49 protein-coding genes, 1 rRNA gene and 1 pseudogene (1 of these 51 only partly in view) are annotated in these 55,956 nt (G+C 69.5%); 21 read left to right on the plus strand and 30 right to left on the minus strand.

The window, feature by feature from the left end:
- Positions 1-83: ribosomal RNA gene (locus tag GA0116996_RS11920) — 16S ribosomal RNA — on the minus strand; the annotation flags it as partial.
- Positions 84-569: 486 nt separating this feature from the next.
- Here GA0116996_RS11920 and GA0116996_RS11925 point away from each other — a divergent pair.
- Both GA0116996_RS11925 and GA0116996_RS11930 read left to right on the plus strand, forming a co-directional pair.
- On the plus strand, positions 570-2,165 hold the full coding sequence (locus GA0116996_RS11925; RefSeq protein WP_092311266.1) for an exonuclease domain-containing protein: 1,596 nt from the start codon (positions 570-572) through the stop codon (positions 2,163-2,165).
- Between the two features lie 127 nt (positions 2,166-2,292).
- Positions 2,293-2,745, plus strand: a complete 453-nt coding sequence (locus GA0116996_RS11930; protein ID WP_092311269.1) for a hypothetical protein — start codon at positions 2,293-2,295, stop codon at positions 2,743-2,745.
- Between the two features lie 34 nt (positions 2,746-2,779).
- Here the strand turns inward: GA0116996_RS11930 and GA0116996_RS11935 are convergent, their stop codons facing one another.
- Positions 2,780-3,754 (minus strand): pyridoxamine 5'-phosphate oxidase family protein, encoded by a 975-nt coding sequence (locus GA0116996_RS11935; RefSeq protein ID WP_092311272.1) that lies wholly within the window; start codon positions 3,752-3,754, stop codon positions 2,780-2,782.
- 50 nt (positions 3,755-3,804) lie between these two features.
- Positions 3,805-4,455, minus strand: a complete 651-nt coding sequence (locus GA0116996_RS11940; RefSeq protein WP_092311275.1) for a glutathione S-transferase family protein — start codon at positions 4,453-4,455, stop codon at positions 3,805-3,807.
- A 98-nt stretch (positions 4,456-4,553) separates the two neighbouring features.
- On the opposite strand from GA0116996_RS11940, the gene GA0116996_RS11945 reads away from it, so the two are divergent.
- From GA0116996_RS11945 to GA0116996_RS11955, 3 genes are all read left to right on the plus strand, one after another.
- Positions 4,554-5,456: a LysR family transcriptional regulator gene (locus GA0116996_RS11945; protein ID WP_092311278.1), complete on the plus strand. Its 903-nt coding sequence runs from the start codon at positions 4,554-4,556 to the stop codon at positions 5,454-5,456.
- Positions 5,457-5,657: 201 nt separating this feature from the next.
- The gene (locus GA0116996_RS11950; RefSeq protein ID WP_092312252.1) at positions 5,658-6,344 is read left to right on the plus strand and encodes a TetR/AcrR family transcriptional regulator; all 687 of its coding nucleotides are present in this window, start codon (positions 5,658-5,660) and stop codon (positions 6,342-6,344) included.
- 146 nt (positions 6,345-6,490) lie between these two features.
- The gene (locus GA0116996_RS11955; RefSeq protein WP_092311280.1) at positions 6,491-7,165 is read left to right on the plus strand and encodes a histidine phosphatase family protein; all 675 of its coding nucleotides are present in this window, start codon (positions 6,491-6,493) and stop codon (positions 7,163-7,165) included.
- A 158-nt stretch (positions 7,166-7,323) separates the two neighbouring features.
- Here GA0116996_RS11955 and GA0116996_RS11960 read toward each other — a convergent pair whose 3' ends face one another.
- From GA0116996_RS11960 to GA0116996_RS11970, 3 genes and pseudogenes are all read right to left on the minus strand, one after another.
- Positions 7,324-8,499, minus strand: coding sequence for an acetyl-CoA C-acetyltransferase (locus tag GA0116996_RS11960; protein WP_092311283.1), 1,176 nt, complete (start codon positions 8,497-8,499; stop codon positions 7,324-7,326).
- A gap of 144 nt (positions 8,500-8,643) precedes the next feature.
- A complete protein-coding gene (locus tag GA0116996_RS11965; RefSeq protein ID WP_092311286.1) occupies positions 8,644-9,111 on the minus strand; it encodes a PaaI family thioesterase in 468 nt (155 codons plus the stop codon).
- 4 nt (positions 9,112-9,115) lie between these two features.
- Positions 9,116-10,090: pseudogene (locus GA0116996_RS11970) on the minus strand (NAD(P)H-dependent flavin oxidoreductase); the annotation flags it as partial.
- A 228-nt stretch (positions 10,091-10,318) separates the two neighbouring features.
- On the opposite strand from GA0116996_RS11970, the gene GA0116996_RS11975 reads away from it, so the two are divergent.
- The gene (locus GA0116996_RS11975; RefSeq protein ID WP_092311292.1) at positions 10,319-11,194 is read left to right on the plus strand and encodes a crotonase/enoyl-CoA hydratase family protein; all 876 of its coding nucleotides are present in this window, start codon (positions 10,319-10,321) and stop codon (positions 11,192-11,194) included.
- A gap of 31 nt (positions 11,195-11,225) precedes the next feature.
- Positions 11,226-11,897 carry a nitroreductase gene (locus GA0116996_RS11980; protein ID WP_092311295.1) on the plus strand — a complete coding sequence of 224 codons (672 nt, stop codon included), beginning with the start codon at positions 11,226-11,228 and terminating at the stop codon, positions 11,895-11,897.
- Between the two features lie 9 nt (positions 11,898-11,906).
- Here the strand turns inward: GA0116996_RS11980 and GA0116996_RS11985 are convergent, their stop codons facing one another.
- The gene (locus GA0116996_RS11985; RefSeq protein ID WP_092311298.1) at positions 11,907-14,663 is read right to left on the minus strand and encodes a winged helix-turn-helix domain-containing protein; all 2,757 of its coding nucleotides are present in this window, start codon (positions 14,661-14,663) and stop codon (positions 11,907-11,909) included.
- A 170-nt stretch (positions 14,664-14,833) separates the two neighbouring features.
- Positions 14,834-16,381, minus strand: a complete 1,548-nt coding sequence (locus GA0116996_RS11990) for an AMP-binding protein (RefSeq protein WP_092311301.1) — start codon at positions 16,379-16,381, stop codon at positions 14,834-14,836.
- Between the two features lie 254 nt (positions 16,382-16,635).
- Here GA0116996_RS11990 and GA0116996_RS11995 point away from each other — a divergent pair, with 254 nt between their 5' ends.
- The 4 genes from GA0116996_RS11995 to GA0116996_RS12015 all read left to right on the plus strand — a co-directional run bounded on the left by GA0116996_RS11995 (position 16,636) and on the right by GA0116996_RS12015 (position 22,062).
- Positions 16,636-17,796: an acyl-CoA dehydrogenase family protein gene (locus GA0116996_RS11995; RefSeq protein ID WP_092311304.1), complete on the plus strand. Its 1,161-nt coding sequence runs from the start codon at positions 16,636-16,638 to the stop codon at positions 17,794-17,796.
- 41 nt (positions 17,797-17,837) lie between these two features.
- Positions 17,838-19,073, plus strand: a complete 1,236-nt coding sequence (locus GA0116996_RS12000; RefSeq protein WP_092311307.1) for an acyl-CoA dehydrogenase family protein — start codon at positions 17,838-17,840, stop codon at positions 19,071-19,073.
- A gap of 935 nt (positions 19,074-20,008) precedes the next feature.
- Entirely contained in the window at positions 20,009-21,145 is a 1,137-nt protein-coding gene (locus tag GA0116996_RS12010) for an FAD-dependent monooxygenase (RefSeq protein WP_092311310.1), read from the plus strand.
- A gap of 71 nt (positions 21,146-21,216) precedes the next feature.
- Positions 21,217-22,062 (plus strand): IclR family transcriptional regulator, encoded by an 846-nt coding sequence (locus tag GA0116996_RS12015; protein WP_092311313.1) that lies wholly within the window; start codon positions 21,217-21,219, stop codon positions 22,060-22,062.
- Here the strand turns inward: GA0116996_RS12015 and GA0116996_RS12020 are convergent.
- The 7 genes from GA0116996_RS12020 to GA0116996_RS12050 form a co-directional block, all read right to left on the minus strand.
- Positions 22,049-23,065 (minus strand): tripartite tricarboxylate transporter substrate binding protein, encoded by a 1,017-nt coding sequence (locus GA0116996_RS12020; protein ID WP_092311316.1) that lies wholly within the window; start codon positions 23,063-23,065, stop codon positions 22,049-22,051. The two genes, GA0116996_RS12015 and GA0116996_RS12020, sit on opposite strands and share 14 nt — an antisense overlap.
- Positions 23,066-23,100: 35 nt before the next feature.
- Positions 23,101-23,952: an IclR family transcriptional regulator gene (locus GA0116996_RS12025; protein WP_092311319.1), complete on the minus strand. Its 852-nt coding sequence runs from the start codon at positions 23,950-23,952 to the stop codon at positions 23,101-23,103.
- A 101-nt stretch (positions 23,953-24,053) separates the two neighbouring features.
- Positions 24,054-24,803, minus strand: a complete 750-nt coding sequence (locus GA0116996_RS12030; RefSeq protein WP_092311322.1) for an SRPBCC family protein — start codon at positions 24,801-24,803, stop codon at positions 24,054-24,056.
- Positions 24,793-25,269 (minus strand): (2Fe-2S)-binding protein, encoded by a 477-nt coding sequence (locus GA0116996_RS12035; protein WP_092311325.1) that lies wholly within the window; start codon positions 25,267-25,269, stop codon positions 24,793-24,795. Before GA0116996_RS12035 ends, GA0116996_RS12030 begins: the two co-directional genes overlap by 11 nt.
- A gap of 11 nt (positions 25,270-25,280) precedes the next feature.
- Positions 25,281-26,147, minus strand: coding sequence for an FAD binding domain-containing protein (locus GA0116996_RS12040; protein WP_092311328.1), 867 nt, complete (start codon positions 26,145-26,147; stop codon positions 25,281-25,283).
- A complete protein-coding gene (locus GA0116996_RS12045) occupies positions 26,140-28,431 on the minus strand; it encodes a xanthine dehydrogenase family protein molybdopterin-binding subunit (protein WP_092311331.1) in 2,292 nt (763 codons plus the stop codon). The genes GA0116996_RS12040 and GA0116996_RS12045 overlap by 8 nt, the downstream gene beginning before the upstream one ends.
- 61 nt (positions 28,432-28,492) lie before the next feature.
- Positions 28,493-29,491: a Bug family tripartite tricarboxylate transporter substrate binding protein gene (locus tag GA0116996_RS12050; protein ID WP_244159838.1), complete on the minus strand. Its 999-nt coding sequence runs from the start codon at positions 29,489-29,491 to the stop codon at positions 28,493-28,495.
- Between the two features lie 323 nt (positions 29,492-29,814).
- Between GA0116996_RS12050 and GA0116996_RS12055 the strand changes: the two genes are divergently transcribed.
- The 7 genes from GA0116996_RS12055 (at position 29,815) to GA0116996_RS12085 (ending at position 37,279) form a co-directional block, all read left to right on the plus strand.
- Positions 29,815-30,336, plus strand: coding sequence for a MarR family winged helix-turn-helix transcriptional regulator (locus tag GA0116996_RS12055; RefSeq protein WP_092311337.1), 522 nt, complete (start codon positions 29,815-29,817; stop codon positions 30,334-30,336).
- 162 nt (positions 30,337-30,498) lie between these two features.
- Positions 30,499-31,317 carry an IclR family transcriptional regulator gene (locus GA0116996_RS12060; protein WP_092311340.1) on the plus strand — a complete coding sequence of 273 codons (819 nt, stop codon included), beginning with the start codon at positions 30,499-30,501 and terminating at the stop codon, positions 31,315-31,317.
- The gene (locus GA0116996_RS12065) at positions 31,314-32,555 is read left to right on the plus strand and encodes an ABC transporter substrate-binding protein (RefSeq protein ID WP_092311343.1); all 1,242 of its coding nucleotides are present in this window, start codon (positions 31,314-31,316) and stop codon (positions 32,553-32,555) included. Before GA0116996_RS12060 ends, GA0116996_RS12065 begins: the two co-directional genes overlap by 4 nt.
- Position 32,556: 1 nt before the next feature.
- A complete protein-coding gene (locus GA0116996_RS12070) occupies positions 32,557-33,699 on the plus strand; it encodes a thiolase family protein (protein ID WP_092311347.1) in 1,143 nt (380 codons plus the stop codon).
- Complete coding sequence (locus GA0116996_RS12075; RefSeq protein WP_092311350.1) at positions 33,696-34,061, plus strand: Zn-ribbon domain-containing OB-fold protein; 366 nt, start codon at positions 33,696-33,698, stop codon at positions 34,059-34,061. The genes GA0116996_RS12070 and GA0116996_RS12075 overlap by 4 nt, the downstream gene beginning before the upstream one ends.
- Before the next feature lie 70 nt (positions 34,062-34,131).
- Positions 34,132-35,118: a tripartite tricarboxylate transporter substrate binding protein gene (locus tag GA0116996_RS12080; RefSeq protein WP_092311353.1), complete on the plus strand. Its 987-nt coding sequence runs from the start codon at positions 34,132-34,134 to the stop codon at positions 35,116-35,118.
- 49 nt (positions 35,119-35,167) lie between these two features.
- Positions 35,168-37,279: an acetate--CoA ligase family protein gene (locus GA0116996_RS12085; RefSeq protein ID WP_092311356.1), complete on the plus strand. Its 2,112-nt coding sequence runs from the start codon at positions 35,168-35,170 to the stop codon at positions 37,277-37,279.
- A gap of 26 nt (positions 37,280-37,305) precedes the next feature.
- On the opposite strand, the gene GA0116996_RS12090 is transcribed toward GA0116996_RS12085, so the two are convergent.
- From GA0116996_RS12090 to GA0116996_RS12150, 13 genes are all read right to left on the minus strand, one after another.
- Positions 37,306-38,724: an MFS transporter gene (locus tag GA0116996_RS12090; RefSeq protein WP_375790516.1), complete on the minus strand. Its 1,419-nt coding sequence runs from the start codon at positions 38,722-38,724 to the stop codon at positions 37,306-37,308.
- 238 nt (positions 38,725-38,962) lie between these two features.
- Complete coding sequence (locus GA0116996_RS12095; RefSeq protein WP_092311359.1) at positions 38,963-39,919, minus strand: PDR/VanB family oxidoreductase; 957 nt, start codon at positions 39,917-39,919, stop codon at positions 38,963-38,965.
- A gap of 27 nt (positions 39,920-39,946) precedes the next feature.
- Positions 39,947-40,933: a VOC family protein gene (locus tag GA0116996_RS12100; protein ID WP_092311361.1), complete on the minus strand. Its 987-nt coding sequence runs from the start codon at positions 40,931-40,933 to the stop codon at positions 39,947-39,949.
- Positions 40,934-40,956: 23 nt separating this feature from the next.
- Positions 40,957-42,435 carry an aldehyde dehydrogenase gene (locus tag GA0116996_RS12105; RefSeq protein ID WP_092311364.1) on the minus strand — a complete coding sequence of 493 codons (1,479 nt, stop codon included), beginning with the start codon at positions 42,433-42,435 and terminating at the stop codon, positions 40,957-40,959.
- Positions 42,436-42,580: 145 nt separating this feature from the next.
- The gene (locus GA0116996_RS12110; RefSeq protein ID WP_092311367.1) at positions 42,581-43,381 is read right to left on the minus strand and encodes an aspartate dehydrogenase; all 801 of its coding nucleotides are present in this window, start codon (positions 43,379-43,381) and stop codon (positions 42,581-42,583) included.
- Positions 43,382-43,393: 12 nt separating this feature from the next.
- Positions 43,394-45,109 carry a thiamine pyrophosphate-binding protein gene (locus GA0116996_RS12115; protein WP_092311370.1) on the minus strand — a complete coding sequence of 572 codons (1,716 nt, stop codon included), beginning with the start codon at positions 45,107-45,109 and terminating at the stop codon, positions 43,394-43,396.
- A complete protein-coding gene (locus tag GA0116996_RS12120) occupies positions 45,102-45,905 on the minus strand; it encodes an SDR family oxidoreductase (protein ID WP_092311373.1) in 804 nt (267 codons plus the stop codon). The genes GA0116996_RS12115 and GA0116996_RS12120 overlap by 8 nt, the downstream gene beginning before the upstream one ends.
- 5 nt (positions 45,906-45,910) lie before the next feature.
- On the minus strand, positions 45,911-46,762 hold the full coding sequence (locus GA0116996_RS12125) for an IclR family transcriptional regulator (RefSeq protein WP_092311376.1): 852 nt from the start codon (positions 46,760-46,762) through the stop codon (positions 45,911-45,913).
- A gap of 31 nt (positions 46,763-46,793) precedes the next feature.
- Positions 46,794-47,330, minus strand: coding sequence for a cupin domain-containing protein (locus GA0116996_RS12130; RefSeq protein WP_092311378.1), 537 nt, complete (start codon positions 47,328-47,330; stop codon positions 46,794-46,796).
- A 44-nt stretch (positions 47,331-47,374) separates the two neighbouring features.
- A complete protein-coding gene (locus tag GA0116996_RS12135) occupies positions 47,375-48,148 on the minus strand; it encodes an SDR family oxidoreductase (protein WP_092311381.1) in 774 nt (257 codons plus the stop codon).
- A complete protein-coding gene (locus GA0116996_RS12140; RefSeq protein ID WP_092311384.1) occupies positions 48,141-49,202 on the minus strand; it encodes an aromatic ring-hydroxylating dioxygenase subunit alpha in 1,062 nt (353 codons plus the stop codon). Before GA0116996_RS12140 ends, GA0116996_RS12135 begins: the two co-directional genes overlap by 8 nt.
- A gap of 38 nt (positions 49,203-49,240) precedes the next feature.
- Positions 49,241-49,546: a recombinase-like helix-turn-helix domain-containing protein gene (locus GA0116996_RS12145; protein WP_232344589.1), complete on the minus strand. Its 306-nt coding sequence runs from the start codon at positions 49,544-49,546 to the stop codon at positions 49,241-49,243.
- Positions 49,547-49,795: 249 nt separating this feature from the next.
- A complete protein-coding gene (locus tag GA0116996_RS12150) occupies positions 49,796-50,674 on the minus strand; it encodes an alpha/beta fold hydrolase (protein WP_092311386.1) in 879 nt (292 codons plus the stop codon).
- Between the two features lie 323 nt (positions 50,675-50,997).
- Here GA0116996_RS12150 and GA0116996_RS12155 point away from each other — a divergent pair, with 323 nt between their 5' ends.
- The 3 genes from GA0116996_RS12155 (at position 50,998) to GA0116996_RS12165 (ending at position 53,834) form a co-directional block, all read left to right on the plus strand.
- Complete coding sequence (locus GA0116996_RS12155; protein ID WP_092311389.1) at positions 50,998-52,101, plus strand: porin; 1,104 nt, start codon at positions 50,998-51,000, stop codon at positions 52,099-52,101.
- Between the two features lie 98 nt (positions 52,102-52,199).
- Positions 52,200-53,198: a Bug family tripartite tricarboxylate transporter substrate binding protein gene (locus GA0116996_RS12160; protein WP_092311392.1), complete on the plus strand. Its 999-nt coding sequence runs from the start codon at positions 52,200-52,202 to the stop codon at positions 53,196-53,198.
- A 144-nt stretch (positions 53,199-53,342) separates the two neighbouring features.
- A complete protein-coding gene (locus GA0116996_RS12165) occupies positions 53,343-53,834 on the plus strand; it encodes a DUF421 domain-containing protein (protein ID WP_092311395.1) in 492 nt (163 codons plus the stop codon).
- A gap of 71 nt (positions 53,835-53,905) precedes the next feature.
- Here the strand turns inward: GA0116996_RS12165 and GA0116996_RS12170 are convergent, their stop codons facing one another.
- Positions 53,906-55,489, minus strand: a complete 1,584-nt coding sequence (locus GA0116996_RS12170; RefSeq protein WP_092311398.1) for a fatty acid--CoA ligase — start codon at positions 55,487-55,489, stop codon at positions 53,906-53,908.
- Positions 55,490-55,567: 78 nt separating this feature from the next.
- Positions 55,568-55,956 carry the 3' end of an SDR family NAD(P)-dependent oxidoreductase gene (locus GA0116996_RS12175; RefSeq protein ID WP_092311401.1) on the minus strand. 394 nt of this gene lie beyond the right edge of the window, so only the last 389 of its 783 coding nucleotides appear in the window; the start codon falls outside the window, past its right edge; its stop codon occupies positions 55,568-55,570.

Genomic DNA, 55,956 nt, shown 5'->3' on the forward strand with positions numbered 1-55,956 from the left:
CGAAGCCCGCGCTGCCGTTCGACTTGCATGTGTAAGGCATGCCGCCAGCGTTCAATCTGAGCCAGGATCAAACTCTTCAGTTCAATCTCTGTGTGACCCTCGCGGGTCTCGCTCTTTCGAGCGGTCGCTCACTCTCAGAAAACTGACTGACCAGATCCGAAGACCCAGTCACGTTTTGCTGTGCGAGCACTGTATAACTTGAAGCATCACTGTCCGTAGACAGCGGCGTCCGCTACCCAGCGCCCACACTTATCGGTTGTTTGTTTGTTAAAGAACTTCGCCGCCCGGCTTTGCCGTTCAGCGCGCTGCGTTGTCTGCAGCAGAGAAACGAGATTATGCAGAGCTTTCTTCGTTTCGTCAACCGTTCGCAGCAATCTTTTTTGCTGCCGTCGGCGCTGCAAACCTCGCTGCGCCAACCTCCCGGCCGACCCCGCAACCCTTGCTGCGCCTGCCTTGCAGGGGCCGCGTTGTGTTGCGAGGGGGCGAATAATAAGCGAGCGCGGCGGGGTTGGCAAGGGGTATTTGAAAACTTCTTCGTGCCGCCATCGGCGGCCCCTTAAAATCGGCAAATGCCTGACCTGACTACCTATCAACCGTCGCGCCTGCCGGCGGACGGTACCCGCCTGCTCGATGCCCAGTCGCTGGCCGCCGCACTGTCGCGTCCTATCGTATTTGTCGACCTGGAAACCACCGGCGCGGACGCCCAGCGCGACCGCATCACCGAGATCGGCGTGGTGGAGGTGGGCCCGGACGGTATTGTCGAATGGGAGACCCTGCTCGACCCCGGCATGTCGATACCGCCGTTTATCCAGCGCATGACCGGCATCAGCGACGACATGGTGCGGGGTCAGCCCACCTTCGAATCCCTGGCCGAGTCGCTCGCGGAGCGACTGCAGGGGCGCCTCTTCGTGGCCCATAACGCACGCTTCGACTACGGTTTCCTGAAGAACGCGTTCCGGCGCGCCGGTGTGACGTTCCGGGCCGACGTGCTGTGCACTGTCAGGCTCTCACGCTCGCTGTACCCGTCGGTCGAGCGCCATGGCCTGGATGCGCTGATCGCCCGCTTCGGCCTGATGCCCAAGGGCCGGCACCGTGCGCTGGCCGACGCCGAGCTGCTGTGGCAGTTCTGGCAGAAGATCCATGCCACCTATTCGGTCGACCTGGTGGAAGCGGCGGTGCGCACACTGGTGCGGCGCGCCAGCCTGCCGGCCGGCCTGGAAGAGACCGCGCTCGAAGACGTGCCCGCGGCGCCTGGCATCTATATCTTCTATGGCGACCAGGACGTGCCGCTCTATGTCGGCAAGAGCGTGCACCTGCGCCAGCGGATCGGCGCGCATTTTTCGGGCGACTACCGCTACGGCAAGGACATGCGGCTGGCGCGGCTGGTGCGCCGGGTTGAATGGCGGGAAACCGGCGGCGAAACCGGCGCGCTGTTGCTGGAAGCCCGGCTCGTCAAGGCCATGCAGCCGGTGCACAACCAGCTGCTGCGCCGGAATACGCGCCTGTACGCATGGGAGTTGCCGCAGCAGTTGCCGGTGCCGCGCCTGCGCTCGGATCGCGACACGGACTTCTGCCGGCATCGCGACCTGTTCGGCGTCTTCGGCAGCCGTGGCGCGGCCGAGGCACGGTTGCGCGCGCTGGCCGAGGAGCACGGCCTGTGCCTGGCCACGCTGTCGCTGGAAAAGACCACGCGCCGTGGCAGCCCCTGCTTTGCGCGCCAGGTCCACCGCTGCGCCGGCGCCTGCGTCGGCGTGGAATCGTCGCGCGAACATCGTGCCCGTCTGGCCGCCGCGCTGGGGCCGATCGCGCTGGTGCCATGGCCGTTCGACGGCCCGGTGGCCTGGCGCGAGCAACACGGCGCGCGCGCATGGTGGCATGTGGTTGACGAGTGGTGCTACCTGGGCTGCGCGGACACGCTGGAGGAAGCCGGCGCGCTGGCCGCCGCGCCCGCGCATTTCGACCTGGACACCTACCAGATCCTGGCGCCGCGCCGGGAGCAATGGATGCCGGACGCGGTGCCGCTGTCGGTGCGCCGGAATTTCACGCTGACCGCGCCAGAGACGCACGCTGAAGCCGCGCGTCCCGCACGCGCGGTGGCGACGCATGCTGCGCGCAAGTCCCCTGCCGCCCCCGGGCAGCAAACCCTCGGCTTGTTTGCCGAGTAAGCCTGCCGGGCCGCCGGCCGCGGCAGTCTGTACGCCAGGCCCCAAACGCCCCTTGCAAACGATGTGACGGCTCCGCTAGTCTCCACAGACCGGCCCTTGCCGCCGGCTGCGCCGTTGTGGAGCCGCCATGTCCGCCAATCCAGCCCGATTTGCGTATGCCGCCCGAACCGGGGCGCGCAGGCTAACGCGCGCCGCTGTCCTGTGCGCGGCGACGTTGGGGGCCACTTTGGCGGCAGCCTGCGCGGGAATCGGGACGGGCGCGATGCAAGACGTCATCGATTCCTGGAAGAACATTTCCGTCGAGGAGGCGAAGCGCCAGTGGGGCCCGCCGCAGGCCGTGCAGGCCCTTCCCGCCGGCACCGCCTACGTCTGGACTGATTCCGTGCCGGCCGCGCGGCCGCCGGGCAGCGGCCCGCGCGATGCCGGCATGGAGCGCACGCCTGTGCCGGGGCAATGCCAGCGCAAGCTGGTGGCGGATCCCAATGGCATCGTGACCGGCGGTGAGTGGCGCGGCGACGCCTGCTGCATCACCGCGCTGGCCGGGCGCTGTGCCGCGCTCAAATACCGGGCGCGCCGCTGAACCCGACCATGGTCCGGCGCTCAGCCCACCGCGCTCAGAGTTCCGGCCACGCGCCGGTATCGTCCAGCACCGGCGAGAATTCGCGGAACGCGAAGCGCAGCGGCAACACGCGTTCGCGCCGCACCACGCGTTGGACACGCAGCCGCACCAGCCGCTCGGCGCCAGCGTAAGAGGCCAGTTCCTGGCCCTCCCAGATCACTTCGGCACGCCCATTCACATGCAGCAGCGAACCGTCGGCAAAATCCGGCACGACGATACCCGCACGTGGGTCGGCCAGCAGATTGCCGATCGTGTTGAAGAAGTTATTGCCATTGAAATCCGGAAACGTCAGGGTATGGGCATCGTCCACGCGGATAAAGCCAGGCTTGCCGCCGCGATGCGAGACGTCGACACCGCCGGTGTGCTCGCCCTCGTCTTGCGGCGACGCGATATGGCTGGACGCGATGAACAGCGTATCGGCGCCGCGCAGCCAGGCGCTGGCCTGCGCGTCGAGCGCGTCGCCGTGCCATGTTGCAGGGGCGGCGGCAAGCTCGGCAGCGGCTACGTCGCGCAGCTGGATGTAGCGCGGGCAGTTGCCGAAGCTCTGCTCGACCTCGACCGTCAGCCCCGCCTGATCGCGCGCCACGATGATGCCGTTCATGCGGTTGCGCCGGCGCGTGGGCAGCTCGATGCCAAGCAGCCCGATGCGTGCGCCCTGCTCCAGCGCCGCGGCCAGCGGATCGCCGGGCAACGGCACGGCGTCGATGCGCAGGTGCGTGGCGTCCGGCGTCTGCGCAAACCCGGGGGGGCCGACCAGCAGCGTGGCCCACGGCATGCCGTCGGCATCGACCGCGCCGGCCAGCAGGAACGGTAGTTGCGCGAAGAACGTGCGGTGCTGTTCCGGCATCTCGCCGCGGATCACGCGCGGACCCGCCGCGGCCATGCGCTCGCGCTTGCCGGCGCGCTGCTGTGCCGCGAGTTCGCCGGCGTGGAATGGCAGGCCGGCATGCGGCCAGGTGGGCAGATCCATGATTGGCTCCTTCGCAACGGAAATGGCTTGACGCTCGCCGGACGCAATGGCTAGGCCGCCACGCTGGGCTTCGATACCAGCATCGGCACGAAGCCAGGCAATGCCTCCATGCGGCGCAGCCAGGCATTGAGCGCCGGGTACGGCGCCAGCGGCACGTTGCCTTCCTCGGCGCGGGCGATATAGCTGTAGGCGGCCACGTCGGCAATGGTGGCGTGATCGGCGGCCAGGAACGAGCCAGCGGCGAGCACCGATTCCATCAGCGTGAACAGCCGCTGCGCGCGGGCGACGGCATCTTCCATCGGCACCGGCCGGCCGAACAGCACGCCCAGGCGCGCGGCGGCCGGGCCGAACGCAATCTCGCCGGCGGCCACCGACAGCCAGCGCTGCACGCGGGCGGCGCCGACCGGATCGCGCGGCAGCCAGCGGCCGTCGTCGTAGCGCGTGGCCAGATAGACCAGGATCGCGTTGGAATCGCCCAGCACCACGCCGTCGTCGTCCAGCACCGGCACCTGGCCGAACGGGTTCAGGCGCAGGAAGGCCTCGCTGCGTTGCTCGCCGCCGCGCAGGTCGACGTCCACCAGCCGGCAGGGCAAGCCCAGCAGCCCCAGCATCAGTTCGGCGCGATGCGCGTGGCCGGACAACGGCGAACGATACAACACCAGCGGCCTGGCGGGCACTGCGGGGGAATTGGTCTGTTGCATGGCACTCTCCTGAGCGGTTGGTATGGACGGATTCTCGGCGCCCGCGACAGTGGAATAAATGGCGCCATTGATATTTGACTACTCCGAAAAATGGAGTAATGTTTGGCGCCATGGACAAGCTACGTGCAATGCAGACCTTTGTGCGGATCGTCGACGAAGGCAGCCTGACGGCCGCCGCGGCGTCGCTGCATACCTCGTTGCCGGCGGTGGTGCGCACGCTGGCGGCGCTCGAATCCGAACTGCAGGTGCGGCTGCTCAATCGCACCACGCGGCGGCTGTCGCTCACCGCCGAGGGGCGCAGCTACCTGGACGGCTGCCGGCGCATCCTGGCCAATATCGACGAAGTCGAAGCGGGCCTGACGGAGAGCCATGTCGAGCCCAGCGGCCAGCTCACCCTGACCGCCTCGGTGCTGTTCGGCCAGATGTACGTGGCGCCGGCGGTGACGCGCTTCGTGCAGCGCTATCCGCGCGTGCGCTGCCGCATGGAATTCACCGATCGCGTGGTGAACCTGCTCGAGGAAGACCTCGACGTGGGCGTGCGCATCGGCCCGCTGGCCGACTCTACGCTGGTGGCGCAATCCGTCGGCCGCATCCGCCGCGTGGTGGTCGCCACGCCCGCCTATCTGCGCAAGCACGGCGTGCCGCGCCACCCGGACCAGCTGGCCAGCGCCAACTGTTTGCGCTTCACCGGCAACCATGCGCACTGGTGGTCGTTCCGCGATGGCGAACGCGAGTTTCATGTGCCGGTGTCGGGCAACCTGGAATTCAACCAGACCGCGCCCGCCGTGGCCGCCTGTGCCGCCGGTGCAGGCTTCGGCCATTTCCTGTCGTACCAGGTCGCGCAGCTAGTCGAGGAGCGCAAGCTGCGCATCGTGCTGGAGGACTTCGAGCTGCCGGCGTGGCCGCTGTCGCTGATCTATCCCCACGCGCGGCTGCTGCCGGCGCGTACGCGCGCCTTTATCGACTGGATGCGCGACGAGCTGAGCCCGCGCTTCAGCTGAGCCCTGATCTCACGCGCTCGCATTCAGAATGTTCTGATTGATCGCTCCGGCAAAGCGCACGGCACGCGGCCCGCACCATCGGGCAGCGCATGGCATCCGTGCGGCATATTTGCAGGGCCAGCCGACAAAACCTCTTGACGCGTTGCGGTGCGCACCGGTATTTTCAAATTCGAATCCGAATTCGAATACGGAAATATGACCATGTCAGCGACGCCTTCCAGCTTCCCCGCCAACGCTTCCTTCCCCCGTATCGACACCCCCTCGATCCTGCAACCGCCCCGCCAGCGCCGTGCGCGCGAGACCGAGCAGGCCTTGCTGGGCGCGGGCCGCGAATTGCTTGCGACGCGCGACTTCGCCGCGGTCTCGGTAGCGCAGATCGCAGCGGCGTGCCAGGTCTCGGTGGGCGCCTTCTACGGGCGTTTCCGCGACAAGATGGCCTATTTCGAGGCGCTGCGCGCGCTGGTGATGGAAGAGACTTCCGCCTCGATCGACCGCTACCTGGCGCAGGAACGCTGGGACGATGTCGCCACGCCGGTGCTGCTGGAAAAGACCGCCAGGTTCATGGTGCTTGGCACGCTCGCCAACCGTGGCGTGATGCGCGCGTCGCTGCGGCATGCCTCCGCGCGCCCCGAGGAATGGCTGCCCCACCGCCAGAACGGTGAAGCCATTGTCGAGCGCATGGTGCAACTGCTGGTGCCGCGCCTGCCACTGCCCGCCGACACCGCCGAACTGCGTGTGCGCTTTGCCATGCAGGCCGTCTTCAGCGTGCTGGTCAATGCCGTGCTCAACGATTCCGGCCCGCTGCACCTTGACGACGAACGGCTGATCACCGAGCTGAGCCGTCTGATGGCTGGCTATCTCGACGTCAGGCCGACCGCGACGGCCTGAGCCTGCTGGGTAATGCAGCCGGGCCATGGCTGCTATGAATTGCGCGGCGCTTGCTTGGCGGTGGCGCCGGCGCTCCCTACAATCTGCCCACGCCCGGCCCCGCGCCGAGGCAGCCTTATCCGCCTCACTGCTCATCGGGACCACTCATGGCCACGCTTTTCCTCGTCCGCCACGGACAAGCCTCGTTTGGCGCCGCCAACTACGACTGCCTGTCGCCCACAGGGCGCCAGCAGGCGCGCTGGCTTGGCGAATATTTCGCTGAGCGCGGCGTCAGCTTCAGCCGGGTAGTGTCGGGCACGCTGGTGCGCCAGCAGGACACCGCCGCGGAAATCCTGGCCGGCATGGGGCAGCCGCAGGCCGCGGTGATCTCGCACCCCGGCCTGAACGAATACGACGGCGAGGCGCTGTACCGCTGCCACACCGGCGGCGCCGACCACCGCGCCCACCAGAACGCCGACTACAACGACTACTGGCGCACCTTCCGCGCGGCCTACGCGGCCTGGACGCAGGACGGGCTGGCCGACATGCCCGAGAGCTGGGTGGACTTCGGCGCGCGCATTGCCGGCGCGCTGGCGCAGGCCAGCGAGGGCACCACGCGCGAGGACGCCATCCTGGTGGTCAGCTCGGGCGGCGCCATCGGCCGCGCCACCGCAGACCTGCTCGGCGCGCCGGCGCAGGCTGCGATCGAGATGAACCTGCAGTTCCGCAATACCGCGTTCTGCGAGATCATCGTCGGCCGCGGCGTGCAGCGTCTGCTGAGCTTCAACAACGTGCCCCACCTCGAGCGTGCCGACCGGCGCAGCGCCGTGACCTTCGCCTGACCTACCTTGCGGGTTCGGCGCCAGCCGCCCACCAAATGACAATGGCCGCGATTTCGCGGCCATTCTTTATCTTTCTCCGGCTGCTGGCGCGGGCACTTTGACATGCCCGCGCCGCCGGTCCTTCTCCCTTTACTGCTCTGTGCCGCTGCGCCTCTGTCTTACAGGCGCTCGACGATGGTCACGTTGGCCAGCCCGCCGCCTTCGCACATGGTTTGCAAGCCGTAGCGCTTGCCATGCGTATGCAGCGCATGCACCAGCGTGGTCATCAGCTTGGCGCCGGAGCCGCCAAGCGGGTGGCCAAGCGCGATCGCGCCGCCATGCACGTTCAGCCGCTCGGGATCGGCGCCGGTGGCCTTGAGCCAGGCCAGCGGCACCGGCGCGAAAGCTTCGTTGACTTCGAACAGGTCGATATCGCCGATACGCAGGCCGGCGCGCTTGAGCGCCACCTCGGTGGCCGGCAGCGGCGCTTCCAGCATCACCACCGGGTCATGGCCGATCACGGTCATGCTGTGCAGGCGCGCCAGCGGCTTGACGCCCAGCTTCTTCAGGCCGGCTTCGTTGACCACCATCAGGCCCGCGGCGCCGTCGCAGATCTGGCTGGCGGTGGCAGCGGTGACGCGGCCGCCTTCGGCGATCAGCTTGACGCTGCCGATGCTGTCCAGCGTGGCGTCGTAGCGAATGCCTTCGTCGGTGGTATGCATCTCGCCGTTGGCGCCATCGGCGGTGCGCACTTCCACCGGCAGGATCTCGGCGCTGAAGCGGCCGGCCTTGGTGGCGGCGATGGCGCGCTGGTGGCTTTGCAGCGCGTAGGCGTCGAGCTGTTCGCGCGACAGCTCGTACTTGCGCGCGATCATCTCGGCGCCGGTGAACTGGCTGAATTGCACGCCGGGATAACGCGCCTCGACGCCCGGGCTCTTGGGCACGCCGAAGCCGTTCTTCGCCGGCAGCTGCGAGGACAGGCCCATCGGCACGCGCGTCATGCTTTCGACACCGGCGGCGATGACGACGTCCATCGCGCCCGACATCACCGCCTGCGCGGCAAAGTGCAGGGCCTGCTGCGACGAACCGCACTGGCGGTCGACCGAGGTGCCCGGCACGCTCTCCGGCAGGCGCGAGGCCAGGATGGCATTGCGCGCCACGTTGCCGGCCTGCTCGCCCACCTGGCTCACGCAGCCCATGATGACGTCTTCGACCAGCGCAGGGTCAGCGCCGGTGCGTTCCACCAGTGCGTCGAGCACCTGCGCGGCCAGGTCGGCCGGATGCCAGCCCGACAGCTTGCCGCCCTTGCGGCCGCCGGCGGTACGGACCGCCGCGACGATATATGCCTCTGCCATGTGATCTCCTTGGTTCGGTGCGGGCCGCCGGGGCAGCCATGTTGTGGTGCGGCATGCCGGCATGAGAGCCGGCAGCATCGATGGCTATTGTTGCGCCGCGGGAGGCGGCGAGCGTCGTCGGAAGCGACGAAGTTGCCGCAGCACTCAGGCGCGCGGCGCCAGCACCGCGAAGATCGCCGTGGCGCGCAGCAGGCAGCGCTCGCCGCTGAACAGCCGGCAGGTGCCGTAGCGCAGCCGCGAGCCGAGCTTGTCGAATTCCACGCGGGCCTCGACCCAGTCGCCCGGCCGCGCCGAATCGAGATAGTCGAGACTCAGGTTGACCGTGACCGCGCTTTTGGCGCGGCCGGTTTCCAGCGACATCATCATGCCGATGGCGGTATCGGCCAGCGTCGCCAGCATGCCGCCGTGCGGGATACCCAGGTTGTTCAGGTGGCTCTCGTCGATGCGCACCGCCAGCGTGCGGCGGGCCGCGTGCAGATAGAGCTGGCCGAAGCCGGCCATGTAGCCGCTCATCCGCCGCAGCGGGACAAAGCCTTCGGGCACGTCGGCGCCGGCTTCGGCCGGCGCGGCGCTGGCGCGGGCCAGCGCCGCCTCGATTTCCGCCTCGGCCATGGCGTCAGGCGAAGTAGCGCGAGGCCACGCTGAGGTGCTCGCGGCAGTCGGCCACCATGCGCGCGATCAGTTCTTCGCAACTGGGCACGTCATCGATCAGGCCCACGCACTGGCCGGCGCTGATGATGCCGCCGTCGGTTTCGCCCGCCTTGAGCGCCGCCTTGCCGCGCACGCCGGCGACCAGGTGCTTGACGTCCTCGAACTGTGCGCCGCCGGGACGGCGTTCGATGCTTACCACTTCGTCCGACACGGCGTTCTTGAGCACGCGCGCGGTGTTGTGCAGCGTGCGGAAGATCAGGTTGGTGTCGCGCTCGCTGGCCTGCACCAGCGCCTGCTTGACGTTGTCGTGGATCGGCGCCTCGCGCGTGGCGCAAAAGCGCGTGCCCATGTTGACGCCCTCGGCACCCAGCACCAGCGCCGCCGCCATGCCGCGCCCGTCGGCGATGCCGCCCGAGGCGATCACCGGGATCGACAGCTTGCGCACCGCCTGCGGGATCAGCACCATGCCGGGCACATCGTCCTCGCCCGGATGGCCGGCGCACTCGAAGCCGTCGATCGAGACCGCGTCCACGCCCAGCCGCTCGGCCGACAGCGCATGGCGCACCGCCACGCACTTGTGGATCACCTTGATGCCCGCGGCCTTGGCCCGCGCGATATGTTCCTTGGGGTTGTTGCCGGCGGTCTCCAGCACCTTGACGCCGCTCTCGATAATGACGTCGAGGTAGCGCGCGTACGGCGGCGGGTTGATCGACGGCAGCAGGGTCAGGTTCACGCCGAACGGCTTGTCGGTCATCTCGCGGCAACGGCGGATCTCTTCGGCCAGGTCCTCGGGCGTGGGCTGCGTCAGCGCCGTCAGGATGCCCAGGCCGCCGGCGTTGGAAACGGCGGAGGCCATTTCGGCGTAGCCAACCCATTGCATGCCGCCCTGGATGATCGGGTAGCGGATGCCAAGCAGTTCGGTGATGCGTGTCTTCATGGTGGTCCTTTTGCTGTCTGTGCCGGCAGAGGCAACGGCGCAATGTCGTGATGTGCCGGCCCTGCCGCCTGCCCGGCATCAGTCTACGGTGCCGCGCGCCGTCACAGCCTCGTCGGAAGCGACGATTGCGGGCGGCGCAATCTGCACTAGTGTTGGGCGAGCCCCCGCCCCCCTGCCGGCGCTTGTCCCGGCACTTCCGGCATCCCTTCCTACCTCCCAGCAGGAGCCCGCATGACGCCAGCCACGCCTTCGTTCGAAACCCTGCGCTATGCCGTTGCAGACGGCGTTGCCACCATCACCCTGCACCGCCCGGACCAGCTCAATGCCTTCACCGCGCAAATGATGCATGAGCTGATCGCCGCGTTCGACGCCACCGATGCCGACGACAACGTGCGCGCGGTGATCGTCACCGGCTCGGGCCGCGCGTTCTGCGCCGGCGCCGACCTGTCCGGCGGCAGCTCCACCTTCGATTTCGAGAAGCGCTATGGCGCCAGCCCGGACACCGCGCATCGCGACGGCGGCGGGCGCGTGTCGCTGCGCATCTTCCGCAGCCTCAAGCCAGTGATTGCCGCGGTCAACGGCGCCGCGGTCGGCGTGGGCGTGACCATGCAGCTGCCGATGGATATCCGGCTGGCCTCGACCGATGCCAAGTTTGGCTTTGTCTTTGCACGCCGCGGCATCACGCCGGAAGCGGCCTCGTCGTGGTTCCTGTCGCGCGTGGTCGGGATCTCGACCGCGCTGGAGTGGTGCTATACCGGCCGCGTGTTCTCGGCGCAGGAAGCGCACGAGCGCGGCCTGGTGCGCTCGCTGCACGCCCCCGAAGACCTGTTGCCGGCGGCGCAGGCGATTGCCCGCGAGATCGCCGCCAATGCCGCGCCGGTGTCGGTGGCGATCTCGCGCCAGCTGATCTGGCGCATGGCCGGCGCCAGCCACCCGATGGAAGCGCACAAGCTCGACAGCCGCGCGATCCAGTCGCGCGGACGCTCCGCCGACGTGAAGGAAGGCGTCAGCGCATTCCTGGAAAAGCGCCCCGCCGCGTTCCCGGAGACCGTGTCGCACGACATGCCGGACTTCTTCGACTGGACCAGCGAGCCGCCCTTCGCCTGACGCGCACGCGTCGATGTTTTCCGGAGTCCCGATGAAAGTCAGCCAAGCCGTCGCCAGCCGCAAGTCCGTCCGCGGCTTCCTGCCCCGGGCCGTTGCGCCTGAAACCATCCGCCGCGTGCTCGACGCCGCGGCGCGCGCGCCGTCCGGTGGCAACCTGCAGCCATGGCACATCCATGTGGTCGGCGGCGAGGCGCTGGAGCGGCTGCGCGGCATCATGCGCGAACGCATCGCCGCGGCCCCTGCCGGCGAAGCGCGCGAATACGACATCTATCCGCGCGAGCTGGTCTCGCCCTACCGCGAGCGCCGCTTCGAGGTGGGCGAGGCGCTCTACCAACACCTCGGCATCCCGCGCGAGGACAAGGCCCGGCGGCTGGCGCAGTTCGCCAGCAACTTCACCTTCTTCGGCGCGCCGCTGGCGCTGTTCTGCACCGTGGACCGGCGCATGGGCCCGCCGCAATGGTCGGACCTGGGCATGTACCTGCAGACGGTGATGCTGCTGCTGCGCGAAGAAGGCCTGGACAGCTGCGCGCAGGAGTGCTGGGCCATGTATCCGCAGGCCATCGCCGAATTTTTGTCGCTGCCGGCCGAACGGATGCTGTTCAGCGGCATGGCGATCGGCTACGAGGATCCCGAGGCGCCCGCCAACCGGCTGCGCGCCGGGCGCGCGCCGCTGGCGGAATTCACCGAATTCATCGGTATCTGAGTCGGAAGTTCAGAGCAGGCCGAGCTGGCGCGCGATCGCCACCGCCTGGGTGCGGTTGCTGGCGTGCAGCTTGGCGCTGATATTGCGCAGGTGGGTGCGCACCGTGGTCTCGGACACGAACAGGCGCTCGGCCATGGCGACGTTGGAATAGCCCTCGGCGAGCAGGTGCAGCACCTTCTGCTCCTTGGGCGTCAGCGGCTCGACCAGCGCCGGCGGTGCGGGCCGGCCGGCGCCGGGCGGCTCCGCGGCGGCCTGGCCGCAAGCCTGCAGCAGCTTGTCGACGTAAGGCGCCGGCAGGCTGGCCGCCTGGCGCGCGCAGGCGTCGGCCACCAGCCGGCGCACATCGTCGCCCTCGTCGGCAAAGATGCGCACGAAGCCTTCGGCAGCGCCGAAGCGCAACGCCTCGCCCATCACTACCAGCGCATGCGCGCCGTCGCCGGTGCGCTGCCATGCCTGCGCCAGCAGGATGCGCAGCTTGAGCGCGCGGCGCATCAGCTGGTTGCCCGCGGCGGCCGCGAGCTCGCGTTCGATGGCCTCGCGCACCGGCGTGCCCGGGCGCGCGTACAGGTCCAGCCGCAGGCGGCCCAGCGTGATGTCCTCGACATCGCTGGCAAACGAGCTGACGCCGGGCCGCGTGCGCCACAGCGCCGGATCGGCGGCGCGCTCGATCGCCTCCTGCGCGGCGTGCACATTGCCCTGGCGCAGCGCCAGGCGGGCGCGCTCCAGCATCGCCGCCATCACCAGCCGCGTCAGGCCGCGATGGTGGCCCAGCGCTTCGAGCTGCGCCAGCCATTCGTGGGCCTGGTCGGTCTCGCGGCGCTCGAAGGCGATGCGGGCCAGCACCGCGTGGCCGGTGATGATCTGGTCGGGCAGGCCGAGGTCGCGCGACAGCGGCAGGTAGACGTTGAGCAGGCGGCTGGCGCGCTCGGAATCGCCGCTCTCGTACAGACCCTCGGCCAGCAGGATGCCGGCCATGGCATTGCCGTTGGTAGGTCCGAAGCGGTTCGGCAGCATCGTGCTGGCGGCGATGCGGAAGCGCGCCAGCGCCTGCTGCAGCCGCCCCTGGCGCAGGTCGATCAGCCCCTCGACCGATTCCGAGAAGATCTTGTTGAAGTTGCTGTCGGACCCGCGCACCGCGTGGCGCGCCACCTGCAGCAGTCGGCGCGCCTCGGGGTAGTCACCCACCACCGCGGCCAGCCGCGCCATCGAGGTGGCCAGGATCGCGTCGGGGAAGGCATAGCCCATCGGCAACGGCGGCAGCTCGTTGCGGGCGAAGGCGCGCGCGTCGTCGAAGCGGTCCATCATGTTCAGCAGCATGTGGCGCAGCGCGCGGATATGCGCCAGCAGGTCGCCGGCCGCGCCCTCGGTGGGGATCTGCTGCAGCAGCGCGATGGCTTCGGCCGGCCCGCGCGTGAACGACACCGCCCACACGCGCGCGATCTGCAGCTTGGGCAGCCGGGCCAGCTCGTCGGCGGGCACCGACTCCAGCCAGCGCGTCAGCAGCCGCATGCGGCCCTGCGCCAGCAGGTCGTCGGCGGCGCTGTCGAGCAACTGCAGCGCATGCGCCAGCGCACCGGCGGCGAAGGCATGTTCGATGGCGGGCACCAGCCGCCCCTGCGACTCATACCAGCGCGACGCGGACAGGTGCAGCCGCGGCACGGACCCGGGCATCGCCTGCGCCAGCTGCGCGCGCAGGAAACCGGAGAACAGGCTGTGATAGCGATACCACTGCTCGGGCGCGGCGCCGGAGCCGCGCTCGCCATAGCGCTCGCTCTCCAGCGGCAGCAGGAACAGGTTGGCGCGCTCCAGCCAGGCGAGGATCTCCTCGCTGCTGCCGTCTGCCGGCTGGCACACCGCATCGCACAGCGGCCCGCACAGCTGGTCGAGGATCGAGGTGCGCAGCAGGAAGTCGCGCACCGCTTCGGGCAGGTGCAGGAAGACGTCTTCGACCAGGTAATCGGCAATGGCCGCGTTCGAGCCCGAGAACCCGGCAATGAAGCCCTCCGGCTGGGTGCGCCGCTCCAGCGCCACCGACGCCAGCCACAGCGCCGTGGCCCAGCCCTCGGTGCGCCGGTGCAGCACGCTGATAGCGGACTGTTCCAGCTTCAGCCCGCGCGCCTGGCGCAGGAAGGACGCAGTCTCGTCGGCGGAAAAGCGCAGCTGCGCCGGCTCGATCTCGAGCAGCTCGCCGCGCGCGCGCAAGCGCGCCAGGCCGGTTTCGGGGACCCAGCGGGTGCCGACCACCACGCGGCAGCCGGGCGGCAGGCTTTCCACCAGCTGCCAGACCAGTCCCGCCACGGCGGCATTCTGCACAGCTTCGAAATCGTCGAGGAACAGCGTGAAGTCGCCGTGATGGCTGGCGAGGCGGTCGATCAGCGCCAGCGCCTGCTCGCCCGGGTCCTGCGCCAGCGCCTGGCGCGCGGACCGGTCCGGCCCGCCGCTGCCCAGGCCCTGCGCGATCGCAGCCTCGATCGAGCCCAGGAAGCGCGAGGGGTCGTTGTCCGAGCGGTCCAGCGTCAGCCACGCGGTGCGGCCGCCAGCGGCCTCGAGCCGCGCGCGGCACTGGAGCATGGCGGTGGTCTTGCCGAAGCCGGCGGGTGCGCGCACCAGCACCAGCTTGACGAAGCCCGCCGCGCATACGGCATCGCAGATCGCCGCGCGCTGGACCTGGAACGGGGTCAGCAGCGGCGGGCGCAGCTTGGCGGCCAGCGATGCCGCGCCGGCAGGTGGCGGCGTACGCCGTCCGGTCTCCTCGATACTTGCCATTGGCTGTCAGTGGTCTCCCGCACATCGCGGCCCTTGGCGGGCGCGCCATGCGCCCCCGGCGCTGCAGGATGCAGGCGGGTGGCCGTGGCTGTGGTGTAGCGAGGCATTATGACGTAAACCGCTGCGCTGGCGAAACCGCGGGCAGCGGCCAGGCACCGTTTGCCGCGGTCTCACACCAGCTTGCTGGCGTGTCCGGCCCAGTAGCGGTCGCGCAGCAGCCGCTTGAGCAGCTTGCCGGTGGGCAGGCGCGGCAACTCGGGCTCGAAGTCGACCGAGCGCGGGCACTTGATGGCAGACAGGTTGGCGCGGCAGAACGCAATCAGCTCGGCCGCGAGTTCGGGCCCCGCCTGGCCCATGTCGGCGGGCTGCACCACGGCCTTGACCTCTTCGCCGAAGTCTTCGTTGGGCACGCCGATCACGGCGACATCCATCACCTTCGGGTGCGTCATCAGCAGGTTCTCGGCCTCTTGCGGATAGATGTTGACGCCGCCGGAGATGATCATGTTGGCCTTGCGGTCGGTCAGGTACAGATAGCCGTCCGCGTCCACGTAGCCGACATCGCCGATGGTGCTCCAGTCCGGATGCTGCGGATGGCGTGTCTCCGCGGTCTTGGCCTCGTCGTTGTGGTACGTGAAGGGACGGCCCTCGGCAAAGTAGATGGTGCCCGGCTCGCCCGGCGGCAGCAGCGCGCCGTCCGGCCCGCAGATGCGCAGCTTGCCCACCATGGCGCGCCCCACCGTGCCCTTGCGCTGCAGCCATTGCGGCGTGTCGACCACGGTCACGCCGTTGCCCTCGGTGCCGGCGTAGTACTCCCAGATCACCGGCCCCCACCACGCGATCATGGCTTCCTTGACCTGCACCGGGCACGGCGCGGCCGCGTGGATCGCCACGCGCAGCGACGACACGTCATAGGCCTGCCGTTGCGCCTCGGGCAGCTTGAGCATGCGCGAGAACATCGTCGGCACCAGTTGCGTATGCGTGATGCGGTGTTGCTGCACCAGCCGCAGGAACTGCTCTGCATCGAAATGCTCCATCACCACCGCGGTGCCGCCCAGTGCCTGCACCGACATGGTGTAGCGCAGCGGCGCCGCGTGGTACAGCGGCGCGGGCGAGAGGTAGCGCGTGTCGGCGTCGAAGCCGTAGAGCCGCTGGCACAGCGCGGTCAGCGTCGTCGGCGCGTCGATGTCGGGACTCGACGGCGGCGCGTACACGCCCTTGGGCCGGCCAGTGGTCCCCGATGAATACAGCATGTCGCCGCCGGTCACCTCGTCGTCGATGCGCGTGGCCGGACAATCGGCCAGCGCGGTCTCATAGGCCTGATAGCCGGGCACGGTGCCGTCCAGCATCAGGCGCGCCTGCAGCGCCGGCGTCTGCCCGGTCAGCGCCGCGGCGATCTCCGCCTGCGCGTGCGTGGTGACCAGCACGCGCGCGCCGCTGTCATTGACGATATAGGCGGCATCGGCCGCGTTCAGGCGCGTGCTCAGGCAGATATAGACGATGCCGCTGCGCTGGGCACCCCAGCACAGCTCGAACAGCCGCGAATGGTTCTCCACCATGAAGGCCACGCGGTCGCCGGGCCGCAGGCCGAGCTGGCGGAACAGGTGGGCAACCCGGTTCGAGCGCTGGTCCAGCTCGCGGTAGGTGACGACGGCGCCGCTGCCGCCCATGATGACGGCGGGCTTGTCGGGCGTGCGCTGCGCGTGGATGTGCGGATGCATGGCGTGGAGCTCCTCGACTGGGATGGTGGGTGGGCGGAAGCCGATCCCGCATTTTCGGAACCCTGGCGGGTTCGACCATCGTCGGAAGCGACGAAGCGGCACGGCCCCGTTTTGCCGCAGCGCCGCAAAAAATGGCTTGTTCCGGGCCGCGCCTCAGCTTCGTCCGATGCGACGATGCGCCGCCGGCCGGCCTGGCCGGAAGATGCCCGCCAGACTACCGCCCTCACGCCTCACCCTTATCCGAAGGAGCCAAGGTGGATTTCCAGTTCAGCGAAGAACAGTCGATGCTGCGCGACACGCTCGGGCGTTACCTCGCCGACCACTACGATTTCGAAGCCCGCCGCGCCGCGGCGCAGTCCGCGGCGGGTTGGCGTCCCGACTGCTGGCGCGCGTTTGCGCGCGACCTGGGCATCCTGGGCGCCGCGTTTCCCGAGCACCTCGGCGGCCTCGGTGGCCTCGGCGGCGGCGCCGTCGAGCATATGGTGGTGATGGAACAGCTCGGCCGGCACCTGGTGCTGGAGCCCTACCTGGGCACCGTGGTGCTGGGCGGCGGCGCGCTGCTGCACGGCAGCCCCGAGCTGGCGGCGCAGTGGATCCCGGCCATCATCGGCGGCGAGGCCACCGTGGCATGGGCCCATGCCGAGCCCGCCAGCCGCTACTGCCGGCACGATGTGCAGGCCAGCGCCACGCGCCAGGGCGACGGCTACCGGCTCAGCGGCCACAAGCACGCCGTGGCCGGCGCGCCGTTCGCCTCGCACCTGGTGGTCAGCGCCCGTAGCAGCGGCGCGCGCCGGGACCCGGGCGGCATCAGCCTGTTCTGGATCGCGCGCGACACGCCGGGCGTGACGCTGCGCGAATATCCCACCTTCGACGGGCAGCGTGCCGCCGAGGTACTGCTCGACAACGTGCAGGTGCCGGCCAGCCAGCGCGTCGGCGCTGAAGGAGAAGCGCTGGCACTGATCGAGCAGCTGTGCGACCACGCCATGATCGCGCTGGCCGCCGAAGCCAATGGCGCGATGGCGCGCATGCTGGCCGACACCATCGACTACGCGCGCCAGCGCAAGCAGTTCGGCGTGCCGATCGGCACCTTCCAGGTGCTGCAGCACCGCATGGCCGACATGTACATGCAGCTGGAGCAGTCGGTGGCGCTGACGCAGGTGGCCGCCATGCAGGCCGGCAGCGCTGCGCCGGTGCGCGCGCAGGCCGCATGCGCGGCGAAGATCCAGGCCGGCCAGGCGGGCGCCTTCGTCGGGCAGGGCGCGGTGCAGATCCACGGCGGCATGGGCGTGACCGAGGAACTGGCCGTGGGCCACTACTTCAAGCGCGTCACGGCCATCGACCTGCAGTTCGGCTCGGCCGAGCACCACCTGCGCCGCTATGCCGACCTGCTCTATCCCGCCCGGGCCGCGGCCTGAAGCCGCCCCGATCCACGATCGATTACCAGCGAGGCCCGTCGATGCATCTCGATTTTTCCCCGCAAGACCAGCAGTTCCGCGAAGAAGTACGCGCCTGGATTGCCCAGGCCTATGACGCCGACCTGCGCGCGATGATGGCGCAGTCCAAGAACGGCTACCTCGACAAGGCCGGACAGGTGCGCTGGCAGAAGGCGCTGCACGCGCGCGGGTGGGCCGCGCCGAACTGGCCGAAGGAATACGGCGGCCCGGGCTGGAGCGCGGCCGAGCGCTTTATCTTCCAGTCCGAACTGGCCGCCGCGGGATGCCCGCCGGTGTCGCCGATGGGCCTGAAGATGGTCGCGCCGGTGATCATGAAGTACGGCACGCCCGAGCAGAAGCAGCGCTTCCTGCCGCCCATCCTGAGCTCCGACGTGTGGTGGTGCCAGGGCTATTCCGAGCCCAATTCCGGCTCCGACCTGGCGTCGCTGCAGCTGCGCGCCGACCACGGCACCGACCGCGACGGCGAGCACTACATCCTCAACGGGTCCAAGATCTGGACCACGCATGCGCAATGGGCCGACTGGATGTTCTGCCTGGTGCGCACCAGCCGCGAATCAAAGCGCCAGGAAGGGATTTCGTTCCTGCTGCTCGACATGCACACGCCCGGCATCACGGTGTCGGCGCTGCCGACGCTGGACGGCCCGATGCCCGGCCAGCAGGAGGTGAACCAGGTCTTCTTCGAGAACGTGCGGGTGCCGGTGGCCAACCGCATCGGCGAGGAAGGCAAGGGCTGGACCTACGCCAAGTACCTGCTGGAATTCGAGCGTGGCGGCACGTATAGCCCGATGCTGCGCAAGCAGCTTTCCAAGATCGCGGAGATCGCCGCGGATCAGCCTGGCGACGACGGTGGGCGGCTGCTGGACGACCCGGTGTTCCGGCGCAAACTGGCCGCGCTGCACCTGCGTGCGGCGGCGCTGGAAGCGGTGGAATTGCGGGTGTTTTCCGGGGTGGAGTCGGGCACCTCGATCGGTGCCGCATCGAGCATGCTCAAGCTCACGGGCACCGAGACGCTGCAGGCGGTTAGCGAGCTTGCGGTAGAGGCGGCGGGGCCTGCGGCGCTGCCGTTTATGCAGGACACCTGGGCTGAATTGCAGGGACGCGAGGCGCCGCCGCGGGTTGGGCCGGGCTATGCGGCTGTGCTGGCGCCGCGCTATTTCAACTATCGCAAGGCTTCGATTTACGGGGGGTCTAATGAGATCCAGCGGAACATCATTGCGAAGGTTGTGTTGGGGCTTTGAGGTTGAGGGGGGTTACGTGCGAAACGGTTTTTTGGGGGTGGTCGCTGTTGGTGACATGCTGTCGGCTTTTGAACCGCGTGGTTCCGCCCTCCTGGGCGGGTCACTTTTTGGCCGAGCGCCAAAAAGTAACCAAAAAGCGCGTTTACTGCCCTGCGGGCGGCATGTCTTATCGTAGTGTGCGTTGGGGTTTTCGTACGGGGCTTTGCTTCCTCACATAGCGGGACTGCCTGCCGCGGTGGTGCACTACGGTGGCAGGGGCGTTGGAGTGGTGTTTGAACGAGCCCAGAGCGCTCGGTGGCTGCCTGCTGCGGGTCTTGTCGTAGGAACGCCTACGGCTGCTGCGCCGGCAGTATCGCAGTGCGTGGGCTCGGGCACGGAACGCGTCGCTGTGCTCGCTTGGCTTTCGGTGCGCGCACGATTCGCTTCCGCGCAGGGGGCCTCCGGAGGGGCGCGTACGCGCCGCAACAGCGCGTGCGAGCGCAGCGACGCACTCCGTGCCAGAGCAGTAGACCTGAGATAGGGAGCGCGCGCAGCGCAGCCGTAGGCGTCCCACCAATAACGCGGTTAGCAGGCTGCCACCGACCTAAAGTCGGGTTCGTCCATCCGCCCCCGAACGCCAGGCACATCCAGGTAGCGTCAGCAGGGTGGAACCACCATCCGCCTGACCGTGAGTCACCACCGCCGGAACCCCCAACGCCGCCTTAGCCAGCCGCTCAGGCGACGCGTTTTTTGGTTACTTTTTGGCGCTCGGCCAAAAAGTGACTCGCCGGCTACGCCGGCGAAACAGCCACGCCCGCCAAGAACGATAGACCACCGCATTGCCTCCCAGAACTCCCGCCTAGGGTTCCCCCTTAATTGACGCTCCCTCCTCTCACCCATATATTTTTATGAACATCTAGTTCATTTTTGAACAAACACAACGTCAACTGGAAACAATGCCCCTCAAAATCGGAATCAACGGCGCCGGCATCGGCGGCCTCGCCGCGGCCATTGCGCTGCGCAAGCTCGGCATGGAAGCCGTGGTCTACGAACAAGCCCCCCGCTTTGCCCGCGTCGGCGCCGACATCAACCTGACCCCCAACGCCGTGCGCGCGCTGGACGGGCTGGGCGTTGGCGAGGCCCTGCGCGAGACCGCCGCACGCCCCAGCCACCGCATCAGCCGCATGTGGGATACCGGCGCTGAAACCTCGCGCCTGCCGATGCAGGAAGAGGCCGAGCGGCGTTATGGCGCGCCGCAACTGACCATGCACCGCGCCGACCTGATGACCGCGCTGGAAGCCGCCGTGCCGGCCGCCTGCGTGCGGCTCGACCACAAGGCGGTGGCGGTCGAGGCCCGCGCCGATGGCGCCACGCTGTCCTTTGCCAATGGCGCGCAGGAACACGTCGACGTGCTGGTGGGCGCCGACGGCATCCATTCCACCGTGCGTACCGCGCTGTTCGGCCAGGAGAGTCCGATCTTCACCGGGGTGGTTGCGTATCGCGCCGTGGTGCCGGCCGCGCGCCTGGCCGGCGTGCCCAACCTCGGCGCCTTCACCAAATGGTGGGGCCCGGACGCGGCCACGCAGATCGTCACCTTTCCGCTCAACCGCGGCCGCGACATCTTTATCTTTGCCACCGTCGCGCAGGACGCCTGGCGCCATGAGTCGTGGACCACGCCGGGCCGCGTGGAAGATCTGCGCAACGCCTATGCCGGCTTCCATCCCGAGGCCCGCGCGCTGCTCGACGCCTGCGACGACGTGCTGATCTCCGCGCTGTACGTGCGCGATCCGCTGCCGGCCTGGTCGGCGGGCCCAGTCACGCTGATGGGCGATGCCTGCCATCCAATGATGCCGTTCATGGCGCAGGGCGCGGGCATGGCGATCGAGGACGGCGTGGTGCTGGCGCGCTGCCTGGCCGATGCCGACGGCGACGGCGCCGCCGGCGTGCCGGCCGCGCTGGCGCGCTACCAGGCCGCGCGCCACGCGCGCACCAGCCGCATCCAGGTCGGCTCGCGCAGCAATGCCTGGCTCAAGGAAGGCGGCAACGCCGACTGGGTGTACGATTACGACGCCTGGAACGTCGCCCTCGGCTGAAGCCCGCGGCCTGCGTTCCACGCCAGCACGGCCGCCTGCGCGGCCGTTTTCCATGGACAGTCCACGCCAACATGCCCAAGTCCCGCCTGACCACCGAACCTGACCTCGACGACGGCGCCGCACCGGAGGATGCCCGCGAGGCCCAGCTGGTATCGCCGGTCATCCGCGGCCTGCGCCTGCTGCGCTTTATCGCCGAAGGCGGCGCCACCGCCAACCTGAGCGAGGTCGGCCGCCGCATCGACGTGAACCGGGTCACCGTGATGCGCCTGCTCGATACGCTCGAGCATGAAGGCATGGTCGAGCGGCTGCCCCAGGGCGGCCACCAGGTCGGCTTCAACTTCCTGAAGTTGGCCTCGCGCGTGCTGGCCGCCAACGACCTGACCAGCTTCGCCGGGCGCGTGCTGGCCCGGCTCAGTGCCTCGCTGCAGCTGTCGGCCTACCTGGCGGTGCGCGATGGCGGCGATGCGCTCTACCTGCTGCGCCAGATGCCGGCGGCGGCGCTGGTCAGCAATATCCAGGTGGGCAGCCGCGTTGCCGCGCACCTGACCACGCCGGGCCGGATGCTGATTGCCGAGCTGCCGCCCGAGACGCTGCGCGAATTGCTGGGGCCCGATCCGCTGCCGGCCGCCACCGGGCAGAGCCCGGCCACCCACGCGCGCCTGGCCGAGATCCTGGCCGCCGACCGCGAGCGCGGCTGCGCATGGAGCTTCTCTGCCTACGAACCCGGCATCGATGCCTGCGCGGCACCGGTGCGCGGCGCCGACGGCGCGGTGATCGCCGCCATCAGCGTGGCCGGCCCGCAGCAGCGCTTCGAGGCCGACGGCACGCTGCGCGAGCGCGTCGCCAGGGAAGTCCGGCAGGCCGCGCGCGACCTGTCGGGGCTGATGGGTTACCGCGGCGACGCTACTCCGCGGTGATGCCGTATTGCCGGATCAGCTTGGCCCACGTCGCGGTTTCCTCGCGGATGCGCTGGGCGAGCGCCTGCGGCGTGCTGCCCACCGGCTCCATGCCCTGGCGCTGCAGCTCGGCCCGCACCGCGGGCGTGGCCAGCAGCGCGCGCACGTCGGCGCCGAGCGCATCGGCCGCGGGCTGCGGCGTGGCTTTGGGCACCAGCAGCGCGTACCACGAACTGACGTCGATGCCGGGCACGCCCTGCTCGGCCAGCGACGGCACGTCGGGCGCGGCCGGTGAGCGTTTCGGCTGCGTCACCGCCAGCGCGCGCAGCGCGCCGGAGCGGATGAACGGCGCCAGCGTCGGCCAGGTGCCGAACAGCAGCGGCACCTGCCCGCCCACCACGTCGTTGAGCGCCTGCGTGGTGCCCTTGTACGGCACGTGCAGCAGCGCGATGCCGGCCTGGTGGCGGAACAGTTCGCCGGCCAGGTGCAGGCCGCTGCCGACGCCCGGGCTGGCATAGCCCAGCGGCTTGCCAGACTGGTCGGCCTGCCGCGCCAGCCTGACCAGGTCCTGCACCGAAGCGGCCTGCACCGACGGGTGCACCGCCAGCACGTTGGGCGAGCCCGCCAGCAGCGACACCGGCCGGAAATCGCGCTCGACGTTGTAGGCCAGCGCGGGCATCAGCGTCGGGTTGATGGTGAGGTTGCCGGCCGGCGCCACCAGCAGGGTGCAGCCATCGCCCGGCGCGCGCCGCACCGCGTCGATGCCGATATTGCCGTTGGCGCCGGGCTTGTTGTCGACCACGAAGGGCGTGCCGCGCCGCTGCTGCAGCCCGTGGGCCAGCGTGCGCGCGAGCTGGTCGGCGGGCCCGCCCGCCGGAAACGGCACCACGATGCGCACATTGGCGCAGGCCGCCGCCTGCGCCGCCTGCCAGGGCAGGCATGCGGCCAGCGCCGCGGCCAGCACCGTGCCGGCCAGCCATTGCCGGCGCCGCGGCGCCGCCTGTCGTTGCTTGCATTGCTGCATCTTGCTTTCCCCTGGTGGCGGGCGGCACCGTGCCGTCAGGCGAACGGCCTGGGCACCTCCGGCCGGTAGTCGAGCAGCCGCGACAGCTCCGCCGCGGCGCGCCGCACCTGTTCCACCATGTTGTCGAGCTGGTCCGGATCGATGCGCGCGGCCGGAATGGTCGCGCCCAGCGCCGCCGTCACCTTGCCGCTGCGGTCGCGCACCGGCGCCGCGATGGTGGAGATGCTGGCCTCGAAGAATCCTTCGTGCAGCACATAGCCGCGCTGGCGGTCGCGCTGGACCATTTCGTACAGCTCTTCGACCGTGCGCGGCGTGCTTTCCGAATAGACTTCCAGCCGCTCTTCCGGATAGAGCGCGCGCAGTTCGGCCAGCGACAGGTCTTCCAGCAGCACGCGCCCCAGCACCGTGGCATGCGCCGGCAGCCGGGTGCCGACATTGACGGTGCTGGCAAACGGGCGCGACGCCACCGATTTGGCCACATAGACGACGGAGCGGCCGTCGCGCACTACCAGGTTGCACGGGTAGTGGATCTCGTCGCGCAGCCGGTCCAGCAGCGGGCGCCCAAGCTCGGTCAGCTCCAGCGAGGCGAGGTAGTCGAAGCCCAGGCGCAGCACCGCCATGCCCAGCCGGAACTCGCGCCCGCCGTCGGTGCGCTCGACAAAGCCCATCATTTCCAGCGTGGCCAGCAGCCGGAACACGGTCGAACGCGGCACCTTGAGCCGGCGCGCCAGCTCGGCGGCCGACAGGGTGCGCTCGCGGCTGCTGAATTCGCCCAGCAGGCGCAGGCCGCGCTCCAGCCCCGGCACGATGTACTTGTCCTGCGCGCTGTCCTGCGCACCCTCCTGGCCGCCTTCCTGCGTGTCGTCCTGCGGCGAATCGGTCGTCATGGTCTGTCTCTGCAATAGTCGGTCTTGGCGCAACGCTCTCATATATCACGCCCGCACCCGATAGGGTACCCGTATTGCGGACAGTCCCGCCGTCAAGGCCGCTATGCGCCCGGGCGCAGGTAGTCGCGCAGCCACGCCGCGCACTGCTCGCCATGCGCCGCGGGCCAGCGCACCACGATGGTCTCGTCGGCGCGGCGCAGCTCGATGCAGATCTCGGCAAGCGGTCCGCGCGCGGCGTCGCCGCGCCCGAACAGGCGTGCCAACAGCCCGGCCGGAGCGGCTTGCGGCGCCTGCGCGCGCGCCGGCAGCACTGCGTGGCCGTTGGCGGCCGTACCCGGCGCGGCGGCCGCCGCCTGCGCCACCGCGGGCGCTTGCTGCGCCGCCTCGGCCGCGGGCTGTCCGCCCTGTGGCTCAAGCCGCGCCAGCAGGTTGGCTCCGAACTCGTCCCACATGCGGTCGGCCTTGGTTTTCATCACGCTCAGGCCGAAGGTCCCCAGCCGCCCCAGCACATCGACCTGTACCTTGATCCGCAGCTGCGTGCCGCCACGGTCGAGCGGCGTCAGGAACAACTCGCTCGACTGCCGCAGCGAGCTGGCCACAGAAGCGTCCTCGCCGGTGCCCTCGGTGCGCAGGTAATGGGGCGCGCGGGTCTCGACGATCTTCGTATGCAGCCGGAAGCGCGCGTTGATGAAGGCGATCTTTACCGCCATGTGCGCGACGTACTCGACCTCGCTGAGCACTTCGATCGATGCCATGCCGGGCACGCATGCGCCCATCACGTTGGGGTCGAGCAGCAGCTCCCACACGCGCGCCGGCGGCGCCGCGGTGACCAGGGTCTTTTCAATTTCCACGCATTGCCTCCGCGGCGGACAGGACCGATTCGACGATGCCGACATAGCCGGTGCAACGGCACAGGTTGCCGTTCAGGCCATGGCGGACTTCTTCTTCGGTCGGATTGGGATTGTTGGCGAGCAGCGCGCACGCCGCCATCAGGAAGCCCGGCGTGCAATAGCCGCACTGCAGGCCGCCGTGCTCCATGAAGCTTTGCTGCAGCGGATGCAGCTGGCCGTCGGCGGCCAGGCCCTCCACCGTCATCACATGGCGGCCGCGCGCCTGCACCGCGAGCATCAGGCAGGACTTGACCACCTCGCCGTCGACCAGCACGGAGCAGGCGCCGCAGATGCCGGTCTCGCAGCCACGCTTGGTGCCGGTCAGGTTCAGGTCGTCGCGCAGCAGGTCGGCAAGCAGGCGCCGCGCCGGCACCTGCACCTGGTGTTCTTCACCGTTGACGGTGACTTCGATGCTGATTGGGTTCATGGGTACGCTCCTTACTCCGATGCCACGCCGAACAATGCGGCAATGGTGCGGCGCGCGACCACGCGCACCATCTCGCGGCGGTAGGCCCCGGACCCGCGCGCGTCCGACACCGCGTTGATGTCCTCGGCGACGATGGCCGCGGCTTGCTCGGCCAGTTCCGCCGTCACTGCCCGGCCCGCCAGCAGCGCCTCGGCGCGCCGCAGCCGGCACGGCACCGGCGTGGAGGCGCCCACCGCCAGGCGGGCCTCGATACAGAACGCCCCCTCGCGCCGCACCGCCAGCGCCACGCTGGCCAGCGGGCGGTGCTCGGCAGCCGTGCGCAGGAAGCGCGCATAGTGGCCATCGGCCCCGGCACGCGGGGCCGGCACGCGGATCTGCGTGACGATCTCGTCCGGCGCCAGCGCCGTGACGTAGTAGTCGACCAGGAAGTCCTCGATGTCGATCACGCGCTCGCCGCCGCGTCCGCTGACCACGATCTGCGCACCCAGCGCCATCAGGCAGCCAGGCGGATCGGTGGCCGGATCGGCATAGCAGAGGTTGCCGCCGAGGGTGCCCTGGTTGCGCACCTGCGGATTGGCGACGCGCGCGGCCATGCTGGCCAGCATCGGGTAATGCGCCTGCACCAGCGGCGAGCGCGCGACCTCGGCATGCAAGGCAAGCGCGCCGATGCGCAGGCCGTCGCGCGCATCGAAGCTGATGCCGCGCAGCGCATCGAGCCGGCCCAGCGAAACCAGATGGCCGGGCGCCAGCATGCGCTGGCGCATGCCCAGCATCAGCGCCGTGCCGCCGGCAAAGACGCGGCAGCTGTCGCCAAGGTCGGCCAGCATGTGGCTGGCTTCGGCCACGGTGGCCGGCTCCAGCAAGGCAAAGTCACGCATGGGCGGCCTCCTCTTCCTTCAGCGCGCGCAGGGCCGCCAGCACCTTCTCGGGCGTGATCGGCAGCGACTGGATGCGCACCCCGACCGCGTCGAACACGGCATTGGCGATCGCCGCCGCGCCCGGCAGGATCGCGGTCTCGCTGGCGCCCTTGGCGCCGTAGGGGCCGTTGGGATCGTTCGATTCGACCACGTCGGTGCGCAGCATCGGCACGGCGTCGGCGGTGGGCATGGTGTAGTCGGCGAAGTTGCCGTTCATCAGGCGGCCGTCCTCGTATTGCAGGTGCTCGTACAGGGTCCAGCCGATCGCCTGCACGGTGGCGCCGTGGGTCTGGCCATGCACCGCGAGCGGGTTGATGGCCTTGCCGCAGTCGTCGGCGACAAAGCTGTCGATCACGGTGACCTGGCCGGTGCAGGTGTCGACCTCCACTTCCACCGCCTGCGCCGCGAACGAATGCGCGGGGGCGACGTTGCCGTAGTAGTCGGCGTCGTGCATCACCGTGGGCGCGTCGTAGCTGGCGCGCACGTGGATGCCCTCGCCGCCGTGGCGGAAGATATGCAGGCGCGCGATCTCGGCCAGCGTGGCGGACTGGCCGGGCTGGTCCGGCACGGCGATGCGGCCATCGGCGATCACCAGTTGCCGCGCCTCCACGCCGAGCTTTTCCGCCGCCAGCGCCAGCAGCTTCTGCCGCGCCTCGCGCGCCGCGCGCAGCACCGCATTGCCCGAGATGATGGTCACACGCGACGCCAGCGAGCCCAGGCAGAACGGCGCGGTATCGGTATCCGGCGCCATCACGGTGACGTGCGCCAGCGGAATGCCCAGTTCCTGCGCGCAGATCTGGCTGAGCATGGTGTTGGCGCCCTGCCCCATGTCGCACTCGCTGGTCTGCAACATCACGCGCCCGTCTTCGTTGATCTTGAGCAGGATGGTCGAGCCGTCCCAGTTGCCCAGCGTGCGGTTGCCGCTGACGTGCATCGCCGCGGCAATGCCGACGCCGCGCCGGCGCGTGCCGGTGCCGCGCGGCGCCGCGCGCTTTTCGTCCCAGCGGATGGCGCGGCGCGTCATGTCGAGGCATTCGGCCATGCCGGTGCTGCTGATCTTCCAGCCATGCACGCTGGTCTCGCCGGCGCCGATGGCATTGCGCCGGTGCACTTCGATCGGGTCGATGCCGAGCATGCCGGCCAGCACCGTCAGGTGGCAGTTAAGCGGAAACTGCATCTGCTGGCCGCCGAAGCCGCGGAAGGCGCCGCGCGGCGGGTTGTTGGTATAGGCCATCACCGCGTGCGAGCGCACGTTGTGCACGCGGTGCATGTTGTCGCTGCGCATGGCGGTGACGTGCATCACATCGCCGGCAAGTCCGGAATAGGCGCCGCACTCGGCCGTGATGCGTACGTCCTTGGCCAGGATCACGCCGTCGGCGGCAAGGCCCAGGCGCAGCCAGACCTGCATCGGCACGCTCGCGCGCGCGCCCTGGAAGTCTTCCAGCCGGTTGTTGACCAGCCGCACCGGGCGCTCCAGCCGGCTCGCCAGGAAGGCGCAGATCAGGCTGTTGTTCTCCTCGACGATCTTGGCGCCGAAGCCGCCGCCGGTGGTGGCCTGCACCACGCGGATGGTCGAGACCGGCCGGTCCAGCGCCTCGGCCAGCCGCGCGCGCGCCAGGAACACCGACTGCGTCGACGCCCACACCGTGAGCCGCCCGTTGCCATCCTGCGCCGCGACCGATGCCATCGGCTCGAGGTAGCCGGGATACTGCGAATGCATCTCGTAGGTGGCTTCATACACCGCGGCGCACGCCGCGAACGCGGCCTCGACATCGCCGCGCTCGATGCGCATTTCATGGCCGATATTGCGCGTGCCGGCGTGGATCTCCGGCGCGCCTCCGGCCAGCGCCGCGGCCGGCGTCAGCAGCGCGGGCAACGCCTCGTACTCGACCCGGATCAGGTCCAGCGCGTCGCGCGCGATCTCCTCGCTGAGCGCCACCACCGCGGCCACTTCCTCGCCGACATGGCGCACCACGCCGCAGGCCAGGATGCGCTGCTCCTTGCGGTGCGGGCCCCAGTGACGGGCGGGCACGTCGTGGCCGGTCACCACCAGCTTCACGCCGGGCAGCGCCCTGGCGGCGGCGGTGTCGATGCGCACGATGCGCGCATGCGGGTGCGGGCTGCGCAGCACCTTGGCGTGCAGCATGCCGGGCAGCTTGATGTCGCCGGCATACTGCGCGCGCCCCATGACCTTTTCCCGCGCGGTCACCTGCGGCGTGGACGTTCCCACGATGGCCCTGCTCATGCCGGCCTCCTGTCTGTCGTTGTCGATGGCGTGGTGCCGGAAGGCAATGCGCCGGCGCGGCTCATTCCGCGGTGATCGCCAGCTCGCGGATCACCTTGCCCAGGCGCTCGTGGTCGGCCGCGTTGACTTTCTCCAGCGCGGCCGGTGCGCCGCCTACGGGGGTGGCGCCGAAGGTGGCCATCTTGTCGGCCACCTCGGGCAGGCGCAGCACCTCGTTGAGCTGCTGGTTCAGCGTCCTGACTACCTCGGGCGGCGTGCCTTTGGGCGCCATCACGCCGTGCCACGCGCCGACCACCACGTCCTTGTAGCCCAGCTCGGCCAGCGTCGGCACGTTGGGCAGCAGCGGCGAGCGCCGCGCATCGGTGATCGCCAGCGGAATCAGCCGGCCCGTATTGAGGTACTGCGCCACCGGGCCCAGCGTGACGTAGGCAAACGGCACGTGCCCCGCCACCACGTCGTTGACCGCGGGCGCCACGCCCTTGTAGGGCACGTGCTGGATCTTCACGCCGGCGGCGCGGTTCAGCATCTCGCCGGCGATATGCATCGGCGATCCCGCGCCCGGGCTGCCATAGGTGAGCGCCTTGCCGGCCCTGGCCGCGGCCACCATCTCGCTCACGCTTTTCACGCCCGCCTGCGGGTTGGCCACCAGCAGTACCGCCTGCACGGCGGTCTGGATCACCGGCGTGAAGCCGTGCAGCGGGTCATAGCTGGCCGACGGCGCCAGCTTCAGCACCATCGGCGCCAGCGTGAACGGGTTCGGCGTATACAGCAGCGTGTAGCCGTCCGCCGGCGCGCGGCTGACGAATGCGGCACCCACCACGCCACCGGCACCGGGACGGTTCTCGACGATGACCGGCTGCTTCAGGCGGGCCGACAGCTTGTCGGCGTAGAGCCGCGCCATGGCATCGGTATCGCCGCCTGGCGGATAGGCCACCACCATGGTGACGGCCTTGGCCGGATACGCGGGGGCGGCCAGCGCGGTGCCCGCGCTCAGCGCAAGCACGGCCATGGCCGCGGAGGCGACGGCGGCAGCGGCGCGTCGGGGACGTTGTTGTCTCATCTACAGCTCCTGTGGGGGCGCATTCGCGAGGCGGGAGTCAGCGGGTTGTGCACATCGCGAAAACAGGGGTGGCTTAAGTACAACTCTCTTCGGTTGTTTTATTAATGAAACGCAAGTTCAAACAAGGAACACAATCATCGTAGGCGCCGTAAGTTGACAACTCAACTTACGTTAAACACCAATTGACTATCCTTATTTTTTTGAGATTTATTTGCACTCACCCGGGTCGCCACACGGTGGCGGCAATGGCAAGCGCCTGTGAGACAATCTGCCCCGCCCACCGGCCACGCATCCTGGCCGACAGACCAGACCAAGAGGAACGCATGCCCCGTGATGCCGCGCCTGCCAATGGCACGCCCGCGCCCGCCCCTGCCGCCAACGCCAGCCCGTGGACCGACCTCGACGAGGCCGGCAGCGGCCTGACCGTCGACAACTTCCTGACCACGATGCTGAGCCAGCTGGTGACCGCGCTGCGCAGCACGGTCACCAAGCCCTATGCGGAGCAGTTCGGCCTGACCGTGCCGGAATGGCGCATCCTGGCGCTGCTGGCCCATGCGCGCGCGTTGCCGTTTGCCGAACTGGTGACCCAGTCCACCTCGGACAAGGCGCTGGTCAGCCGCACCCTGCGGCTGCTGGAGGACCGCGGGCTGGTGCAGCTGACCTCGGCCGGCAATACCCCGCGCAAGAAGCTGATGTGCGCCATCACCGAAGCCGGCATCGCGCTGCATGACCAGGTGATGCCACTGGCGCGGCGCGGACAGGCCGAGGTGATCCGGCAGCTGTCGCCGCAGGAGCGCGAGGCGGTGTACCAGGGACTGCGCAAGCTGTTGCGGGCGCAGACCTGAGGCCACAGGCCCGCCGCCGCCGCGGCATCCGCCGGATACCCGCTGGCCGGGTTTCATCTGGCAAAATTTCTCCACGCCTGGGCAGGACGGCACCAGCCAGATAGCCTATAACGTCTGCTACCGGTTTCACGTAACGAAAACCGGACCCAGGAGACGACCGGCGTGACCATCCCGAGCACTTCATTGCAGAAGGCTTGCCGCCTGCTGCGCGCGCTGACCGACGCCCGCAATCGCCGCCTGACCGACCTGGCGCTGGCCGCTGGTGTCGACAAGGCCTCGGCGCTGCGGCTGCTTGAAACCCTGGCAGCCGAGGGTGTGGTCCAGCGCGATCCGGCGACCAAGGCCTTTGCGCCGGGGCGGGAATGGCTGGCGTTGCACGCCGCCGCCCTGCAGCGGACCGACCTGCGTCCGCTGGTACGCCCGGCGCTGATCCGGCTGGCCAATGCCTTCGAGGACAGCGCCATCCTGTCGGTGCCGAGCGGCTGCGAATCCGTTTGCATCGAGCTGCGCCTGGGCACCTTCCCGATCCGCGCCAATTACCTGGAAATCGGCAGCCGCCGGCCCCTGGGCGTCGGCGCCGGCAGCCTGGCGCTGCTCGCCGCGCTGCCCGACGCCGAGGTCGACGCGGTGCTCGAAGGCATCGCCCCGGCCATGCGCCGCTACCCCCGCTTCAGCCGGCCCATGCTGCTGGAGCACGTGCGCGCCACGCGCGAGCGCGGCTACGCGGTGCTGCTTGACGTGGTGATCGAGCGCATGGGCGGCATCGCCATCGTCCTGCCAGGCCCCGACGGCTACCCGCTTGGCGCCCTCAGCATCGCCGCGCTCAATGACCGCATAAGCGGTCGCGAGACCGCCATGGCCCGCGCATTGAAGCGCGAGGCCGACGCCATTTGCCAGGCCTGGCGCCGGCACGCCGGCGACGCAGATCGCCGCGGCCCGGCCAGAGCCGCAAACCACAACACACCGGAGGAGACACCATGACGCTTCGCCATTCGATCCGACGCCGGGCCGCCGGCGTGCTCGCGCTTGCCACCGCGCTGGCCTGCGGCGCCGCGCAGGCCCAGCCCAGGGCCGCGATTTCCGACGACGTGGTCAAGCTCGGCATGCTGCTCGACATGAGCGGCCTGTACGCCGACGTCACCGGCCGCGGCAGCGCCACCGCGGCGCAGATGGCCATCGACGATTTCGGCGGCAAGGTGCTCGGCAAGAAGATCGAGCTGGTCGTGGTCGATCACCAGAACAAGGCCGATATCGCCGCCAACAAGGCGCGCGAGTGGTACGACACCGGCAATGTCGACGCCATCCTCGACGTGGCCGCCTCGGCGCCGGCGCTGGCGGTGCTGGAAGTGGCGAAGCAGAAGAACCGCATCGTGGTGTTCTCGGGCCCCGGCACCGAGCGCATCACCAACGACCTGTGCACGCCGGTGTCGGTGCACTACGCCTACGACACCTACGCGCTCGCCAACACCACCGCGCGCGCCACGGTGCAGCGCGGCGGCAAGAGCTGGTTCTTCCTGACCGCCGACTACGCCTTCGGTCACACGCTGCAGGACTCCGCCACCGCGGTCATCAACGAGACCGGCGGCAAGGTGGTGGGGGCCGCGCGCCACCCGATCGGCGCCAGCGACTTTGCCTCGTACCTGCTGCAGGCGCAGGCCAGCAAGGCGCAGATCGTCGGGCTGGCCAACGCCGGCGGCGACACCATCAACGCGATCAAGGCGGCATCCGAGTTCGGCCTCACGCGCAACAACGCCCAGCGCATGGCAGGCCTGCTGCTGTACGTCAACGACATCCACGCCATCGGGCTGAAGACCGCGGCCGGCCTCATGCTGACCGAAGGCTTCTACTGGGACATGAACGATGCCACCCGCGCGTGGTCGCGCCGCTATTTCGAGAAGCTGAAGAAAATGCCCAACATGAGCCAGGCCGGCGCGTATTCGTCGGTGATGCACTACCTGAAGGCGGTGCAGGCGGCAGGCACCGACGAGACCGCGGCGGTGATGAAGCAGATGAAGTCGATACCGATCAACGACTTCTTCGCGAAGAACGGCCGCATCCGCGAGGACGGCCGCATGATCCACGACATGTACCTGTTCGAGGTGAAGACGCCGGCCGAATCGAAATACCCGTGGGATTACTACAAGGTAGTGGCGACGGTGCCCGGCGAGCAGGCCTTCATGCCGGCCTCGAAGTCGAAATGCCCGCTGCTGCGGCACTGACATGCATGCCACCTTTGTACGCGGCACCGGCAATACGCGCTTCGGCCGCCTCGACGGCAGCACCCCGCTGACGCTGATGGCGCAGGCTGCCGATGCCGCGCTGGCCGACGCCGGGCTGGCGCGCGCCGAACTCGACGGCGTGCTGTGCGGCTATGCCACCACGCTGCCGCACCTGATGCTGGCCGACCGCTTTTGCGAATACGCCTCGCTCAGGCCCGCCTACGCCCATGGCGTGGCGGCAGGCGGCGCCACCGGGGGCGTGATGGCGATGCTGGCGCACGAGCTGGTGCGCGCCGGCCGCTGCCGCCATGTGCTGGTGGTCGCGGGCGAGAACCGCCTCAGCGGCCAGAGCCGCGACCAGTCGATCCAGACGCTGGCGCAGGTGGGCGAGCCGCATGCCGAGGTGCCCAACGGCGCCTCGGTGCCGGCCTACTACGCGCTGCTGGCGTCGCGCTACCTGTACCAGACCGGGATGGATGCCGATGCGCTGTCCGGCTTTGCGGTGCTGATGCGCGCGCATGCCGCCGGCCATCCGGATGCTCACCTGCGCGAGCCGCTGTCGCTCGCGCAAGCATGTGCCGCGCGTCCGATCGCCACGCCGCTGCGGCTGTCCGACTGCTGCCCGATTTCCGATGGCGCGGTCGCGGTGATCGTCTCCGCCGAGCCCGGCGCCGGCACGCCGGTGCGCATCGCCGGCGCGGGCCAGGCGCACCGGCACCAGCATCTGGGCGCGCTCGACGACGTGATGCAGACCGGCGCCGCCGACGCCGCGCACCGTGCCTTTGCCGAGGCCGGCGGTGATGTGGAGAGCATCGACTGCCTGGCGATCTATGACTCGTTCACCATCACCCTGGTCATGCTGCTCGAAGAACTTGGACTGGCGCCACGCGGCCAGGCGCACGCGCGGCTGCATGCCGGCGATTTCGGCTGCGATGGCACGCTGCCGCTCAATACGCATGGCGGACTGCTGGCGTTCGGCCACTCCGGCGTGGCGGGCGGGCTGATGCATCTCGCCGAAGCCGCGCGCCAGCTCGCGGGCCGCGCCGGTGAACGCCAGCTGAGCCGGCGCCGCCGCGCGCTGTTCCATGCCGACGGCGGCGTACTGTCGTCGCATGTCAGCCTGGTGCTGGAGGCCGCAACATGAGCGATCCCGCCCGCCACCCCTATACCGATGGACTCGATGCCGGCGTGGTGCGCTACCAGTGCTGCGACGGCTGCGGCGCCTGGCAGCCGCTGGAGCGCCACGCCTGCCGCGCCTGCGGCTGCCTGCAATTGCACTGGCGCGATGCCGGCGGACTGGCCACGGTCTACGCGGTCACCGAGATCAGCCGCGCCCCGACCGAGGCCTTCCGCGCCCTGGCGCCATACACACTGGTGCTGGCCACGCTGGACGAGGGCCTACGCGTGATGGGCCATGCCGAGCCCGGCGTGGCGATCGGCGAGCGCGTGCGCGCGGGCTTCCTGCGCTTCGGCGAAGCCACCCTGCTGCGTTTCCTGCGCGAATAGCGGCCCGCGGGCGCCAGCCGGCGCGCGCCCGTTCCCATCCCGGCCGGCAATCCCAACCTGGAGAATTCCCTTGGCACCGAATCTATCCCGGCGGCACGCGCTCGCCCTGTTTTCCTGCCTGGTGCTGTCCGCGGCGGCCGTGCCACCCGCGCTGGCGCAATCCTTCCCGGCCAGGCCGGTCCGGCTGGTGGTGCCCTACCCGCCGGGCGGCCCCACCGACATCGTCGCGCGCGTGGTGGGCCAGAAGCTCTCTGAGCGGCTCGGCCAGCCACTGGTGGTGGAAAACCGTCCCGGCGCCGGCGGCAATATCGGCGCCGAGGCAGTGGCCCGCGCCGCGCCCGACGGCTACACGCTGCTGGTCGCCACCACCGCGCATGCGATCAACATGACGCTGTTCCGCAAGCCCGGCTACGACACCCGCAAGGACTTCGCGCCGGTGAGCCTGCTCACGCGTGGCCCGCTGGTGCTGGTGACGGCGCCCGCCACGCCTGCCGCCAATGTCGCGGAGCTGATCGCCATGGCCAGGGCCAGGCCGGGGCAGCTCACCTTTGCCAGCTCGGGCAACGGCCAGTCCACCCATCTCGCCGCGGAGCTGTTCAACAGCATGGCCGGTGTACGCATGACGCACGTCCCGTACAAGGGCAGCGCGCCCGCGCTGACCGACGTGATGGGCGGCCAGGCCACGGTGATGTTCGACACCATGCTGTCGGCGATGCCGTTCGTGCGCGATGGCAAGCTCAGGGCGCTGGCGGTCACCGGCGCGCAGCGCTCGCCGGCCGCGCCGGACAGGCCGACCATCGCGCAGTCAGGCCTGCCCGGCTACGAGGCCACCGCCTGGAATGCGCTGCTGGCCCCCGCCGGCACACCGCCCGCGGTGCTCGAAGCGATCGCTGCGGCGCTGAAATCCGTGCTCGACGACGCCGACGTGCGCGCGCGTTTTGCGACCCAGGGCTTTGCCGCGGAATGGACCTCGCCACCCGCGACCGCGAAGTTCCTCGACCAGGAAATCGACAAATGGGCGCGGGTGGTCAAGGCCTCCGGCGCCACCATCGACTGAGCCCCACGCACCCGCCACGCACCAGCCACCCATACGCCACGCCCTCGCCATGACCGCTTCCCTCCAGTCCCTGCTCGCGCCCCGTTCCATCGCCGTGATCGGCGCCTCCGACAACGCCCACAAGATCGGCGGCCGGCCCATCCATTACATGAAGACGCACGGCTACGCCGGCACGCTCTACCCGGTCAACCCGCAGCGCGACACCATCCAGGGCCTGCGAGCCTTTCCCACGCTGGACGCGCTGCCGGAAGTCCCGGAGCTGGCCATCGTCATCGTCGCCGGCGACGCCGCGGTGCAGGCGGTGCGCGACTGCGCCCGGCTGGGGGTGGCGGCGGCGATCGTGATCGCGTCAGGCTTCGGCGAGGCCGGTGCCGAAGGCCGGCGCCAGCAGGACGAGATGGTGCGCGCCGCGCGCAGCGCCGGGATGCGGCTGGTCGGCCCCAACAGCCAGGGGCTGGCCAACTTCGGCAGCGGCGCCATCGCCAGCTTCTCCACCATGTTCATCGAGGTCCCGCCGCAGGACGGCCCGGTCGCCGTGGTCAGCCAGAGCGGCGGCGTGGCGGCGATGGTCTACGGGCTGCTGCGCGGCCAGGGCATCGGCGTGCGGCACATGCACGCCACCGGCAACCAGGCCGACATCACCGTCAGCGAACTGGCGCTGGCGGTGGCGCACGATCCCGGCGTGCGGCTGGTGCTGCTGTACCTGGAAAGCCTGTCCGATCCCGAAGTGCTGGCGGAGGCGGCGCGCGTGGCGCGGGCGCGCAACATGCCGGTGGTGGCGGTCAAGGCCGGACGCTCGCAGGACGGGCAGCGGGCGGCGGCCTCGCACACCGGCGCGATGGCCAGCGAGGATCGCGCGGTCGATGCCTTCCTGGCGCGCCACGGCATCTGGCGTGTCGACGATGCGCACGCGCTGGCGCGCTGCGCGCCGCTGTACCTGCGCGGCTGGAACACGGAAGGACGCCGGCTGGTGGTGGTCAGCAACTCGGGCGCCAGTTGCGTGATGGCGGCCGATGCCGCGCCCTCCTTCGGGCTGGCGCTGGCGCCGCTGTCCGACGCCACGCAGGCCGCGCTGGCCGAACGCCTGCCGGGATTTGCCGCCACCACCAACCCGATCGACGTCACCGCGGCGCTGCTGACCAACAGCGCACTGTTCGGCGACGTGCTGCCGGTGGCGGCGCGCGATCCGGCTGCGGACCTGTTCCTGCTCGACATCCCGGTCTCCGGCATGGGCTACGAGGTGCCCCGCTTTGCCCGCGACGCGGCCGCCTTTGCCGACCGCGCAGGCAAGCCCATCGCGGTGGCCGTGTGGCAGGCCACGGTGGCCGAAGCCTTCCGCCAGGCCGGCGTGCCCACCTTCGCCAGTGCCGCCGAGGCGCTGGGCGCCTTCGGGCAGCTGGTATCGCACCAGCAGCGCCTGCGGCAGATTGCCGAGGAAGGCGCGCCGCCGCTGCCGGCAGCCCCTGCGCTGCCGGCGAGCATCGCTGCCGGCGTGACGCTGAGCGAGGCCGCCAGCCTGGCACGCCTGTCCGCCGCCGGAATCTCGGTGGTCGAGCACTACCTGTGCCAGGACGTCGACGCCGCGGTAGCCGCGTGGCGGCGCATCGGCGCGCCGGTCGCGGTCAAGGCCAGCTCGCCGCAGGTCCCGCACAAGAGCGAGCATGGGCTGGTCGCCCTGCACTGCAACGACCCCGGGGCCGTCGCCAGCGCCTTCACCTCGCAGGTCCGCACCCTGAAGGCCATGGGCGCCGCGTGCGAAGGCATCGTGGTCGCGCGCATAGCGCGCGGCCAGCGCGAATGCATGGTCGGCGCGCACTGGGATCCGGTGTTCGGCGCGGTGCTGGTGGTGGGCGATGGCGGCAAGTACGTGGAAGTGCTGCGCGATACTGCGGTACTGCTGGCGCCCTGCCGGCAGGCCGACGTGGCCCGTGCGCTGGACCGGCTGCGCATCGCGCCGCTGCTGCGCGGGGTACGCGACGAGACCGCGGTCGACATCGGCGCGCTATGCCGGCTGGCGCTACAGGTGGGCGAACTGGTCCATGCCGCCGGCGGTGCGATCCGCTCGGTCGACCTCAACCCGGTGATGGCTAGTGCGCAGGGCGTGGTGGTGGTCGATGCGCTGATCGAGGTACCAGCTGCCGCACTGCCCATGCGCTGCTGACGGAAGCGGCATGGGCACGGGCCCGCTCAGACCTCCAGTTCCTCCAGCACCCGCCCCTTGGTCTCGATGCCAAGGCAGTGCACGGTGATGGCCGCCAGCGCCGGCACCACCGACAGCGCGAAGAAGGCGAAGCTCAGGTTGCCGCTGCCGATGGTGCTGGCGATCAGCCCCGGCGCGAAGATCGCCGCCAGCTTCAGCCAGGCCCCGCCGAGGCCGCAGCCCATGGCCCGCACGCTGGTCGGATACAGCTCCGGCGTGTAGACATAGGCGGTGATGAAGCCGCTGGCGAGGAAGCCCATCGCCAGCGCGCAGAAGGTCGCGACCACGTACACGCTGGAGGCGTGGAACACGCCCGCCAGCACCAGCGACAGCGCGCACAGCAGGAACGACACATTGATCACCGGCTTGCGCCCGACCTTGTCGACGATCATGGCGCAGACCAGCGACCCCACCACGCCCAGCACCGACGCCGCCGCTGCCAGGTTCAGCGCCAGCTGCAGCGGCGCGTGGTAGACGGTCTTGTAGACCGTGGGCAGCCACGTCGACAGCCCGTACTGGATAAAGCCGCACGTGGCCCACAGCATCCACACCGCCAGCGTGCGGCCGAGATAGGCCTTGCCGACGAGGTCGCGCAAGCGGCGGCGCGGGTGGCTTACCATGCGATCGTAGGCGCTGGCGTCGGCCGGCGGCGGCAGCGGCGTGCGGGCGCGCGCCTCGAACGCGCGCAGCGCGGCGTCGGCCTCTTGCAGCCGGCCCTTCTCGGCCAGCCAGCGCGGCGATTCCGGAATCACGCGGCGCAGGATGAAGAACAGCACCAGCGGCACCCCGCCGATAAAGTACATCACCTCCCAGCCGTAGTGCGGCACCAGCCAGGCGCCGACGCCGTTCGACACCATCAGGCCGATCGGGAACACCACCTCGTACAGCAGCACGAAGCGCCCGCGGCCGTGCGCGCGCGTGACTTCGTTGATATAGGTGGCGGCCACCGGCAGCTCGCCGCCGAGGCCCAGGCCCTGCACGATGCGCAGCAGCAGGAAAATCTCGAACGACGGCGCGAAGCCGCAAGCAATGCTCATCAGGCCGATGATGCCCGCGCTCCAGCCGATCGAGCGCAGCCGGCCGAAGCGCTCGGCCAGCCCCGGGAACAACAGCGCCCCGACCAGCTGGCCGACCGACGGCGCCGCGATCAGGACCCCGATCTGCGCGGGCGTGAGCGACCACTGCGCGATCAGCAGCGGCAGCGTGGCGGCGATGGCGATTACGTCGAAGCCGTCGAAGAAGGTGGCCAGGCCGATCAGCAGCCGGGCCCGCACATGCATGGCGTTGCCGGGCATGCGCTCGATGCGGGCGACGATATTGCCGCGCGTGAGCGGGCCGGTGCGGGCGCCGGCGGCGCTCTGGCCGGCACTGTCGGCCACGGTCACGATACCTGCGGTGGCGGCCACCGGTGCGCCGGGGGACGCTGCGTCTTGTCTCTGGGTTAGCACGGGATTTTTTGGGTTGGGTCTTGGGCGTCCCGCCTGGCGGGAGCTTTGCTCCCCTCTCCCGCGCGCGGGAGAGGGGCCGGGGGTGAAGGCCGACGGTTCTGGGGGCGTGGCGCCTTGCCAGACCACCCCTCACCCTGCCCTCTCCCCGTGAGGGGAGAGGGGAACACCGTCGGCATGCGATGGCGCTACGGCAGGATTACAAGTCCAGCACCAGCTTGCTGCCCTTGCACCCCGACACGCACACCATCATGGTCTTGTTGCTGGCGCGCTCGCTGTTGCTCAGCACGCTGTCGCGGTGGTCGGGGCAGCCTTCCAGCACGGCGGTCTCGCACGAGCCGCATACGCCTTCGCGGCAGCTGTATTCGACCTCTACGCCGGAATCGAGCAGCGCGTCCAGCAGCGACTTGCCCGACGGCACCTTGACCAGCGAGCCGGTGCGCGACAGCTGCACCACATACTCGCCTTCCTGCACCGCTTCGGTCGACGGGTCGGCGGCGAAGCGCTCGATATGGACGTTGGGATAGGCATGCGCTTCGCATGCGGCCTCGAATGCGTTCAGCATCGGGCCGGGGCCGCAGCAGTAGAAGTGCGTCTGCGCGTCCTGCCCGGCCAGCATGGCCCGCAGGTCGGGCGGCGCGCCGGCTTCGTCGTCGAAGTGGAAGCGCACGCTGTCGCCGTACGCCGACAGCTGTTCGGCGAAGGCCGCCTCGGCGCGCGAGCGGGCGCAGTAGATCAGCGTGAACGAGCGGCCCAGCTCGGCCAGCCGGCGCGCCATGCAGACGATCGGCGTGACGCCGATGCCGCCGGCGACCAGCACGGTATGCGCGGCGCTCTCGTCGAGCTCGAAGTTGTTGCGTGGCGCGCCCACGGTCAGCGTGGCACCGACGCGCAGCTGCTCGTGCACGTAGCGCGAGCCGCCGCGGCTGCCGCGGTCCAGCAGCACGCCCACGGTGTAGCGGGTGCGCGTTTCCGGCGCGCCGCACAGCGAGTAGCTGCGCACCAGGCCGTTGCCCAGGTGCAGGTCGATATGGGCGCCCGGGCTGTACTCGGGCAGGGTCTTCCCTTCGGGGTCTTGCAGTTCGATGCTGACCACGCCGCGCGCTTCGTAGCGCATGGCCTGGACCCGCAGGGTCAGGGACTGGTGGGCACTCATTGCTGCTTCCTTCTGTTGCGCTGCTGCTTACCGCTTCTCGGTCAGGAACTTGCCTGCCGGGCCGCCCGCGTCCTTCTGGCGGCGGGTGTTGCCGTCGATGCCGCCCTCGATCGCCCATTCGGCGAACATGGTCGGGCCCGGCTCGAAGGCGCGCGGCTCCCAGTGCTCGTCGAGCTGGTCTTCGTCGGCGTAGTACTCGATCAGGCCGCCGGCCGGATTCTTGAAGTACCAGAAGTAAGCCGATGAAATCGGGTGCCGGCCCGGGCCCAGCTGCGTGTCCCAGCCCTTGCGCGAGACATGCATGCCGCCGCCGAACACTTCATGGATGTCGCGCACGGTGAAGGCGACATGGTTCAGGCCGCTCTTCGGCTCCGGCAGCTGCAGCAGGAACAGGTCGTGGTGGCCGCCGTCCGCGGTGCAGCGCAGGAACGCGCCGCGGTCCGGATAGCGGTCGGACGGCACGAAGCCGAACTTCTCCACATAGAACTGCTCGGTAGCCTTGACGTCCTTGACGAAGAACACCACGTGGCCGACTTCGATCGGCGTGGCGTGGTCGTAGATCGGGCTGCGCTGGTTCATGCGCGGCTTGTCGTTCCACGTGTTCATCAGCGCGCATTCGACCTGCACGTCGTGCTTGCGCGTGACCTGGAAGCGCACCGCCAGGCCGTTGGGGTCGGTGCAGCCGAGGCGCAGCCAATCGCGTCCATCCTTGCCTTCGCCCTGCCTGATGAAGCCCGGCGCATCGGCGATCGCTTCGGCGAGGTGGTCGAGCGATGCCTGCGATTCAACGCCCCACACCACTTCGCGCAGCGTCGGGCCGGCCTCGATCGCGGGCGGCAGCGACGGGTCGTCGATGCGGCGCACCAGCACGCGGCATCCGTTCAGCGTTTCGAAGTCCAGGCCCTGCGCGTCGTCGCGCTTGATGGCCAGGCCCCAGTCAGTGAAGAAACCGCGGCAGGCGTCGAAGTCATCCGCGCCGTAGACGATCTCGTCGATTCCCAATACCTTGATCATTGCTTCTCTCCAGCCTGCCGGGTTCAGTGGTTGGCCCACGGCAGCGGTTGTTCGTTCAGGCCCCAGTACACGCTTTTCTGCTCCATGTACTGCAGGATGCCCAGCCGTCCCTTCTCGCGGCCCAGGCCGCTGTCGCGCCAGCCGCCGAACGGCGTCGCGATCGAGAACTGCTTGTAGGTGTTGATCCACACATTGCCCGCCTGCACGGCACGGGCCACGCGCCAGGCGTGCTTGTAGTCGCGCGTCCAGATGCCGGCGGCGAGCGCGTAGACGCTGTCGTTGGCCTGCTCGATCAGGTCGTCCTCGTCGTCGAACGGGATCGCCACCAGCACCGGGCCGAAGATTTCCTCCTGGCAGATGCGGGCGTGGTTGTCCAGGCCTTCGATGATGGTCGGCGTGTAGAAATAGCCGTTGGGCAGCCCGGCCACGTCGGGACGCACGCCGCCGGTGCGCAGCTGCCCGCCTTCGTCCACACCCGCCGCGACGTACGATTCGATCGAATCGCGATGGCGGTCGGTGATCAGCGGACCCATCTGGGTGCGCTCGTCGGCCGGGTTGCCCACGCGCAGCTGCGCGGCGCCGTGCGCCAGCCGGTCGATGAAGGCCTCGTACTGCGACCGCGCCACGAACAGCCGCGAGCCCGCGATGCACGATTCGCCCGACGAGCTGAAGATGCCGTACAGCACGCCGTTGACCGCGTGGTCGAGGTCGGCATCGTCGAACACCATGGTCGGCGACTTGCCGCCCAGCTCCAGCGACACCGGCATCATCTTGTCGGCGGCGATATGGGCGATGTGCTTGCCGGTGGTGGTGCCGCCGGTGAACGACACGCGGCGCACCAGCGGATGCTTGGTGATGGCGTCGCCGATCACCGAGCCCTTGCCCGGCAGCACGCTGATCAGCCCCCTGGGCACGCCGGCTTCCTCGCAGATGCGCGCCAGTTCCAGCGCCATCAGCGGCGTGACTTCAGCCGGCTTGACCACCACGGCGTTGCCGGCGGCAAGCGCGGGCGCCATCTTCTGCGCCTCGCTGGCGATCGGCGAGTTCCACGGCGTGATCGCCGCGACCACGCCCATCGGCTCGTAGACGCTCATGGTCAGGCAATCGCCGCGCTGCGGCGTGATGGTTTCTTCCAGCGTTTCGCAGGCGGCGGCAAAGAACTGGAAGGTGCCGGCGGCGCTGGCAACCAGCGCGCGCGTTTCGCTGATGGGCTTGCCGTTGTCCAGGCGCTGGCGCTGGGCCAGCGGCTCGGCTTGTGCACGGATCAGTTCGGCCACGCGGTACAGCACGGCGGCGCGCTCGTGCGGCTTGCGTTGCGCCCAGCCGCTGGTAAGGAAAGCGTGGTGAGCACCCTGCACGGCTTCTTCCACGTCAGCCAGGCTGGCGGCGTTCAGTTCGGCGACGACTTCGCCGGTCGCCGGATAGCGCGTGCCGTAGCGGTCGCCGGTGCCGAGGCGCCACTCGCCTGCGATGCAGATGGGGAGTACTTCTTGTGGGTTCATGTCGTTGCCTGCTATGTCTGTCGTGGCCTGGGTCCTGCTGCGGTTTCTTGCTGCGACGGCGTTGTCAAATGCTGCTGCCTAACTCCCCTCTCCCGCAAGCGGGAGAGGGGAGCAAACACGCAGCAGTCGTTGGCGCCTCAGTCCCTTAAATCGATACCGCGTGCGCCCTATTCCCCAGCGCCCGCACCACGCTGAACACCGTCAGCGCCGACGTCTTCGGGTTCGCCGCCAGCGGCTTGCCGCGCATGGTCAGCTCAAACCCGCCGAACGCCCCGCGCGCTTCCACGTGATGCACGTTCTCCACCGCGTGCGGATCGGCCAGCAGCTTCACCGAAGTGCGGTCCAGCCCCAGGCCGGCCAGCGACACCGTGGCGGCGACGTTGGCGTTCTTCGGGTACAGGCGCGCGGCGTCGCGCGCGGTGCCTTCGAAGATCACCGTGGCCTCGGTCAGCGCATCCAGGTCGAACAGCTTCTCGGCCGGGGTGCCAGCCCATGCGCGCGCCGGCTTGCGGCCGGTGTAGATGACCTCGTCCAGCCCGCCGACGCGGGCCGCGGCCAGCGCATCGATGGCACCGATCGCGCCGGACAGCAGCTGCACCTGCGTGCCGCCGCGGCGCGCCGCGGCTTCCAGGCGCTCGGCCATGCCGGGCTCGGACAGCGCGCCCACCGACACCACCATGCACGGGATACCGCGCTCCAGCGCCGGCACGATGTGCTCCTCCAGCGCATGATGGCCGGCGCACTCGACCAGCAGGTCGGGCCGCTGGTCGTCCAGGTGCGTGGCAACGCGGGCGCGCGGCGCCAGCGCGGAGACCGCGCCGCGGGCCTCGTCCATCGTGTGCTCCGGCACGATCACCACGTCAAACACTACGTCCGGATCGATCTTGAGCAATTCCAGCACGCCGCGGCCGATCGCGCCGCAGCCAACCATGGACACATGCAGCATCGCGGGTCTCCCTCAGGCGGTGACAGTGGTTTGTTCGCGCGCCGGCTCTTCGTTGTCCTTGTTCACCGGGGGGCCGGCGAAGATGGTCTTGAAGGAACCGATCGACAGCATGTCGATTTCCAGCAGGAACGGGCCGGACTCGGCCCTGGCCGCGTCGAGCGCGGCACCGACCTCGGCCAGGTTGCTGACGCGCGCGTGGCGCAGCGACAGCGACTTCGCCAGCGTGGCGTAGTCCGGCGTATGCAGGTCCACATAGTGGCGGCGGCCGCCGTACTGGGCGTCCTGGATGTTCTTGATCACGCCGTAGCCCTTGTCGTTCATCAGCACGATCACCATGTCGGCGCGTTCCTGCACCGCCGTTGCCAGTTCACCCAGGTTCAGGATGAAACCGCCGTCGCCGGCCAGGGTGTAAGTCTTCTTGCCCGAGGCGGTGGCCGCGGCGCCGATCGCGGCGCCGATGCCCATGGCCAGGCCCTGGCCGATGCCGCCGCCCAGCGCATGCACGCCGGCGCGGGAGTCGAAGATGCGCAGCTGGCGGTTGCCCCAGGTGCTGTTCGACACGGTCACGTCGCGCACCCAGTTGAAGTTGCGGCCGACCGCGTCCTGCAGCGCCTGCACCAGCGCCGAGTACGGGCCCAGGCCGTCGACCAGGCTGTTGACGGCGGTGTCGTGCGCGCGGCGCAGGTCGGCGGCGAAGGCCGGGTCGATCTGCATGCGCTGCTCGAGCCGGTCGGCCAGCGCATCCAGCGCCAGCGCGGCGTCGCCGCTGACGAAATAGTCGCTCATGTAGCAGCGGCCTTCGGCGGCGGGATCGGCGTCGATGCGCAGCAGCGGGCGCGGCAGCTTCAGCTCGTACTTCAGGGTTTCATTGCCGCGCAGGCGCGAGCCCACCACCAGCATCGCGTCGCAGCTCTGGTAGAAGGCCTCGACCGGCTTGTGCAGGTTGAACGCGCCCAGCGAGCGCGGATCGTCCTCGGGCACGATGCCGCGGCCCTGGGTGCTGGTGACCACGCCGAAGCCCAGGTCCAGCAGGCGCTGCACCTGCTTGCTGGCATGGCGCGCGCCGCCGCCCAGCCACAGCAGCGGGCGCTTCGCCTTCACCAGGCGCTCGGCCAGCGCGTCCAGCGCGTGCGCCGACGGCACGTGCTGCGGCACCGGCAGCGGCTGCAGGTCGGCCGGCAGGTCGATCAGCGCGGCCTGGATGTCGATGGGGATCTCCACGCTGACCGGGCCGGTCGGCGCCGTCAGCGCGGTCTGCACCGCCAGCTTGATGGTGCTGATCGCGGTGTCGGCGCTGCGGATGCGGAACGCGGCCTTCGACACGGCCTTCAGCATGGTGAGCTGGTCCGGCGCTTCGTGGATGTAGGCCAGGCTCTGGTCCAGGTACGGGGTCTCGATCTGCCCGGTGATATGCAGCAACGGCGTGCCGGCGGTCAGCGCTTCGACCATCGCGCCGGCGGCGTTGCCTGCGGCGGTGCCGGTGCTGGTCAGGCACACGCCCAGGCCGCCGGTGGTGCGGGCGTAGGCGTCGGCCATGTTGGTGCCGCCCGCTTCGCCGCGCGCCGGCACGAAGCGGATCTTGCCGCGCTCGCCCATGGCGTCGAGGATCGGCATGTTGTGGATCGAGATCACGCCGAACGCGGCCTTGACGCCGCACTGCTCGAGAAACGCCGTGATGGCGCAGCCGACGGTGACCTGCTGCTGTTCGTACGGTTGTTGATTAGGCATGACGGGAGTGTCCTCCGGAGATATCGATATGGCTGCCCGTGGTGTACGAAGACAACGGCGAGGCAAGGAACAGGATGGCGCGGGCTGCCTCGACGGGCAGGCCCAGGCGGCCAAGGGGAATATTTTTCTGCCGGGCCAGGCGCGCGGTCCACGCGGCCCAGTCCAGGTGGCGGTCTTCCTCGGGACGCGCGTCGAAGCGGCGGCGCCACTGGCCCGACTCGACCAGCCCGATCAGGATGCCGTTGACGCGCACGCCCTTGGGCGCGAACTCGGTGGCCATCGAGCGCACCAGGTTGAGCACGCCGGCGCGCGCGGCGGAGGTTGCCACCATGTGCGGCTCGGGCTGCTGCGCCAGCAGCGAGTTGACGCAGACGATGGCGCCCTGCCCCGACTGCTCCAGCTGCGGCAGGAACGCGCGCGTCGGGTGGATCACCGAGAAGAACTTGAGCTGCAGCTCGTCCGTCCAGGCCGCGTCCTCGGTATTGGCGAAGGTGGACACGCGGCCCTGGCCGGCGTTGTTGACCAGCATGTCGGCGTTGCCCAGCGTGGCCTGCACCTCGGCGGCAAAGGCGGCGACCTGTTCCGGCTTCAGCACATCACAGGTGGCGGCATGGAGCCTGCACCCGGGGAATTGCTCGCGCAGCTGCGCTTCGGCGCTGCGCAGGCGGGCCTCGTCGCGGCCGCACAGGGCGACGGCGGCGCCCGCTTCGAGCAGCAGCTCGACGGTCGCCAGCCCGATGCCGGAGGACCCGCCGGTAACGACGGCAACCTTGCCGCCGAGTTCAATCATGGACATTGTCCTCACTCCCGATACAGATTCACGACCTTGCCGGCGCTGTGCAGCGACGGCCGGTAGTCGAGCAGGCGCGACAGCTCGCCCGCGCTATCCCTGACTTTCTCCACCATCGCGTCCAGCTGCTCGGGATCGATATGCGCGGCGGGGATGGTCGCGCCCAGTGCCGCCACCACCTTGCCGGTGCGGTCGCGCACCGGCGCCGCGATGGTCGAGATGCTCGATTCGAAAAAGCCTTCCTGCAGCACGTAGCCGCGCTCGCGGTCGCGCTGGACGATGGCGAAGAGCGCATCGGCGGTGCGCGGCGTGCTGTCGGAGAACACTTCGAGCTGCGCCTCCGGGTACAGCGCGCGCAGCTCCGCCAGCGTCAGGTCTTCCAGCAGCACGCGCCCCAGCACGGTGGCATGCGCGGGTAGCCGCGTGCCGACGTTGACCGAGCTGGCGAAGGGCCGCGGCGACACCGCCTTGGCCACATACACGATCGAGCGCCCGTCGCGCACCACCAGGTTGGTCGGATAGCCGATCTCGTCGCGCAGCCGCTCCAGCAGCGGGCGGCCCAGCTCGGTCAGCTCCAGCGACGCCAGGTACTCGAAGCCGAGCCGCAGCACCGCCATGCCCAGCCGGAAATCGCGCCCGCCGTCGGCGCGCTCGACGAAGCCCAGCATTTCCAGCGTGGCCAGCAGGCGGAACACGGTGGAGCGCGGCACCTTCAGGCGGCGCGCCAGTTCCGCGGCCGACATGCTGCGGTCCTTGCTGCTGAACTCGCCGAGCAGGCGCAGGCCGCGCTCCAGCCCCGGGACGATGTACTTGTCCGGGGTCTCGTTGGCGGCGGGCGTGGTCGGGATGGCGTGGGTGTTCATGGTCAGTGCGTGCGGTCTGGCCGGGGGCGCCTCAGCGCTTGATCTGCGCCAGCGGGTGCTCGGGCGGGTAGGTCGGCGTGATCGGCTTCTTGGCGCCGAGCATCACGCACATCAAGACGTCCTCGTCGCCGATGTTGATCTCCTCGCGGTACACGCCCGGCGGCACCGACACCAGGTCGCGCTCGGTCAGGATGGTCTCGAAGCGCTCGCCGTCCTTTTCCAGGATCAGCTTGACCTTGCCGCGCAGGATGAAGAACACCTCTTCCACGTCGGTGTGCAGATGCGACGGGCCTTCATGGCCGGCCGGGATGACCATGGTGGAAAAGGTGAAGTGCTCGCTCGGCACGGTGTTGGTGTCGGCGGCCACGCCGGTGCCGCCGGTGCCCAGGTAGCGCATCTGCGCGCGGCGGTACTTGGGGTCGTAGTCGGCCTGGAACTTCAGCGCGTCCCAGTCGTACTTGCGCGTGGAGAAGCGCGCGACGCGGCTCTCCATCCACTGGTCGAACGAGGCGCCCTCCGGCTGGTCCCAGGAACGCTTGATGTTTTGCTGTTGGGAAAGATCGCTCATTTGGATTCCTTGTGCTTGGATGTGGCTATCGGTGGATCGGTGGATCAATGCATGACAAAGCCGCCGTTGACCGCCAGCGTCTGGCCGGTCACGAAACGGGCGAGGTCGGACAGCGCGAACAGCACCGCGCCGCAGACGTCGTCGGGCAGCTGCTCGCGCGAGATCGCGCGCTGCTCGCGGTAGAGGTCGTGGCGATGCTGCGGCACGTATTCAGTGGCTTCCACCAGGGTCAGGCCCGGCGCCACGGCGTTCACCGTGATCTGGTCCTTGCCCAGTTCACGCGCCAGCGAGCGGGTCATGCCGATGATGGCGCTCTTGCTGGCCACATAGGCGAGCAGGTTGGGCGCGCCCCACAGCGGCGTGTCCGAGGCCAGGTTGACCACCGCGCCGCGGCCGCTGGCGCGCAGCGCCGGCAGGCAGGCCGTGGTCATCAGCCAGGTGCCGCGCACGTTGACGTTCATCACGCGGTCCCAGGTGGCGATGTCGATGGCACCGGCGTCGCGGCCGCCCGAGTCGGTCACGGCGGCGTTGTTGACCAGGCCGTCGAGGCCGCCCAGCGCCGTCACCGCCGCGTCGGCACAGGCCTGCACCGAGGCGGGATCCGACAGGTCGAGCGTGACCGGCACCACCTTCAGGCCGCGGGCGCGCAGCGCATCGGCTTCCTGCTGCAGGCGCTCGGCCAGGATGTCGGCCATCGCCACGGCGGCGCCGGCTTCGGCCAGCGAGGTGGCGAAGGACAGCCCCAGGCCGCGCGCGGCGCCGGTGACCAGCACCTTGCGGCCGGCCAGCAGCGTGTTGTTCGTGATGGCCTCAGGCATGGCTGGCGGCTCCCGCAGGCTTGAGCACGGCCACCGGCTCGTCGGCAACTTCCTGCTCGGCGCGGCGCTTGAGCAGACGGCGCACGCGCGTGATGCCGGCATCGTGCTGGTACAGCATCTCGTGGTCGCGCGCGTTGGGGGCCATCATTTCCAGCACCACGCGGTCCTGCTCCAGCACGTCCCAGTGCAGCTGCTCCAGGCGGTTGCGGTACAGGAAGCGCCATACGTCGCGCTCCCAGCCCTGCACGTGGCGGGTACGCCAGAAGAACACCATGCAGTGGTCTTCATCCACCGGGGTGGCCATGCCGACGATGCCGAACGGGCCACCGGGGCCGACCTTGGCGCGGTACGGGATCGCCAGGCGCAGCCACAGCGTGCCGGTCTCGCCGAACTCGACCCAGTCGAAGTTGACGCCGCGCTGGCCGGTCTTCTCGAACACCAGGCCGTGCTCGGTCTCGCGGATCTGCATCACCGCGGACTTCTCGCCGGCAGCCATCGAATGCGACACCGCGTGCAGGTAGGCGCCGTGCATCGGGTCCATGACGTTGTCGATGGCGTAGCGGTAGTTGCAGTCCCAGTGCGCCACGCACAGGAAGTGGCTGTGCGCGTCGCTGGCCAGTTCCTCCGGCAGGCGCAGTTCGTCGGGGCTGCCCTCGCCCTGCGGGGCCTGCTCGCCGAACCACAGGAAGATCGCGCCGGCCTTTTCCTGCACCGGGTAGCTGCGCACGCAGGTGCGGCCTTCCAGCGGGCAGCTTTCCACCGCCGGCACGCTCTTGACCTGGCCGTCGCCGCCGACTTCGACGCCGTGGTACCAGCAGGCGACGCGGTCGCCCAGGTTCCAGCCCATCGAGAGCCGCGCGCCGCGGTGCGGACAGCGGTCTTCCAGCGCGTGCACCTGGCCGGCGCCGTCGCGCCACAGCACGATGTTCTGGCTCAGGCGGGTGATGCCGATCGGGGCATGGGTCACCGCCCACGAGGCGGCAACCGGGTACCAGTAGTTGCGCAGACCGGTGTTGAGGCGGGCTTCGGCGCGGGCTTGCTTGTTCGATTCCATGTGGTTCTCGCTAACGCTTTGCTGGGGCGGCTTTGGGCTCAGGCGCCCAGGCGGCGCATTTCCGACAGGAAGCGCTCTTCAGTCCAGGGCTGGCTGTCGACGGTGAGGAAGCCGGCGGCATTGAACGCGCGCACGATGTCCTGCGGGTTCTGCGCACCGCCTTCGAAGGCGGCCTCGAGGGCGTCGCCGAGCGCGTTCTCGTACGCGCTCGGTGCGGCGGCGCGGGTCTGCCAGACGATGTTGGCGACCTTGCCGGGTTGCTCGATATGGCCCTTGCCCGCCACGTTGTTCGGCGCCGGACGCTCCCAGGGCACCAGGTTCGGGTTGTACGAGAGGCTTTCCATTGCGCTTGGCTCCATGTCTTGCAGCAGGGGGACCGTGTTCCGCGTGTGCGGCTGGCCGTCTCCGGGTTGCCGCGCTACGTTTTACTAATGAAACACTGGTTTAGATATTGAACACAGGTACGACTATAGACAACGACGGCGCAAAAATTGACTGGGGTTAACCCGCGACCGGGCAGATTGCCCGGCGGTGCGGCGCAAGCGAAGGCGCCGCCGATGCGGGACCGCGGCGGCAGGACGCCGCCGCGGCAATCAGCGGCCGTCCGGCAGGGCCGAACGGATCAGCCGCGCCGTGGCGGCGGCCTGGTCGATGTAGCAGGCATGCCCCGCATCCGGGATCAGCGAGAACGGCAGGCCGAAGCGCTCGGCCAGCGCCGCGCAGGCGGGGGGCGTGGTGACGACGTCGCGGCCGCCGCAGGCGATCTGCGTCGGCATGTGTTCAGGGCGGCGCGCCAGGTAGGCGTCGATGTCGTCGCCGCACAGCATCGCCACCGCCTGGCGGTAGCCGTCCGGGTTCAGCCGCCGCATGTTCCAGCGCACCCAGGCCTGCGCGCCCGCATCGGCCGCTTCGCTGAGCAGCCGCCCCGGGCCGCGCTCGGCCAGCCCTTCCACGCCCAGCGAGGCCAGCGCCTCCAGGCGCTGGCTCGCCACCGCGCTGGCCTGCGCCTCCTTGCCGGCCGCGCCGTAGCCTTGCGCCACGCTCAGCAGCAGCAGGCGCGCCGGCAGCTGGCGCGCGGTGGCGGCATGGGCGGCCGCCATCAGCGCGCCCAGCGAGTGCCCGACCACCAGCGCCGGCTGCACGCCCAGGGTCTGCAGCAGGCCCTCGAGCCGCCGCGCATAGTCCGCGGCCAGCGGCCGCGCCTGCGCCAGCGGCGACGAATCGCCATAGCCCGGCGCGTCCCAGGCGATCACGCGCGCATGCGCGGCGAGCAGGCTGGCGCACGGCAGCCACGACGCCGCCCCGGAGCTGATGCCATGCAGCAGCACCACCACCGGCCCGGAGCCACCGCCGCAGCGGTAGGCAACGCGCTCGCCATCCACCTGCGCCACGCGCTGGGCAAAGCCGCTGTCGAGTGCCTTCAGCAACCCGCGATCCGGTTCCGTGGACGGCTTGGGCTGATTTTGTTCCATATATAAAACTATAGTTGGCAAATAAAACCCTTGAAGGATAGGCGTTGCGGTGGCGGCAATGGGATCAGGGTTAACGATAGGCAAGCCGGCAAATGGCGCCGCGACGCCAGCAACGGCCATCCGGCCACCCGGCTTTAGGGATAACCCTCCTCACATTTCCGGGAAAGTCGCAGCTATATTTTGCTCAACGTTTCTTATGTTGTTTGATGTTTCATATATAAAACACAAAAGAGACCGAGACGACATCCGGTGCCGCCATCCGCAGTGGTACCGGGAGCACAAGACCAAAACACCATAAGACGGAAACGGAAGGAAACCGGTAGATGAAACTTGCACGAACCGCCGCGGCGCTGCTTGCGGCTTCCCCCCTGCTGGCCTCGGCCCAATCGGCGCAATCGTCGGTCACGCTGTACGGCGTGATCGACAGCGGCGTCGAGTACGTGAGCAATGTCGGCGCCAATGGCGACGGCCTGGTGCGCATGCCCAACAACACCGCCACGGTGCCGTCGCGCTGGGGCATCCGCGGCACGGAAGACCTGGGCGGCGGGCTCAAGGGCCTGTTCGTGCTGGAATCGGGCTTCTCGCCCGACACCGGCAGCGCCAACCAGGGCGGGCGCCTGTTCGGGCGCCAGGCGCTGGTCGGCCTGAGCAACCCGTACGGCCAGCTGTCGTTCGGCCGCCAGTACACCATGCTGTTCTGGGCCATCCTCGACAGCGACATCCTCGGACCCAACGTCTACGGCTCCGGCTCGCTCGACAGCTACCTGCCCAATACGCGCGCCGACAACGCGGTCGCGTACAAGGCCAACTTCAAGGGCTTCGTGGTCGGCGCCACCTACAGCTTCGGGCGCGACGCGGTCAATGCCGGCCCAAGTCCCGCCGGCACCAACTGCGCCGGCGAGAACCCGGCCGACAAGAAGGCGTGCCGCGAATGGTCGGCCATGATCGGCTACGACAACAAGAGCTGGGGCGTGATCGCGGCCTATGACTCGCAGCGCGGCGGCCCCGGCGCCTTCGGCGGCCTGACCAACAGCAACCTGACCGACGACCGCCTGTCGCTGGGCGGCTACATGCTGCTGAAGAACACCAAGCTCGGCGCCGGCTGGATCCGCCGCGACAACGAGGGCAGCCCGACGCCGGTCAGCGACCTGTACTACGCCGGCGTCTCGCACGACATCACGCCGGCGGTCAACCTGGCCGGGCAGGTGTACTTCCTGAACTACCACGGCAGCGACAACCAGGCCATGCTGTACGCGCTGCGCGCGACCTACAGTTTCAGCAAGCGCACCTCGGTCTATGCCACCGCAGGCTTTATCAACAACGGCGGCCAGCTGGCGATGTCGGTCAGCGGCGGCTCGCCCGGTTCCGCCCCGCGCCCGGGCGAGAACCAGTGGGGCTCGATGCTCGGCATCAAGCACATCTTCTGAGTCCGTCCGATCCATCCGAGCCGCCGACGCGCGCCGGTTCCACGCAACGCGGCACCGCCCCCTGGGCCGGTGCCCGGTTTTACCGAGGTCTGAAGATCATGAAGTCCGCACGACGCCACCTCCTGGCCACGCTGGCCGCCGCCACGCTCGCTCCCGCCGCCCTGCTGGGCGCCGGCAGCGCGCTGGCACAGGGTTCGTACCCGAGCAAGACCGTCACCATCGTCGTCGCCTACCCCGCCGGCGGCGACGTCGACGTGCTGGCCCGCATGCTGGCCGAGAAGCTGGCCCCGCGCCTGAAGCAATCCGTGGTGGTGGAAAACCGCACCGGCGCCGCCGGCACCATCGGCAGCGCCTACGTGGCGCGCGCCAACCCGGACGGCCACACGCTGCTGCTCGCGCCCAACACCGTCGCGATCGCGCCGCTGGTGCTGCGCGCCGGCACCGGCGCCAGCTACGACGTGCAGCAGGACTTCACGCCGATCAGCCAGATCGGCACGCAGTCGCTGTTCGTGGTGGTGAACAAGGGCACCGGCATCACCAAGGTCAGCGACCTGGTGGCGCGCGCCAAGGCCGGCAAGGTCGAGACCTATGCCACCCCGGGCAACGGCTCGCCGATGCACATCATGGGCGAGCTGTTCAACAAGTCCGCCGGCATCAAGATCAGCCAGGTGCCATACCGTGGTCTGGCCCCCGCCATCGTCGACGTGATCGGCGGCCAGGTGCCGGTCACCTACATCACCTACGGCGCGATCTCGCAGTACGTCGGCAACGGCAGCCTGGTGCCGCTGGCAGTGGCCGACCAGAAGCGCTCGCCGTTCGCGCCCAACGTGCCGACGCTGGCCGAACTGGGCTACAAGGATGTCGAGATCGGTGCCTGGCAGGCACTGCTGGGGCCGAAGAACATGCCGGCCGAGGTGGTGCGCACGCTCAACGCGCACGTCAACGAGATCCTGAAGATGCCCGACGTGGTCGCGCGCATGGCCACCATCGCCGTTACGCCTTCCGGCGGCGAGCCGGCGGTGCTGTCCAGGCTGATTGCCAGCGATACCGCGCGCTATACCAGGGTCGTGAAGGAGTTTGGCATCCAGGCCGACTGACCGTGGTTTGCAGGCACGGCCACCGTGGTCGGCGCGTGCCTGTAAGAATTACCATTCGATACCTGCGATATAGCGGCGTCGGCGCCACGGCGCGGCCCTTCCCTGCTGTGCCTCGGCTGGCAAGAAAGTTGCGGCGTTGCCGGCATGGACTTTTCGATCGACTGGCGCGAAGCGCTCTTCTTCACCGTCTCGCCGCTCGAAACCATCGTGCGCGGCACGGTCATGTACTGGTCGCTGTTCCTGCTGTTCCGCTTCGTGGTGCGGCGCGACATCGGCTCGATGGGAATCGCCGACCTGCTGCTGATCGTGATCGTCGCCGACGCGGCGCAGAACGGCATGGCGGGCAAGGGCGAAGGCGTGGCCGACGCCGTGCTGCTGGTGATCACGCTGATCGTCTGGAACCGGCTGATCGACTTCCTGGCCTACAAATACCCGGGCTTCCAGCGCTTCGCCGAAGCCAGGAAGGTGCTGCTGGTGCGCGACGGGGTCAAGCTGCACGAGAACATGCGGCGCGAGAACATCACCGACGAGGAACTCGAAGCCAAGTACCGCCAGCATGGCGTCGATTCGATCGAAAGCGTCAAGGCGCTCTACCTGGAAGCCGACGGCAAGATCAGCGTGATCAAGAAGGAATAAGCGTCCGGGCTGACACCGTCGGAAAAAAGCCCGCCGGGTTGCGGCGGGCTTTTGTCTTGCTGCGGCGGGCGTCAGTTCACCTGCCGGTTCATGCCCTCCCAGAAGGGCTCGCGCAGCTTGCGGCGCAGCAGCTTGCCCGACGGGTTGCGCGGCAGGGCGTCGACGAACTCGATGCTCTTCGGCACCTTGAAGCCGGCCACGCGCTGGCGCGTCCAGGCGAGGATGGCATCGCGGTCGGCCGCCTGCCCCGGCTTGAGCACGACGATGGCCTTGACCGCCTCGCCCCACTTCTCGTCCGGCACCCCGATCACGGCCACGTCGGCCACCTGCGGATGGCCGTAGATGGCGCTCTCGACCTCGGCCGGATAGACGTTCTCGCCGCCGCTGATGATCATGTCCTTGACGCGGTCATGGATGTACAGGTAGCCCTCGGCATCCATGTAGCCCGCGTCGCCGGTGCGCAGCCAGCCGTCGGCATCGATGGTGCGCGCGGTCTCTTCGGGCTGCTTCCAGTAGCCGGCCATGTTGTGCTGCGAGCGCACCACCACTTCGCCCACTTCACCCGGTGCCAGCTGGCGCCCTTCGTAATCGACCACCTTCAGCTCGACCCCCGGCAGCGCCTTGCCCGCCGCGCGCATGCGCGGCACCTCGTCGGTGGTGTGGTCCTCGGGCGGCAGCGCGACGATGGTGCCGGTGGTCTCGGTCATGCCGTACTGCTGCACGAAGCCGCAGCCGAACACTTCGATGCCTTCGCGCAGCAGCGCCGCGGGAATCGGCGCGGCGCCGTACAGCAGGTACTTCAGGCGCGAATAGTCGACCTTGCGCGCGCGTGGGTCGCGCAGCACGATCTGCATCGCGGCCGGCACCAGGAACAGCTTGCTGACGCGCTCCTTCTCGATGAAGTCGAGTACCGCGCGCGGATCGAACTCGCGCGCGACCACGCCCTTGGCGCCGGACAGCAGGTTGCGCAAGCCCCAGCCGGATCCGCCGATATGCGCCACCGGCATCGCCACCAGCGAAATATCGTCGGCCACCCAGTGCGACCAGGCCAGCTGTTCGCGCTCGCTGACCTCGGTGCCGATGGTCAGGTTGCGGTGCGTCAGCATCGCCCCCTTGGGCCGGCCGGTGGTGCCCGACGTGTACAGCTGCAGCACCACGTCATGCGCAGCCGGCTCATGCGCCGGGGGCGTGGCCGGATGCGCGTCGCGCCAGTCGGTGTAGCAAGGCCAGTCGCCCTGGCCGTCGCACGGCTCCATCACCACCACCTTGCGCACCAGCGGCAGCGCCGGCAGCAGGTTGCGCACCAGCGCCGCCGACTCGGCGCCGACAAACAGCACCACGGCATCGCAATGCGCGAGGATGAACTCCACCTCGGGCGGCGCCAGGCGCCAGCTGGCCGGCGCCATCACCGCGCCGGTCTTGGCCGCGCCCAGCAGCAGCTCGAAATAGTGGTCGCTGTTCTTGCCGATATAGCCGATGCGGTCGCCCGCGCGCACGCCTTCGGCCAGCAAGGCCTGCGCCACGCGGTCCGTGTTGCGCTCGAACCCGGCGTAGGTGGTCTGCCGGCCCTCGAACGAATACGCCACCGCCTCGGGCCGCAGGCGCGCGAAATGGCGCACCGCGTGAGGCAGCGTCGTCAGATAGCTGAAATCCATCGCGTCTCCCAAAGATTTCATGCCAGGTGCGGACGCGCGTGACGCGCGTGCGCACATGGCGACTGGCCGGTGGTGATTTCAGCGCGGCGCCATGCGGATGGCGCCATCCAGGCGCACCGACTCGCCGTTGAAATAGCCGTTGCGGCACATCTCGACCGCCAGCGAGGCAAACTCTTCCGGTTGCCCCAGGCGCTTCGGGAACGGCACCGACGCGGCCAGCGCGGCCTTGACGTTTTCGGCCGCGCCCTGCAGCAACGGCGTATTGAAGATGCCCGGCAGGATGGTGTTGACGCGGATGCCCTCGCCCGCCAGGTCGCGCGCGATCGGCAGCGTCATGCCGACTACGCCGGCCTTCGACGCCGAGTACGCCGCCTGCCCCATCTGACCGTCCTGCGCCGCCACCGAAGCGGTGTTGATGATCACGCCGCGCTCGCCGCCGGCGGTGTCCAGCGTCAGCATGCCGGCGG

Source organism: Cupriavidus alkaliphilus (assembly GCF_900094595.1).
GTDB lineage: Bacteria > Pseudomonadota > Gammaproteobacteria > Burkholderiales > Burkholderiaceae > Cupriavidus > Cupriavidus alkaliphilus.

What these genes read in the sequence shown, in the direction of transcription:
- GA0116996_RS11925 (WP_092311266.1), top strand. Translation starts at nt 570, where the DNA reads ATGCCTGACCTGACTACCTATCAACCGTCGCGCCTGCCGGCGGACGGT.
- GA0116996_RS11930 (WP_092311269.1), top strand. Translation starts at nt 2,293, where the DNA reads ATGTCCGCCAATCCAGCCCGATTTGCGTATGCCGCCCGAACCGGGGCG.
- GA0116996_RS11935 (WP_092311272.1), bottom strand. Translation starts at nt 3,754, where the DNA reads ATGGATCTGCCCACCTGGCCGCATGCCGGCCTGCCATTCCACGCCGGC.
- GA0116996_RS11940 (WP_092311275.1), bottom strand. Translation starts at nt 4,455, where the DNA reads ATGCAACAGACCAATTCCCCCGCAGTGCCCGCCAGGCCGCTGGTGTTG.
- GA0116996_RS11945 (WP_092311278.1), top strand. Translation starts at nt 4,554, where the DNA reads ATGTTTGGCGCCATGGACAAGCTACGTGCAATGCAGACCTTTGTGCGG.
- GA0116996_RS11950 (WP_092312252.1), top strand. Translation starts at nt 5,658, where the DNA reads ATGTCAGCGACGCCTTCCAGCTTCCCCGCCAACGCTTCCTTCCCCCGT.
- GA0116996_RS11955 (WP_092311280.1), top strand. Translation starts at nt 6,491, where the DNA reads ATGGCCACGCTTTTCCTCGTCCGCCACGGACAAGCCTCGTTTGGCGCC.
- GA0116996_RS11960 (WP_092311283.1), bottom strand. Translation starts at nt 8,499, where the DNA reads ATGGCAGAGGCATATATCGTCGCGGCGGTCCGTACCGCCGGCGGCCGC.
- GA0116996_RS11965 (WP_092311286.1), bottom strand. Translation starts at nt 9,111, where the DNA reads ATGGCCGAGGCGGAAATCGAGGCGGCGCTGGCCCGCGCCAGCGCCGCG.
- GA0116996_RS11975 (WP_092311292.1), top strand. Translation starts at nt 10,319, where the DNA reads ATGACGCCAGCCACGCCTTCGTTCGAAACCCTGCGCTATGCCGTTGCA.
- GA0116996_RS11980 (WP_092311295.1), top strand. Translation starts at nt 11,226, where the DNA reads ATGAAAGTCAGCCAAGCCGTCGCCAGCCGCAAGTCCGTCCGCGGCTTC.
- GA0116996_RS11985 (WP_092311298.1), bottom strand. Translation starts at nt 14,663, where the DNA reads ATGGCAAGTATCGAGGAGACCGGACGGCGTACGCCGCCACCTGCCGGC.
- GA0116996_RS11990 (WP_092311301.1), bottom strand. Translation starts at nt 16,381, where the DNA reads ATGCATCCGCACATCCACGCGCAGCGCACGCCCGACAAGCCCGCCGTC.
- GA0116996_RS12000 (WP_092311307.1), top strand. Translation starts at nt 17,838, where the DNA reads ATGCATCTCGATTTTTCCCCGCAAGACCAGCAGTTCCGCGAAGAAGTA.
- GA0116996_RS12010 (WP_092311310.1), top strand. Translation starts at nt 20,009, where the DNA reads ATGCCCCTCAAAATCGGAATCAACGGCGCCGGCATCGGCGGCCTCGCC.
- GA0116996_RS12015 (WP_092311313.1), top strand. Translation starts at nt 21,217, where the DNA reads ATGCCCAAGTCCCGCCTGACCACCGAACCTGACCTCGACGACGGCGCC.
- GA0116996_RS12020 (WP_092311316.1), bottom strand. Translation starts at nt 23,065, where the DNA reads ATGCAGCAATGCAAGCAACGACAGGCGGCGCCGCGGCGCCGGCAATGG.
- GA0116996_RS12025 (WP_092311319.1), bottom strand. Translation starts at nt 23,952, where the DNA reads ATGACGACCGATTCGCCGCAGGACGACACGCAGGAAGGCGGCCAGGAG.
- GA0116996_RS12035 (WP_092311325.1), bottom strand. Translation starts at nt 25,269, where the DNA reads ATGAACCCAATCAGCATCGAAGTCACCGTCAACGGTGAAGAACACCAG.
- GA0116996_RS12040 (WP_092311328.1), bottom strand. Translation starts at nt 26,147, where the DNA reads ATGCGTGACTTTGCCTTGCTGGAGCCGGCCACCGTGGCCGAAGCCAGC.
- GA0116996_RS12045 (WP_092311331.1), bottom strand. Translation starts at nt 28,431, where the DNA reads ATGAGCAGGGCCATCGTGGGAACGTCCACGCCGCAGGTGACCGCGCGG.
- GA0116996_RS12050 (WP_244159838.1), bottom strand. Translation starts at nt 29,491, where the DNA reads ATGAGACAACAACGTCCCCGACGCGCCGCTGCCGCCGTCGCCTCCGCG.
- GA0116996_RS12055 (WP_092311337.1), top strand. Translation starts at nt 29,815, where the DNA reads ATGCCCCGTGATGCCGCGCCTGCCAATGGCACGCCCGCGCCCGCCCCT.
- GA0116996_RS12065 (WP_092311343.1), top strand. Translation starts at nt 31,314, where the DNA reads ATGACGCTTCGCCATTCGATCCGACGCCGGGCCGCCGGCGTGCTCGCG.
- GA0116996_RS12070 (WP_092311347.1), top strand. Translation starts at nt 32,557, where the DNA reads ATGCATGCCACCTTTGTACGCGGCACCGGCAATACGCGCTTCGGCCGC.
- GA0116996_RS12075 (WP_092311350.1), top strand. Translation starts at nt 33,696, where the DNA reads ATGAGCGATCCCGCCCGCCACCCCTATACCGATGGACTCGATGCCGGC.
- GA0116996_RS12085 (WP_092311356.1), top strand. Translation starts at nt 35,168, where the DNA reads ATGACCGCTTCCCTCCAGTCCCTGCTCGCGCCCCGTTCCATCGCCGTG.
- GA0116996_RS12095 (WP_092311359.1), bottom strand. Translation starts at nt 39,919, where the DNA reads ATGAGTGCCCACCAGTCCCTGACCCTGCGGGTCCAGGCCATGCGCTAC.
- GA0116996_RS12100 (WP_092311361.1), bottom strand. Translation starts at nt 40,933, where the DNA reads ATGATCAAGGTATTGGGAATCGACGAGATCGTCTACGGCGCGGATGAC.
- GA0116996_RS12105 (WP_092311364.1), bottom strand. Translation starts at nt 42,435, where the DNA reads ATGAACCCACAAGAAGTACTCCCCATCTGCATCGCAGGCGAGTGGCGC.
- GA0116996_RS12110 (WP_092311367.1), bottom strand. Translation starts at nt 43,381, where the DNA reads ATGCTGCATGTGTCCATGGTTGGCTGCGGCGCGATCGGCCGCGGCGTG.
- GA0116996_RS12115 (WP_092311370.1), bottom strand. Translation starts at nt 45,109, where the DNA reads ATGCCTAATCAACAACCGTACGAACAGCAGCAGGTCACCGTCGGCTGC.
- GA0116996_RS12120 (WP_092311373.1), bottom strand. Translation starts at nt 45,905, where the DNA reads ATGTCCATGATTGAACTCGGCGGCAAGGTTGCCGTCGTTACCGGCGGG.
- GA0116996_RS12125 (WP_092311376.1), bottom strand. Translation starts at nt 46,762, where the DNA reads ATGAACACCCACGCCATCCCGACCACGCCCGCCGCCAACGAGACCCCG.
- GA0116996_RS12130 (WP_092311378.1), bottom strand. Translation starts at nt 47,330, where the DNA reads ATGAGCGATCTTTCCCAACAGCAAAACATCAAGCGTTCCTGGGACCAG.
- GA0116996_RS12135 (WP_092311381.1), bottom strand. Translation starts at nt 48,148, where the DNA reads ATGCCTGAGGCCATCACGAACAACACGCTGCTGGCCGGCCGCAAGGTG.
- GA0116996_RS12140 (WP_092311384.1), bottom strand. Translation starts at nt 49,202, where the DNA reads ATGGAATCGAACAAGCAAGCCCGCGCCGAAGCCCGCCTCAACACCGGT.
- GA0116996_RS12145 (WP_232344589.1), bottom strand. Translation starts at nt 49,546, where the DNA reads ATGGAAAGCCTCTCGTACAACCCGAACCTGGTGCCCTGGGAGCGTCCG.
- GA0116996_RS12150 (WP_092311386.1), bottom strand. Translation starts at nt 50,674, where the DNA reads ATGGAACAAAATCAGCCCAAGCCGTCCACGGAACCGGATCGCGGGTTG.
- GA0116996_RS12155 (WP_092311389.1), top strand. Translation starts at nt 50,998, where the DNA reads ATGAAACTTGCACGAACCGCCGCGGCGCTGCTTGCGGCTTCCCCCCTG.
- GA0116996_RS12160 (WP_092311392.1), top strand. Translation starts at nt 52,200, where the DNA reads ATGAAGTCCGCACGACGCCACCTCCTGGCCACGCTGGCCGCCGCCACG.
- GA0116996_RS12165 (WP_092311395.1), top strand. Translation starts at nt 53,343, where the DNA reads ATGGACTTTTCGATCGACTGGCGCGAAGCGCTCTTCTTCACCGTCTCG.
- GA0116996_RS12170 (WP_092311398.1), bottom strand. Translation starts at nt 55,489, where the DNA reads ATGGATTTCAGCTATCTGACGACGCTGCCTCACGCGGTGCGCCATTTC.